The sequence below is a fragment of the Crenobacter intestini genome (genome assembly GCF_004919095.1).
Lineage (GTDB): Bacteria > Pseudomonadota > Gammaproteobacteria > Burkholderiales > Chromobacteriaceae > Craterilacuibacter > Craterilacuibacter intestini.
The window spans coordinates 55,317-109,929 of record NZ_STGJ01000005.1; the positions used below are offsets into that span (position 1 = coordinate 55,317).

Annotated in this window: 54 protein-coding genes and 1 tRNA gene (2 of these 55 only partly in view); 31 read left to right on the forward strand and 24 right to left on the reverse strand. The window is 65.5% G+C overall.

The window, feature by feature from the left end; translation table 11 throughout:
- The 7 genes from guaA to E5K04_RS05605 form a co-directional block, all read left to right on the forward strand.
- A protein-coding gene (gene guaA, locus E5K04_RS05575; RefSeq protein ID WP_136551912.1) for a glutamine-hydrolyzing GMP synthase crosses the window boundary here: on the forward strand, positions 1-196 show its final stretch. Its footprint begins 1,382 nt before the window's first position; the window shows 196 of its 1,578 coding nt (coding positions 1,383-1,578); its start codon lies off the left edge, out of view; it ends in the stop codon at positions 194-196.
- Positions 197-409: 213 nt separating this feature from the next.
- Positions 410-724, forward strand: a complete 315-nt coding sequence (locus E5K04_RS05580; protein ID WP_136551913.1) for a DUF883 family protein — start codon at positions 410-412, stop codon at positions 722-724.
- Between the two features lie 3 nt (positions 725-727).
- Positions 728-1,111 carry a phage holin family protein gene (locus tag E5K04_RS05585; protein ID WP_136551914.1) on the forward strand — a complete coding sequence of 128 codons (384 nt, stop codon included), beginning with the start codon at positions 728-730 and terminating at the stop codon, positions 1,109-1,111.
- Complete coding sequence (locus tag E5K04_RS05590) at positions 1,108-1,383, forward strand: hypothetical protein (RefSeq protein ID WP_136551915.1); 276 nt, start codon at positions 1,108-1,110, stop codon at positions 1,381-1,383. Before E5K04_RS05585 ends, E5K04_RS05590 begins: the two co-directional genes overlap by 4 nt.
- Positions 1,384-1,437: 54 nt before the next feature.
- Positions 1,438-2,175, forward strand: coding sequence for a tRNA adenosine(34) deaminase TadA (gene tadA / locus E5K04_RS05595; RefSeq protein WP_328591027.1), 738 nt, complete (start codon positions 1,438-1,440; stop codon positions 2,173-2,175).
- The gene (locus E5K04_RS05600) at positions 2,172-2,789 is read left to right on the forward strand and encodes a L,D-transpeptidase (RefSeq protein WP_136551917.1); all 618 of its coding nucleotides are present in this window, start codon (positions 2,172-2,174) and stop codon (positions 2,787-2,789) included. The genes tadA and E5K04_RS05600 overlap by 4 nt, the downstream gene beginning before the upstream one ends.
- Position 2,790: 1 nt before the next feature.
- Positions 2,791-3,216, forward strand: a complete 426-nt coding sequence (locus E5K04_RS05605) for a DUF2721 domain-containing protein (RefSeq protein ID WP_136551918.1) — start codon at positions 2,791-2,793, stop codon at positions 3,214-3,216.
- Positions 3,217-3,244: 28 nt separating this feature from the next.
- On the opposite strand, the gene rlmD is transcribed toward E5K04_RS05605, so the two are convergent.
- Positions 3,245-4,786, reverse strand: a complete 1,542-nt coding sequence (gene rlmD, locus E5K04_RS05610; RefSeq protein ID WP_136551919.1) for a 23S rRNA (uracil(1939)-C(5))-methyltransferase RlmD — start codon at positions 4,784-4,786, stop codon at positions 3,245-3,247.
- 255 nt (positions 4,787-5,041) lie between these two features.
- Between rlmD and E5K04_RS05615 the strand changes: the two genes are divergently transcribed.
- Positions 5,042-7,144: a patatin-like phospholipase family protein gene (locus tag E5K04_RS05615; protein ID WP_168929164.1), complete on the forward strand. Its 2,103-nt coding sequence runs from the start codon at positions 5,042-5,044 to the stop codon at positions 7,142-7,144.
- A gap of 75 nt (positions 7,145-7,219) precedes the next feature.
- On the forward strand, positions 7,220-8,137 hold the full coding sequence (locus E5K04_RS05620) for a L,D-transpeptidase (protein ID WP_136551921.1): 918 nt from the start codon (positions 7,220-7,222) through the stop codon (positions 8,135-8,137).
- A 2-nt stretch (positions 8,138-8,139) separates the two neighbouring features.
- Here E5K04_RS05620 and E5K04_RS05625 read toward each other — a convergent pair whose 3' ends face one another.
- Positions 8,140-9,567 (reverse strand): aminotransferase-like domain-containing protein, encoded by a 1,428-nt coding sequence (locus tag E5K04_RS05625; protein ID WP_136551922.1) that lies wholly within the window; start codon positions 9,565-9,567, stop codon positions 8,140-8,142.
- A gap of 164 nt (positions 9,568-9,731) precedes the next feature.
- Here E5K04_RS05625 and E5K04_RS05630 point away from each other — a divergent pair, with 164 nt between their 5' ends.
- The 4 genes from E5K04_RS05630 (at position 9,732) to rpsI (ending at position 12,879) form a co-directional block, all read left to right on the forward strand.
- Complete coding sequence (locus E5K04_RS05630; protein WP_136551923.1) at positions 9,732-10,367, forward strand: LysE family translocator; 636 nt, start codon at positions 9,732-9,734, stop codon at positions 10,365-10,367.
- Between the two features lie 128 nt (positions 10,368-10,495).
- Positions 10,496-11,881, forward strand: a complete 1,386-nt coding sequence (gene gltX, locus E5K04_RS05635) for a glutamate--tRNA ligase (RefSeq protein ID WP_136551924.1) — start codon at positions 10,496-10,498, stop codon at positions 11,879-11,881.
- Positions 11,882-12,041: 160 nt separating this feature from the next.
- Positions 12,042-12,470 carry a 50S ribosomal protein L13 gene (rplM, locus tag E5K04_RS05640; RefSeq protein WP_136551925.1) on the forward strand — a complete coding sequence of 143 codons (429 nt, stop codon included), beginning with the start codon at positions 12,042-12,044 and terminating at the stop codon, positions 12,468-12,470.
- A gap of 16 nt (positions 12,471-12,486) precedes the next feature.
- Positions 12,487-12,879 carry a 30S ribosomal protein S9 gene (gene rpsI / locus E5K04_RS05645; protein WP_136551926.1) on the forward strand — a complete coding sequence of 131 codons (393 nt, stop codon included), beginning with the start codon at positions 12,487-12,489 and terminating at the stop codon, positions 12,877-12,879.
- Between the two features lie 134 nt (positions 12,880-13,013).
- Here the strand turns inward: rpsI and arcD (E5K04_RS05650) are convergent, their stop codons facing one another.
- The 6 genes from arcD (E5K04_RS05650) to E5K04_RS05675 form a co-directional block, all read right to left on the reverse strand.
- Positions 13,014-14,453 carry an arginine-ornithine antiporter gene (gene arcD, locus E5K04_RS05650; RefSeq protein WP_136551927.1) on the reverse strand — a complete coding sequence of 480 codons (1,440 nt, stop codon included), beginning with the start codon at positions 14,451-14,453 and terminating at the stop codon, positions 13,014-13,016.
- 238 nt (positions 14,454-14,691) lie between these two features.
- Positions 14,692-15,636 carry a carbamate kinase gene (arcC, locus tag E5K04_RS05655; RefSeq protein WP_136551928.1) on the reverse strand — a complete coding sequence of 315 codons (945 nt, stop codon included), beginning with the start codon at positions 15,634-15,636 and terminating at the stop codon, positions 14,692-14,694.
- 212 nt (positions 15,637-15,848) lie between these two features.
- Entirely contained in the window at positions 15,849-16,856 is a 1,008-nt protein-coding gene (locus tag E5K04_RS05660; protein ID WP_136551929.1) for an ornithine carbamoyltransferase, read from the reverse strand.
- Between the two features lie 115 nt (positions 16,857-16,971).
- Complete coding sequence (locus E5K04_RS05665; RefSeq protein WP_136551930.1) at positions 16,972-18,204, reverse strand: arginine deiminase; 1,233 nt, start codon at positions 18,202-18,204, stop codon at positions 16,972-16,974.
- 67 nt (positions 18,205-18,271) lie between these two features.
- Positions 18,272-19,693 (reverse strand): arginine-ornithine antiporter, encoded by a 1,422-nt coding sequence (arcD, locus tag E5K04_RS05670; protein ID WP_136551931.1) that lies wholly within the window; start codon positions 19,691-19,693, stop codon positions 18,272-18,274.
- Positions 19,694-20,154: 461 nt separating this feature from the next.
- Positions 20,155-21,183 carry a CDP-6-deoxy-delta-3,4-glucoseen reductase gene (locus E5K04_RS05675; RefSeq protein WP_328591028.1) on the reverse strand — a complete coding sequence of 343 codons (1,029 nt, stop codon included), beginning with the start codon at positions 21,181-21,183 and terminating at the stop codon, positions 20,155-20,157.
- Positions 21,184-21,214: 31 nt separating this feature from the next.
- Between E5K04_RS05675 and E5K04_RS05680 the strand changes: the two genes are divergently transcribed.
- Entirely contained in the window at positions 21,215-22,126 is a 912-nt protein-coding gene (locus E5K04_RS05680) for an NAD-dependent epimerase/dehydratase family protein (protein WP_136551933.1), read from the forward strand.
- A gap of 17 nt (positions 22,127-22,143) precedes the next feature.
- On the forward strand, positions 22,144-22,830 hold the full coding sequence (gene trmB / locus E5K04_RS05685) for a tRNA (guanosine(46)-N7)-methyltransferase TrmB (protein ID WP_136551934.1): 687 nt from the start codon (positions 22,144-22,146) through the stop codon (positions 22,828-22,830).
- A gap of 1 nt (position 22,831) precedes the next feature.
- Here trmB and E5K04_RS05690 read toward each other — a convergent pair whose 3' ends face one another.
- On the reverse strand, positions 22,832-23,317 hold the full coding sequence (locus E5K04_RS05690) for a glutathione peroxidase (RefSeq protein ID WP_136551935.1): 486 nt from the start codon (positions 23,315-23,317) through the stop codon (positions 22,832-22,834).
- A 51-nt stretch (positions 23,318-23,368) separates the two neighbouring features.
- Between E5K04_RS05690 and E5K04_RS05695 the strand changes: the two genes are divergently transcribed.
- Positions 23,369-23,842: a DUF1841 family protein gene (locus E5K04_RS05695; RefSeq protein WP_136551936.1), complete on the forward strand. Its 474-nt coding sequence runs from the start codon at positions 23,369-23,371 to the stop codon at positions 23,840-23,842.
- 2 nt (positions 23,843-23,844) lie between these two features.
- Here E5K04_RS05695 and E5K04_RS05700 read toward each other — a convergent pair whose 3' ends face one another.
- Both E5K04_RS05700 and E5K04_RS05705 read right to left on the reverse strand, forming a co-directional pair.
- Positions 23,845-24,798, reverse strand: coding sequence for a D-2-hydroxyacid dehydrogenase (locus tag E5K04_RS05700; protein WP_407920074.1), 954 nt, complete (start codon positions 24,796-24,798; stop codon positions 23,845-23,847).
- 8 nt (positions 24,799-24,806) lie between these two features.
- The gene (locus tag E5K04_RS05705; RefSeq protein ID WP_136551938.1) at positions 24,807-25,583 is read right to left on the reverse strand and encodes a DUF2189 domain-containing protein; all 777 of its coding nucleotides are present in this window, start codon (positions 25,581-25,583) and stop codon (positions 24,807-24,809) included.
- A 156-nt stretch (positions 25,584-25,739) separates the two neighbouring features.
- On the opposite strand from E5K04_RS05705, the gene E5K04_RS05710 reads away from it, so the two are divergent.
- The gene (locus tag E5K04_RS05710) at positions 25,740-26,066 is read left to right on the forward strand and encodes an FKBP-type peptidyl-prolyl cis-trans isomerase (protein ID WP_136551939.1); all 327 of its coding nucleotides are present in this window, start codon (positions 25,740-25,742) and stop codon (positions 26,064-26,066) included.
- A gap of 73 nt (positions 26,067-26,139) precedes the next feature.
- On the opposite strand, the gene E5K04_RS05715 is transcribed toward E5K04_RS05710, so the two are convergent.
- On the reverse strand, positions 26,140-26,757 hold the full coding sequence (locus E5K04_RS05715) for a DedA family protein (RefSeq protein WP_136551940.1): 618 nt from the start codon (positions 26,755-26,757) through the stop codon (positions 26,140-26,142).
- Between the two features lie 118 nt (positions 26,758-26,875).
- Here E5K04_RS05715 and alr point away from each other — a divergent pair, with 118 nt between their 5' ends.
- Positions 26,876-27,958, forward strand: coding sequence for an alanine racemase (gene alr, locus E5K04_RS05720; protein WP_136551941.1), 1,083 nt, complete (start codon positions 26,876-26,878; stop codon positions 27,956-27,958).
- Between the two features lie 69 nt (positions 27,959-28,027).
- Here the strand turns inward: alr and E5K04_RS05725 are convergent, their stop codons facing one another.
- From E5K04_RS05725 to E5K04_RS05735, 3 genes are read right to left on the reverse strand one after another with little or no spacing between them, the layout of a single operon-like run.
- Entirely contained in the window at positions 28,028-29,446 is a 1,419-nt protein-coding gene (locus E5K04_RS05725) for an efflux transporter outer membrane subunit (protein ID WP_136551942.1), read from the reverse strand.
- Positions 29,439-32,588 carry an efflux RND transporter permease subunit gene (locus E5K04_RS05730; protein ID WP_136551943.1) on the reverse strand — a complete coding sequence of 1,050 codons (3,150 nt, stop codon included), beginning with the start codon at positions 32,586-32,588 and terminating at the stop codon, positions 29,439-29,441. Before E5K04_RS05730 ends, E5K04_RS05725 begins: the two co-directional genes overlap by 8 nt.
- 15 nt (positions 32,589-32,603) lie before the next feature.
- On the reverse strand, positions 32,604-33,764 hold the full coding sequence (locus tag E5K04_RS05735) for an efflux RND transporter periplasmic adaptor subunit (RefSeq protein WP_136551944.1): 1,161 nt from the start codon (positions 33,762-33,764) through the stop codon (positions 32,604-32,606).
- Positions 33,765-33,958: 194 nt separating this feature from the next.
- Between E5K04_RS05735 and E5K04_RS05740 the strand changes: the two genes are divergently transcribed.
- The 6 genes from E5K04_RS05740 to E5K04_RS05765 all read left to right on the forward strand — a co-directional run bounded on the left by E5K04_RS05740 (position 33,959) and on the right by E5K04_RS05765 (position 39,977).
- Positions 33,959-34,621 (forward strand): TetR family transcriptional regulator, encoded by a 663-nt coding sequence (locus E5K04_RS05740; RefSeq protein ID WP_136551945.1) that lies wholly within the window; start codon positions 33,959-33,961, stop codon positions 34,619-34,621.
- Positions 34,622-34,648: 27 nt separating this feature from the next.
- Entirely contained in the window at positions 34,649-35,551 is a 903-nt protein-coding gene (locus E5K04_RS05745; protein WP_136551946.1) for an ABC transporter ATP-binding protein, read from the forward strand.
- Positions 35,551-36,306 carry an ABC transporter permease gene (locus E5K04_RS05750; protein WP_136551947.1) on the forward strand — a complete coding sequence of 252 codons (756 nt, stop codon included), beginning with the start codon at positions 35,551-35,553 and terminating at the stop codon, positions 36,304-36,306. The genes E5K04_RS05745 and E5K04_RS05750 overlap by 1 nt, the downstream gene beginning before the upstream one ends.
- A 25-nt stretch (positions 36,307-36,331) precedes the next feature.
- Positions 36,332-36,577 carry a BolA family protein gene (locus E5K04_RS05755; RefSeq protein ID WP_136551948.1) on the forward strand — a complete coding sequence of 82 codons (246 nt, stop codon included), beginning with the start codon at positions 36,332-36,334 and terminating at the stop codon, positions 36,575-36,577.
- A gap of 4 nt (positions 36,578-36,581) precedes the next feature.
- Positions 36,582-37,835, forward strand: a complete 1,254-nt coding sequence (gene murA, locus E5K04_RS05760; RefSeq protein WP_136551949.1) for a UDP-N-acetylglucosamine 1-carboxyvinyltransferase — start codon at positions 36,582-36,584, stop codon at positions 37,833-37,835.
- Between the two features lie 159 nt (positions 37,836-37,994).
- A complete protein-coding gene (locus tag E5K04_RS05765) occupies positions 37,995-39,977 on the forward strand; it encodes a methyl-accepting chemotaxis protein (protein ID WP_136551950.1) in 1,983 nt (660 codons plus the stop codon).
- A gap of 12 nt (positions 39,978-39,989) precedes the next feature.
- Here the strand turns inward: E5K04_RS05765 and E5K04_RS16635 are convergent, their stop codons facing one another.
- The gene (locus E5K04_RS16635; RefSeq protein ID WP_168929165.1) at positions 39,990-40,163 is read right to left on the reverse strand and encodes a hypothetical protein; all 174 of its coding nucleotides are present in this window, start codon (positions 40,161-40,163) and stop codon (positions 39,990-39,992) included.
- Between the two features lie 209 nt (positions 40,164-40,372).
- Here E5K04_RS16635 and E5K04_RS05770 point away from each other — a divergent pair, with 209 nt between their 5' ends.
- Positions 40,373-40,591 (forward strand): hypothetical protein, encoded by a 219-nt coding sequence (locus E5K04_RS05770; RefSeq protein WP_136551951.1) that lies wholly within the window; start codon positions 40,373-40,375, stop codon positions 40,589-40,591.
- Between the two features lie 58 nt (positions 40,592-40,649).
- On the opposite strand, the gene E5K04_RS05775 is transcribed toward E5K04_RS05770, so the two are convergent.
- The 8 genes from E5K04_RS05775 to gmk form a co-directional block, all read right to left on the reverse strand.
- A tRNA-Ile gene (locus E5K04_RS05775) sits at positions 40,650-40,726 on the reverse strand.
- 51 nt (positions 40,727-40,777) lie between these two features.
- A complete protein-coding gene (gene rpoD, locus E5K04_RS05780; protein WP_136551952.1) occupies positions 40,778-42,715 on the reverse strand; it encodes an RNA polymerase sigma factor RpoD in 1,938 nt (645 codons plus the stop codon).
- 55 nt (positions 42,716-42,770) lie between these two features.
- Positions 42,771-44,582 (reverse strand): DNA primase, encoded by a 1,812-nt coding sequence (gene dnaG, locus E5K04_RS05785; protein WP_136551953.1) that lies wholly within the window; start codon positions 44,580-44,582, stop codon positions 42,771-42,773.
- 9 nt (positions 44,583-44,591) lie between these two features.
- Entirely contained in the window at positions 44,592-45,038 is a 447-nt protein-coding gene (locus E5K04_RS05790; protein ID WP_136551954.1) for a GatB/YqeY domain-containing protein, read from the reverse strand.
- Positions 45,039-45,154: 116 nt separating this feature from the next.
- Positions 45,155-45,367 (reverse strand): 30S ribosomal protein S21, encoded by a 213-nt coding sequence (rpsU, locus tag E5K04_RS05795; RefSeq protein ID WP_136551955.1) that lies wholly within the window; start codon positions 45,365-45,367, stop codon positions 45,155-45,157.
- 307 nt (positions 45,368-45,674) lie between these two features.
- The gene (locus E5K04_RS05800; protein ID WP_136551956.1) at positions 45,675-47,834 is read right to left on the reverse strand and encodes a RelA/SpoT family protein; all 2,160 of its coding nucleotides are present in this window, start codon (positions 47,832-47,834) and stop codon (positions 45,675-45,677) included.
- A gap of 22 nt (positions 47,835-47,856) precedes the next feature.
- Entirely contained in the window at positions 47,857-48,063 is a 207-nt protein-coding gene (gene rpoZ / locus E5K04_RS05805) for a DNA-directed RNA polymerase subunit omega (protein ID WP_136551957.1), read from the reverse strand.
- Positions 48,064-48,132: 69 nt separating this feature from the next.
- Positions 48,133-48,756, reverse strand: coding sequence for a guanylate kinase (gene gmk / locus E5K04_RS05810; RefSeq protein ID WP_136551958.1), 624 nt, complete (start codon positions 48,754-48,756; stop codon positions 48,133-48,135).
- Positions 48,757-48,921: 165 nt separating this feature from the next.
- Here gmk and E5K04_RS05815 point away from each other — a divergent pair, with 165 nt between their 5' ends.
- From E5K04_RS05815 to purT, 6 genes are all read left to right on the forward strand, one after another.
- Entirely contained in the window at positions 48,922-50,220 is a 1,299-nt protein-coding gene (locus tag E5K04_RS05815) for an NCS2 family permease (RefSeq protein WP_136551959.1), read from the forward strand.
- A gap of 104 nt (positions 50,221-50,324) precedes the next feature.
- The gene (locus E5K04_RS05820; protein ID WP_136551960.1) at positions 50,325-50,882 is read left to right on the forward strand and encodes an adenine phosphoribosyltransferase; all 558 of its coding nucleotides are present in this window, start codon (positions 50,325-50,327) and stop codon (positions 50,880-50,882) included.
- A 130-nt stretch (positions 50,883-51,012) separates the two neighbouring features.
- Complete coding sequence (gene argC, locus E5K04_RS05825; RefSeq protein ID WP_136551961.1) at positions 51,013-52,041, forward strand: N-acetyl-gamma-glutamyl-phosphate reductase; 1,029 nt, start codon at positions 51,013-51,015, stop codon at positions 52,039-52,041.
- Positions 52,042-52,134: 93 nt separating this feature from the next.
- On the forward strand, positions 52,135-52,485 hold the full coding sequence (erpA, locus tag E5K04_RS05830; protein WP_136551962.1) for an iron-sulfur cluster insertion protein ErpA: 351 nt from the start codon (positions 52,135-52,137) through the stop codon (positions 52,483-52,485).
- 65 nt (positions 52,486-52,550) lie between these two features.
- A complete protein-coding gene (locus tag E5K04_RS05835) occupies positions 52,551-53,423 on the forward strand; it encodes a CheR family methyltransferase (RefSeq protein ID WP_136551963.1) in 873 nt (290 codons plus the stop codon).
- 56 nt (positions 53,424-53,479) lie between these two features.
- Positions 53,480-54,613, forward strand: the 5' portion of a protein-coding gene (purT, locus tag E5K04_RS05840) for a formate-dependent phosphoribosylglycinamide formyltransferase (RefSeq protein WP_235844280.1). Its footprint extends 66 nt past the window's final position; the window shows 1,134 of its 1,200 coding nt (coding positions 1-1,134); the start codon lies at positions 53,480-53,482; its stop codon lies off the right edge, out of view.

The window sequence follows — 54,613 nt, forward strand, 5'->3', positions numbered from 1 at the left end:
CGACGGCCGCACCTACGACTACGTCGTCGCGCTGCGCGCGGTGGTCACCAGCGACTTCATGACCGCGCACTGGGCCGAACTGCCGTACAGCCTGCTGGGCCGCGTCTCCAACCGCATCATCAACGAAGTGCGCGGCATCAACCGTGTCTGCTACGACGTCTCCGGCAAGCCGCCGGCGACCATCGAGTGGGAGTGATGCCCTCGGAGGCGGCGTAAGCCTGCCAAGCATTCCATGCATGCAAGAAGCCCGCGCTTGGCGCGGGCTTTTTCGCGCCTGGCCTGCCGCAAATCAAGACAACGGGAACATTTTGGCGGTAAAAAGGACACATAGGCATTAGCATGGAAATTGTGCTGCGCAGCGCGCAGCTTCCGTCCTGCGTTTCCCAACCGCCCGTTCCAGGAGAGATTGATGACCGATACCGCAGCCCAGACCGAAAAAGCAAAACTGCTCGACGACGTGCGCAGCGTCCTCAACAACACCGAAGAACTGCTCGCCTCCGCCGGTGACAACGGCAGCGAGAAGGCGCGCGAGCTGCACCAGAAGCTGCAGACCAACCTCAAGCTGGCCAAGGCCCGCCTGCTCGACGCGGAAAAGGCCGCGCTCGGCCGTGCCAAGGAAGCGGCCAAGGCGACCGACCACTACGTCCACGAGAACCCGTGGAAGGCGATCGGTATCGCTTCCGCCATCGCCTTCCTGCTCGGCCTGCTGGTCTCGCGCCGCTAAGCGATGGCGTCCAGCCCTAGCCGCCCCGGCACGCTGCGCTCGCTATTCGAGGGTGTGGTCGCGCTGCTGTTCACCCGCGCCGAACTGCTGCATATCGAGCTGGAGGAACAGCAGGAGCGGCTGGTCGGCAACGTCATCTTGGTCGCCAGCGCGCTGATCCTGCTGTTCGCGGCGATCGTCGCGTTGTTGCTGTTCGTGCTGCTGGTGCTGCCGCCGCAGCACCGCGCGCTGGCGATGGGGCTGTTCGCCGCGTCCTTCCTGGCGACCTCCGGCATCCTGCTCGTCATCCTCAAGCGCAGGGTGGAGACCGCGCCCAAGCCGCTGGCGCTGACGCTGGGCGAGCTTAAGAAGGACTGGCAGGCGGTCTCCGGCAAGGACGTCTCATGAACCGGCACGAACGGGAACTGAAGAAGCAGCTGCTGCTGATCAAGGGCGAGGCGCTGCGCACCCGCGTCGAGCTCGAGGTCACCGAGTGGAAGAACCCGCTGCAACTGGCCCGCTCGGCGCTCGCCAGCGCCGCGCAGAGCCGCTACGGACTGAAGGCCGGCGTCGCCGCCGCCGCCCTGTTCTTTCCGCGGCTCGCGCAAAAGGGCCTGTTCCGCAAGGGACTGGGCCTCGCGCTGGCGGTGCTTGCCTTGCGCCGCTGGCTCAAACGCTGACATGCGCTGAGGCCAGACGACAGGCTGCCGTATAATGGCAGCCTGTTTTCATGGGTGCCCGCCTTGACGCCGCTGACCACGCCTCCACTGCCGCCGACCACCATCGCCGCCCTGCACGCACTCGGCATTGCAAGCCAGGAGGCGCTCGCCGCCTTCGGCCCGGCGCGCGCCTGCCTGCTCTTGCGCGCGGCGGGCCAGCCGGCCGGCCGCCGCCTGTTGTACGCGCTGGGCGCCGCCGCGCGCGGCGCACACTGGCAGGCGCTGGGCGACGACGAGCGCAGCGCCCTGGACGCCGCGCTCGCTGCGGCCTTGCCGGTGCGGGTACCACCCACCGCGGACGAGGCCCGCCGGCATATGGCCGACGCGCGGGCGCTGGCCGCCGAGGCGGCCGCCAGCGGCGAGGTGCCGGTCGGCGCGCTGGTGGTCAAGGACGGGCGGGTGATCGGCCGCGGGCGCAACGCGCCGATCGGCCGGAGCGACCCGTGCGCACACGCCGAGGTCCTCGCGCTGCGCGAGGCGGCGGCCACCCTCGGCAACTACCGGCTCGACGGCTGCGACCTCTACGTCACGCTCGAGCCCTGCCCGATGTGCGCGGGCGCCATCCTGCACGCACGCGTGGCACGCGTGATCTACGGCGCGGCCGACGCCAAGACCGGCGCCGCCGGCAGCGTGACCGACCTTTTCGCGCTCAAGGCGCTCAACGCACACACCGCGGTGTTTCCCGGCGTCGACGCCGACGCCTGCGCGACACAACTCTCCGCCTTCTTTGCCAGCTTGAGGCGCGCCGGATGAGACGCCTCCTGCTCCTTGTTTGCGCGCTGCTTGCCGCGTGCGCCAAACCGCCCAAGCCCGCCGCGCCAGCGCCAGATGTGCCCCATGCGCAAGTCGAACCGCTACCCGCCCGCCCCTCCCCCGGCCAGCCGTGGATCCGCGTCGGCGTCAAAAGCCAGCGGCTGACGCTGGTCGGCGCCGACGGGCAAGACCGGGCAAGCTACACGGTGTCGACCGCCAGCCGCGGCGTCGGCGAGCAGAACGGCAGCCTGCAGACGCCGCGCGGCTGGCACCGCGTGTGCGACAAGATCGGCGACGGCATCGCGCCCGACACCATCATCTACCGGCGCGAGGTCACGCCGTGGCGCTATACGCCGGCCCTGCACGCCGAGTACCCGGACAAGGACTGGATCCTGACCCGCATCCTGTGGCTGTGCGGGCTCGAGCCCGGCCGCAACGCCGGCGGCGAGGTCGACAGCTACGAGCGTGCGATCTACATCCACGGCGCCGGCAGCCATGTGCGCTGGGGCACCCCGACCTCGCGTGGCTGCGTGCGCATGAAGAGCGCCGACGTGATCGAACTGTTTGACACCGTACCGCTGGGCACTGAAGTGCTGATCGACGAGAACGCCTGACATGACGCTGAACCTGACCACGCCCGGCCTGCTGTTCCCGGCCATCTCGCTGTTGCTGCTCGCCTACACCAACCGTTTCCTCGGTCTGGCCGCGACCATCCGCAACCTGTACAACGACTACCGGCGCACGCCGGACCCGCAGATCGCGCAGCAGATCAGCAGCCTGCGCCGCCGCGTGCGGCTGATCCAGCAGATGCAGGTTGCCGGCGTCGGCAGCCTGTTCCTGTGCGTGCTCGCGATGCTGAAGATCTACCTGGGCCTGCAGACGCTTGCCTACTACAGCTTCGGCGCCAGCCTCGCGCTGATGATGCTCTCGCTCGCGCTCTCGCTGATCGAGCTCAAGCTCTCGTCCGACGCGCTGAACATCCTGCTGGCCGACCTTGCGGCCCCGCCGCGCCGGCGGCAGGCGCAAAAAAACGCCCCCTAGTCAGGGAGCGTTGGGCCGGCATCGCCGCTTAGCCGCGTTCGACGCGGTTGCGGTTGTCGTAGTAGTCCTTGTTGGCAAGGTAGTGCTGGTAACGCGCTTCCTTCTTCGCCACACGCTCGGCCTCTTCCGCCGCCTTGCGCTTGGCCTCTTCGGCCTGGCGCGCCTTCTTCGCCGCCTTGGCCGCATCCAGTGCCGCCTTCTCGGCCGCGTCCAGCGCCTCCATCTCGGCCTGGCTCTTGGCCGGGTGGGTCTTCTCGAACCAGGCGACCGACTCGACGTGCGCGGTGTGCGGGAACATGTTGATGATGCCGGCCGCCTTCAGCGTGTAGCCCTTCAGGTTGACCAGCACATTGGCGTCGCGCGCCAGCGTCGCCGGGTTGCACGACACGTAGACGATGCGCTTGGGCGCGGTCTCTTCGGTCAGCGACTTGCAAAGCTCGATCGCGCCGTCGCGCGGCGGGTCGACCAGCATCTTGTCGAAGCGGCCCAGCGCGGCAAAGCTCTCGGCGGTGACGTCGAACAGGTTGGCCATCTCGTAGCTGACCTTGTCCTGCAGGCCGTTGTGCGTCGCGTTTTCCACCGCGCGGCGCACCAGCGCCTCGCTGCCTTCCATGCCGTGCACGGTCGCGCCGGAGCGGGCGATCGGTAGCGTGAAGTTGCCGATGCCGCAGAACATGTCGGCGATGCGCTCGCCCGGCTGTGCGTCGAGCAGGCGCAACGCGCGGCTGACCATCACGCTGTTGAGGTCAGGGTTGACCTGGGTGAACTCGGTCGGATAGTAGGGCATCTCGACGCCAAAGTCGGGCAGCCGGTAGCTCAGGCCCGGCGCATCCATCGGGTAGAACGGGTAGCAGGTATCCGGTCCCTTGGGCTGCAGCCACATCTGCAAGGGACGCGCCTTGCCGTACTTGTCGGCGAACGCGCGGATCAGCGCCTCGTCGCCCTTGCTGATCGCGTCCATATTGCGCAACACCAGCACGTCGACGTCGGCGCCGCCGGCGTACTCGACCTGCGGGATGCGGTCGTTGATCGACAAGCTGGCGATCAGTTCGCGCAGCGGGACGATCAGCGCGGAGATATGCGCGGGCAGCACGTGGCACTCGGCCATCTCGGCGATATAGGTCGAGCGCTTCTCGCGGAAGCCCAGCAGCGCGCCGCCCTTCTTCGGCACCATGCGCGCCGACAGGCGGGCGCGGTGGCGGTAGCCCCAGCTCTGGCCGGCAATCGGCGTCATCACGCGCTCGGGGGTGACCTTGCCGATGCGCGCGAGGTTGTCCTCGAGCACGCGCTGCTTGATCGCGACCTGCGCGGAGAATTCGACATGCTGCATCGAACAGCCGCCGCACACGCCAAAATGCGGGCAGCGCGGCGTCGCGCGCATGAAGCTTTCCTTCACCACGCGCACCACTTCGGCGTTCTCGTAATTCTTCTTGCTGCGCCAGGCGCGGTACTCGACGGTCTCGTAGGGCAACGCGCCGTCGATGAACAGGGTCTTGCCGTCCACGCGCGCGACGCCATGGCCCTCATGGTCGAGCGATTCCACGTAGGCAAGCAGGGTGTTCTCTGACATTTTTTCCAGACGAATCAAAGCGAAAGCGCGGATTTTCTCACAAAACCCCGCTGCGCCCCAAGCTGCCTGAGCGTGCGGGCAGACCGCCCCGCCGCATGGCCGTCCACCACATCTGACATTTGCATCAAACACCGCCGGATATATACCAAGAGTGAATGTGATTGTTCGGCCCACCCGCCTACCGGACTCCCTATGCTCATGCGCCTCGCCTTGCCCTTGCTGTGCTGCTGTACCTCTCTCGCCCTGGCATCCCCCATGCGGGTCGGCCTCGTCCTCGGCGGGGGCGGCGCGCGCGGCGCCGCGCATATCGGCGTGCTCGAAGTGCTCGAACAGCAGCGCGTCCCGATCGCCTGTGTGGCCGGCACCAGCATGGGCGCACTGGTGGCCGGCGCTTACGCCGCCGGTCTCACGCCGGCTCAGATGCGCTCCAAGATGGACGCGGCCGACTGGACTAGCATGTTCCAGGACAGCCCGACCTATGACGAGATGGGTTACCGCAACAAGCGCATCTCCCAGCGCTACCTGCCCGGGCTGGAAACCGGCCTGAAACCGGACGGGCTGCAATACCAGAGCGGCGCCGTCACCGGGCAGCGCATCAAGCTGTTCTTCAACGACCTGGTCGGCGCCGAAAACGGCGAGCCGCAGATAGAGTCGCTCGCCTTGCCGCTGGCCATCATCGCGACCGACATCGGCAGCGGAGAACGGGTCGTGCTCAAGCAAGGCAGCCTGACCCGCGCCATGCGCGCGAGCATGTCGGTGCCCGGGCTGATGTCGCCGCTCATCGACGGAGGGCGCCGCCTAGTCGACGGCGGGCTGGTCGACAACGTACCGATCGACGTGGTGCGCGAGCTGTGCCAGCCCGACCTCGTCATCGCGGTCAACGTCGGCTCGCCGCTGCTCAGGCCCGAGGAGGTCACCTCGCTGCTCAGCGTCTCGGCGCAGATGATCAATATCCTGACCGAGCAGAACGTCAGCCGCTCGCTTGCCAGCCTGGCCCCGCAAGACGTCTACATCAAGCCAGACCTCCAGGGACTGAGCGCGGCGGATTTTCCGCGCCACCGCGAGATCAGCGAACGCGGCCGTTTGGCCGCGCTCGCCGCGCTGCCCAGGCTCTCCGCGCTGGGCACATCGCCGGAAGGCTACCTTGCCTGGCAACAGGCACGTAGCCAGACGGGCAAGCGCCAGGCGCTCCCGGTCGGCCGCGTCGACGTGGCCGAGCTTGCACATGTCAACCCAGCCGCGGTCACCCGCCACCTCGAACAGGAAACCGACGCGCCACTAGCCAAAACCACCGGGCGCGACCTGCTGCGCGTCTTTGGCGACGGCTACTACGAGAGCGTCGACTACGCGCTGCTGGGCGGGCGCGACAAACATATCCTGCGCGTCACACCGCTGGAAAAAAGCTGGGGACCTGACTACCTGCGTTTCGGAATTAATCTGGAGAGCAACCTCGACGCGCGTGCGAGCTACGCGCTCCGGGCAGCACTGCATAAGACCTGGCTCAACGCTCTGGGCGGCGAGATGCTCGTCAGCGCGCAGGTGGGCTCGGAAACCGGCGTCAGCGCCGAGTTCTACCAACCGCTGGATGAGGCCCAGCACGCTTTTGCCGAAACGCACGCAAGCGTCCTTAGCCGCAACCGCTACTTCTACCAAGACGACCAGAAGCTCGCCGAATACCTGACCCGTACCGGCCTCGTCTCGGCCGGCTTCGGCCTGCGCGTGGGGCTGCTCGGTCAGGCCAAGCTGGGCTGGCAGCAGAAATGGCGGCGCGGCGAGCTTGAGACCGGCCGTCCGGAGCTGCCACAGGACAGCCGTCACTACGGCGGCTGGTTTGCCACTCTGGACCTCGACCAGATCAACCGGCTCTACCTGCCGACCGACGGTTGGGCGGCGCGCGCCCACTACTTCGACAGCGACAAGGAAGGCTTCGGCCAGCTATTGGCCAGCGTATCGGCAAGCCGCACGCTAGGCCCGCTCATCGGCCATGCCCGCCTGAGCGCGAGCCAGACCCTGCGCGGCCGTACCCCCTTTTACGAGGCGCCGGCGCTGGGCGGCTTTTTGAACCTGACCGGTTTCGCGCCACAGCAACTCGTCGGAGACAACATGCGCTTCGCCCAATTGCGCCTCGAGCACATCGTCGGCCGACTGCCGCTGGGCTTGCGCGGCGACATGCGGGTGGGGCTTGCGCTGGAAGGCGCCACCTTCGGGCAACGCTACAGCGAAACAACCCTGGAAGGCTGGCAGCGCTCGGCCGCGCTCTACCTGGGAGGGGAAACGCCGCTGGGGGCGGCGTATCTGGGTTATGGCTACGGTGGCGGCGGACGTAACGCGGTCTACCTTTTTTTGGGAACGCCCTGAGCGATGGCCGGCCTTGCGGCTGCAAGGCTGCTAGAATCGTCGCACCTGCTGACCCGTTTTTTTGATCGCCTGACCATGTTTCCTGCGCGACTGTTCGCCATTTTCCTTGTCTTCACCAGCCTTGGCGCCCACGCTGCCACGCCCATGCAGCCGGACGTCGCCGTCTCGCCCACCGGCATGCACCTCGTGATCAACCTGCCGCAGACCCGGCTGTTCGTCTACCAGGACGGCGTGCTCAGCGAAGACTTTCCGGTCGCCGTCGGCAAGATGCTGACCCGCACCCCGGTCGGCGAGTACACTGTCACCGGCATCTACCGCAACCCGGCCTGGCATGTGCCCAAGTCGATCCAGGAAGAGCAGCGCCGCGCCGGCAAGCCGGTGCAGACCGTCGTGCCGCCGGGGCCGGACAACCCGCTGGGACCGGTCTTCATCCGTTTCGGCGAGGCCAAGCTCGGCCTCGGCATCCACGGCACCAACGCGCCCTCAAGCGTGCCGGGCTTTCGCAGCCATGGTTGCGTGCGCATGAAGAGCGACCAGGTGTTGCCGCTGTCGTACCGCGTGCCGCTGGGCACGCCGGTAACGGTTACGTACCAGACGGTGCTGCTGGGCGAGGACGCCGCGGGTGAGCTTTGGCTGAGCGCGCTACGCGACCGCTACCAACACAAGGACGACGCGCTGCCCAAGCTCGCCGACACCCTGCTCTCCTGGCAACAGCAAAACCAGACCCCGCTGTTCGGCAAGCGGGTCGACACCGCGCTGAAGGTGCGCAGCGGCAAGCCAGTCTGCCTGAGCTGTCGCGCCCCTGCCGACGCGCGGCCGGCCGGTACGCTCACCGCCGTGCAGTGGCTGCGGGACGCCGCACCTGCGGCGCAGGAATTTACCGCCGAACCTGCCGAGCCGGTGATGGAGCCGCAGCCCGAGGTACCGCTGAACACGGCAACGCCGATCCCGCCTCACTCGGCCAACCGCGCCGCCGCCCGCCAACCTGCCTGAGTTCAGGGCGCCGCCTGCCGCGCCAGTTCGGCGAAGCGGGCCAGCGCGCGCTCGTAGGCGTCGCTCCACGGGTAGCAGCAGGACAGGCGCACGCAGTGGCTGTAACGGCCGCGCGCCGAATAGAGCGCGCCCGGCGCCACGGTAATCCCTTCTGCCAGGGCCTGCCGGAACAGCGCCAGCGTGTCGACCCCCTTGGGCAGCTCGACCCATAGCAGGCAACCACCGGACGGTGAACTCGCCCGCGTCCCTTCCGGGAAGCGCGCCGCCACCTCGCCGCGCAATCGCGTCATCTGCCCCATGAACTGGCGGCGGATGAAACGCAGGTGCGGCTCGTAACTGCCGCCTTCCAGGTAGCTCGCCAGCGTCTCCTCGAGCAGGCCGGGCTGGCCGAGCGAACCGGCGATCTTCAGTTGCAGCACCCGGTGCAGGAAGCGCCCCGGCGCGATCCAGCCGATACGGAAGCCCGGTGCCAGCGTCTTGCTGAAGCTCGAGCACAGCAAGACCCAGCCTTCCTCGTCGAACGCGCGCACCGCCTCGGGCAGCGACGCGCCGTCGTAATAGAGCTCGGCGTGCGGCGCGTCCTCGATCACCGCCACCTTGTACTCCGCCGCGAGGCGGGCCAGCCTCTGCCGCGCCTCCAGCGGCATGGTCGCGCCCAGCGGATTTTGCACCACCGGCTGCACGACGATGGCGGCGAGCCGCTGCTCGGACAGCAAGAGCTCGATCGCGTCGACCGACACCCCGTCGCTCGGGTGCGTCGGCACTTCGATCACGGTCAGGCCCAGGCTTTGCGCGAGCGGGATCAGCGCGAAATAAGTCGGCGACTCCAGCGCGACGGTGTCACCCGGCTTGCACACCGCGCGCAGCGCCAGCTGCAGTGCCTCGGAACAGCCGTTGGTGACGACGATGTCGCCGGGCGCCATCACGCAAGCACGGCTGAGCGCGCGCTGGGCGATCTGCCGGCGCAGCCGCTCGGACCCTGGCGGGAACGGGTAGTCGGTGGTCAGCTCGGGGTGGCGGCGCAACAGTTGCCCCATGATCGCCTTCAGGCGCGTCGTCGGGTAGAAGTCGCTGCCGCGCGGGCTCGCCAGCGACAGATCGATCACGTCGGGGCGCGACTGCGCGGCCATCACCTGCTCCAACTGGTCGGTCGCGGCGTCTTCCACGCGCAGCGCCTCGCTGCGCCGTCCCATCCTCGGCAACGGCAGCGCCGCCTTGGCGCACACGTAAAACCCCGACTGCGGCCTTGCCTCGATCAGCCCGCGCTCTTCCAGCGTGCGGTAGGTCGCCAGCACCGTCGACGGGCTGACCTTGTGCAGCGCGCACGCCTTGCGCACCGACGGCAAGCGCTCGCCCGGCCGCACGGTGCCGGCACCGATCAGTTCGGTCCATTCACGCACCAGCTGCATGTACAGCGTCTCTTCGCTCATCCCCCCTCCTTGCGCGGGCGGTACAGTTTGCCCGCGTTGTTACCGGTACAGTTTGAACAACGCAAAACTGTTACGGTATCAATTCTAATTTTCTGAGTCTGTAATTATCAATCGGCAAAGACTAATATTTCGGCCAATCCGAACACCCCGACACCGAACCCATCATGAACTTCGTCGCGCTGGTCAGCTACCTCACCATCATGGCCATCACCCCCGGCCCGAACAATCTGGCGCTGGCCTCCAGCGGCGTGAACTTCGGCCTCAAGCGTACCCTGCCCGCCCTGATGGGCATGGCGCTCGGCCTGTCGGTGCAGGTCGCGCTACTCGCTGTCGCGCTGGGCGGCATGATGGCGCTGATGGAGAGCATCAAGCTCTACCTGGCCGTCGCCGGCTGCACCTACCTGCTCTACCTGTCGTGGCATATGGCGCACGCGGGCGAACCGGGCGAGGACGGCAAGCAGGCGTGCGCCAAGCCGATGGGCTTTGCCGGCGGCGTGCTCTTCAACTGGCTGAACCCCAAGGTGTGGCTGATGGGCTTCAACGTCGCCGTCGTCTTCCTGCCCGAGCACATGCACCCGCTGGCGGCGGGCGCCCTCTTCTTCGTGATCACCTTCGCGATCACCCTGCCGTGCATCGCGCTCTGGGCCTGGGGCGGCGAATTCATCCGCCGCTACCTGGGTACGCCGCGCCGCCTGCACGTCTTCAACTGCAGCATGGCGCTGATGCTGGCCGCCACCGCGACCTGGCTGCTCGTCGAGATGCTGCCGGCCGAGGCAGGCAGCCTCGCCGCGATGGTCTGAGCCGCCAAACGATTTCATCCCCTTGCCTGCCGGCCAAGCAGGTTTGTGCCCGCAAACGCCGCGCGTTTGCGGGCTTTTTTATGGCAGGCGTAAAATGGCGGACTTTACCGTCTTTGCAGAAACCGACCATGATCCGTACCCGCTTTGCCCCGAGCCCGACCGGCTACCTGCATATCGGCGGTGCCCGCACCGCACTGTTCTCGTGGGCCTTCGCCCGCAAGAACAAGGGCAGCTTCGTGCTGCGCATCGAAGACACCGACCTCGAGCGTTCGACCCCCGAGTCGGTCAAGGCCATCCTCGACGGCATGCACTGGGTCGGCCTCGACTACGACGAGGGCCCGTTCTACCAGACGCAACGCTTCGACCGTTACAAGGAAGCGATCCAGCAGTTGCTCGACTCGGGCCACGCCTACTACTGCTACATGAGCCGCGAGGAACTCGACGCGCTGCGCGCCGAGCAGGAAGAGCGCGGCGAGAAGCCCCGCTACGACCGCCGCTGGCGCCCGGAAGACGGCAAGGTGCTGCCCGAGGCACCGGCCGGCGTCGAGCCTGTGGTGCGCTTCAAGACGCCGCTGGACGGCGTCACCGGCTGGGACGACGCGGTCAAGGGCCGCATCGAGTTTGCCAACGCCGAACTGGATGACCTGATCATCGCCCGCGCCGACGGCAGCCCGACCTACAACTTCTGCGTGGTGATCGACGACTGGGACATGAACATCACCCACGTGATCCGCGGCGACGACCATGTCAACAACACCCCGCGCCAGATCAACATCCTCAAGGCGCTGGGCGCGCCGCTGCCGGTGTACGGTCACCTGCCGATGATCCTCAACGAGAACGGCCAGAAGATGTCCAAGCGCCGCGACGCGGTCAGCGTGGTCGACTACGCCGAGCGCGGCATCCTACCCGAGGCGCTGCTCAACTACCTGGCGCGCCTGGGCTGGGGCCACGGCGACGACGAGTTCTTCTCGATGGAACAGTTCGTCGAGTGGTTCACGCTGGAGGCGGTCAGCCCGTCCGCCAGCCGCTTCAACCACGAGAAGTTCCTGTGGCTGAACGCCCAGCACATCAAGGCTGCCGACAACGCCCGCCTGGCCGGCCTCGTCGCGCCGCGTCTGGCCGCCTCCGGCCTCGATACCGCGAAGGGCCCGGCGCTGGAAGACGTGATCGCGCTGGTGAAAGACCGCGCACAGGACCTGAACGTGCTGGCCGACGAGTGCCACTACTTCTACCAGAAGCTTGCCGCCGCCCAGTCCGACCTCGACAAGCACCTGGCCGGCGACGCGCTCGCGCGCATGGCGCGCTTTGCCGAACGCCTAGAGGCGCTGGCCGAGTGGAACGCCGAGGCCATCCACGCGCTGTTCAAGCCCTTCTGCGCCGACGAAGGCATCAAGATGGGGCAGTTGGGCATGCCGCTGCGCATGATCGTGTGCGGCACCACGCAGACGCCGTCGGTGGACGCCGTGCTCGCGCTGATCGGCCGCGACGAGGTGCTGCGCCGCCTGCGCGGCTAAGCAACCCGCATCCGGACACGCCGCCGCGTCTGGCGGCGTGTTTCATGCAGGTGCGCGTCTGTTCGGACCGCAGAATTGTGCTTGCTGCACAATGGTTTGACAGCAACCCGCCCCTGCAATACAATCCGGAACTTTCAAGAATTTACGATGGAAGAGCTCCATGAAGACCTTTTCTGCCAAGCCGCATGAAGTAAAGCGCGAGTGGTACGTGGTCGACGCCTCCGACAAGGTGCTGGGTCGTGTAGCGGCTGCAATCGCTCACCGTCTGCGCGGCAAGCACAAGCCGGAATACACCCCGCACGTTGACACCGGCGACTACATCGTCGTCGTTAACGTCGACAAGCTGCGCGTCACCGGTTCCAAGTCCCTGGACAAGAAATACTACCGTCACACCGGCTACCCGGGCGGCATCCGTGAACGCAACTTCACCGAACTGCAGCAGCAGTTCCCTGAGCGCGTTCTGGAAAAAGCCGTCAAAGGCATGCTGCCGAAGGGCCCGCTGGGCTACGCCATGATCAAGAAGCTCAAGGTGTACGCTGGCAACGAGCACCCGCACGCCGCACAGCTGCCCAAGGCGCTGGAAATCTGATTTTTGAGGCAACAAGATGAACGGTAAATACTACTACGGCACCGGCCGTCGCAAGAGCTCGATCGCTCGCGTGTTCCTGCAGAAAGGCACCGGTCAGATCATCGTCAACGGCAAGCCGGTAGACGAATACTTTGCCCGCGAAACCGGCCGCATGGTGATCCGTCAGCCGCTGGCGCTGACCGAGAACCTCGAATCGTTCGACATCAAGGTCAACGTTGTCGGCGGCGGCGAAACCGGTCAAGCCGGCGCGATCCGCCACGGCATCACCCGCGCCCTGATCGACTTCGACGCAGCACTGAAGCCGGCTCTGTCGACCGCAGGCTTCGTGACCCGCGACGCTCGTGAAGTCGAGCGTAAGAAGGTCGGTCTGCGCAAGGCACGTCGTGCCAAGCAGTTCTCCAAGCGCTAATCCTTTTTGCGCTTACCGGAAAAGCCACCCACGCGGTGGCTTTTTTGTTGCCTGCTGATCTCACCGCCTGCCACACAGAACAACAAAAAGACCCGCGGTAAGCCGCGGGTCTTCTACTTTGGAAAGCCTGAGGCTTACAGCGTCAAATGGCCAGTGGCCAACTCATAGAACGCGTAGAGGCCAAGCACCAGCACGATCGCCGCGATGACCGCCTCGGCGGTATTGAACGGCTTTTCGTTCTGCTCGCGGCGCGCCCAGATGTAGAACAACAGGCCCGGCGCGTACAGCACCATCGACAGGAACAAGTACTTCGGCCCCGCCGCATAGATCAACCACACGCCGTAGATCGACGACACCACCGCGATCAGCAGGTCGCGCCCCTTGGCTGCCGAGTCGTTGGCGTACGCATCCCCCTTGACCGTAATCATCCACGCGAACAGCGAACACAACAGGTAGGGGATCAGGATCATCGACGTCGCCAGCGACAGCAGCGCAAGGTAGCCAGCCGAGCTGAACAGCGTCCAGATCAGGAACAGCTGGATCAGGCCGTTGGTCACCAGCAGCGCGTAGGTCGGCGCGCCCTTCTCGTTCACATGCGCGAAGATCTTCGGCATCGTGCCGTCCTTACCGGCCAGGAAGACGATTTCAGCGGCCAGCAGCGTCCACGCCAGCAGCGCTCCGGCCACCGAAATGATCAGGCCGATGTTCATCAGCGCGAAGCCCCACTCCCCGACTACCGCGCGCAATACGCTGGCGGTCGACGGGTTCTGCAGCTTGGCAAGCTCTTCCTGCGGTAGGATGCCCAGCGACAGCACCGACACCGCGACCAGCAGCGCGATGGTGAACAGGAAGCCGATCACCGTCGCCTTGCCGACGTCGGCCATGCTCTGCGCGCGTTCGGAGAACACGGATGCGCCTTCAATGCCGATGAACACCCACACCGTCACCAGCATGGTGCTCTTGACCTGGTCGAGCACCGAACCCAGCGCCGGCGTCCCCCAGAAGTCGCTGGAGAAGGTCTTCACCTGGAAGCCGTAGATCACCACCAACAAGAAGATCGCCAGCGGCACCAGCTTGGCGATGGTAGTCAGCGTGTTGATGAAGGCCGCACCCTGCACCCCCTGGAAAATCAGCCAGGTCAGCGCCCACAACAGGATGGACGCGCAGACGATCGCTGCCGTCGTATTGCCCTCGCCGAAAAAGCTCAAAGTCTCGAACGAGCCGAACGCCGAGAACATCACGACGAAGTAGGAGACGTTGCCGATCCACGCCGAGATCCAGTACCCCCAAGCCGAGTTGAAGCCGATATACGGCCCGAAGCCGGCACGTGCGTAGCCGTACACCCCGCCCTTGACGTCCGGCCTGCGCCCGGCCAGGTTCTGGAACACGAAGGCCAGCGTCAGCATGCCGATGAAGGTGATCACCCAACCGATGATGATGGCACCCCCTGCCGCACCTGCCGCCATGTTCTGCGGCAGCGAGAAGATGCCGCCGCCGATCATCGAGCCAATGACGAGCGCGGTCAACGCGCCCAGTTTGAGTTTGTTGCTTTGCCCAGCGCTAGCGTCTGACATGAGCCCTCCCCATGTTTGAAACGGGATTGTTGGATTGAACCGGCACGCTTCACCGGCTTGCCGCGACGATATTCAAAATGCGAACCGCGGCAGCTGCCTCTCCGGCTTAGTCCAGCAATCCCGCTTTTGCAAAGGCAGGCCTTGCCGCGCTGCAATGAAAAAGGCCCCCGCATCATGCGGAGGCCTCTTCATCTACTGCATCTCGCGCCGCACGCAGGCGGCGCAGGACGTCAGTCGCTTAGTACCACTCGATACCTTCTTTTTCGGTCGAGATCACGGTACCGGCTTCGCCAGCAACGATCTTGGCGATGTCTTCCAGCGCGCCGATCACGGCCTTCTTGCCGGTCAGGCGGGCGAATTCGCAAGCCGCTTCCACTTTCGGGCCCATGGAGCCGGCAGCGAAGCCCAGCTTGTCCATTTCGTCCGGGTGAGCGTGACGGATCGCCTTGGCTTCCGGGGTACCCCAGCCAACGAACACGGTCTTCACGTCGGTCGCGATCACGAAGTAGTCCGCGTCGATTTCACGCGCCAGCAGGCTGGATGCCAGGTCCTTGTCGATCACCGCTTCCACGCCGACCAGCTTGTCGCCGTCGTACATGGTCGGGATGCCGCCGCCGCCGGCAGCGATCACCACCGCACCTTTTTCGATCATCCACTTGATCGGGCGCATTTCGAAGATGCGCTTCGGCTTCGGGCTCGGCACCACACGACGGTAGTATTCGCCGTCAGCCTTCACCGTCCAGCCCTTGTCGGCGGCCAGCTTCTCGGCTTCTTCCTTGGAGTACACCGGGCCGACGAACTTGGTCGGGTTGGCGAACGCCGGATCTTTCGGGTCGACTTCGGTCTGGGTCAGGATGGTCGCGAACGGCACTTCGAACGGCAGTTCGTTGCCCATTTCCTGCTCGACCATGTAACCGATCATGCCTTCGGTCTGCGCGCCGAGCACGTCCAGCGGGTACGGGGTCACCGAGCCGTCAACGTGGCGGGCGTAAGCGTCGTTCTGCAGGCCCAGCAGGCCAACCTGCGGACCGTTACCGTGGCACATCACCAGGTTGTGACCCAGCTTGGTCACTTCGGCCAGCTGCTTGGCAGCGATCTTGACGTTGTTACGCTGGTTTTCAGCAGTCATCGCTTCGCCGCGACGCTGCAGGGCGTTACCACCCAGAGCTACTACTACGCGCATTTCGAGTCCTTTCACCGGGCGTTTCGCCCAATGGTTATATTAGATATTGCTAATACAATTGAAGCACAAGTGGATTGATCCCGCAAGCTGGTCGCCACCTGCCCTTCTGCACCATACAAAAGACGGCCAGGACTTCTGACGAAACCCTGGCCGGTCGGCGGGCACAAGCCCGCCGCCATCAGCAGGCGAAGGCCAGGCCTTCGCCGCCCACCTTACTGGTCGCCCAGGGTGGCGACCATGATGGCCTTGATGGTGTGCATGCGGTTTTCCGCCTGCTCGAATGCCACGTTAGCTGCGCTTTCGAACACTTCTTCGGTCACTTCGATACCGTTGGCGAACTGCGGGTACTGCTTGGCGATGTCGGCGCCAACAGCGGTTTCGCTGTTGTGGAAGGCCGGCAGGCAGTGCATGAACTTGGCTTGCGAGCCAGCTGCAGCCATCAGTGCCTTGTTGACCTGGAACGGCGACAGCAGGGAGATACGCTCGTCCCACACTTCTTTCGGCTCGCCCATCGACACCCAAACGTCGGTGTGGATGAAGTCAACGCCCTTGACTGCAACAGCAGCGTCGTCGGTCAGGGTCAGGCGAGCGCCGGTCTCTTCGGCGATCTTGCGGCATTCTTCAACCAGCCACTCTTCCGGCCACAGGTTCTTCGGGCCGCCGATGCGGACGTCCATACCCAGTTTGCAACCAACAACCATCAGGGAGTTACCCATGTTGTTGCGAGCGTCGCCCACGTAAGCGTAAGCGATCTGGGACAGCGGCTTCTCGCTGTTCTCGATCATGGTCAGCACGTCGGCCAGCATCTGGGTCGGGTGCCATTCGTCGGTCAGGCCGTTGTACACCGGCACGCCAGCGTAGTCAGCCAGCTCCTGAACCACGTCCTGCTTGAAGCCACGGTATTCGATCGCGTCGTACATGCGACCCAGCACGCGGGCGGTGTCTTTCATCGATTCCTTGTGACCGATCTGCGAGCCGGACGGGCCGAGGTAGGTCACGTGGGCGCCCTGGTCGTAGGCAGCCACTTCGAACGCGCAACGGGTACGGGTCGAGGTCTTTTCGAAGATCAGGGCGATGTTCTTGCCCTTCAGGCGCTGCTGTTCGCAACCGGCGTACTTGGCACGCTTCAGGTCACGGGACAGGTCGAGCAGGTAGCGGATTTCACGCGGGGTGAAGTCCAGCAGACGCAGGTAGTGGCGGTTGCGCAGATTGAAAGCCATTTTATTACCCCTTATCAGGTAGTTTGTTGCACGCGGGTCAAGCCCGCACACGTACAGCATTCAGACAAGAGACGGCGGCGTTGCCGTCGCCCCTGTCGATCGATTCAATGAAGAATTAGATCTTCACTTCTTCGCGGATGATCGGGCAGGTCATGCAGTGACCACCGCCACGGCCACGGCCGAGTTCGGATGCCGGGATCTCGACCACTTCAACACCAGCGTCGCGCATCAGCTTGTTGGTGTAGGTGTTGCGGTCGTAAGCCACGACCACGCGACGGTCCAGGGCCACGACGTTGTTGCCGTCGTCCCACTGCTCGCGTTCGCGCTGGAATGCATCGCCGCCGGTCTTGATGACCTGGATGTCCTTGAGGCCCAGGGCTTCCTTGACCACGTCAACCAGGTGCACGCCGTCGTGGCGCTCGAAGCGGACTTCGCCTTCCTTGTCGCCAGCGTAAATGCTGGTGCAGATGATTTCGTCCACGACGTCCGGGAAGGACGACAGCAGGTCGATGTCGAGGAAGGAGAACACGGTGTCCAGGTGCATCGCAGCGCGCGACTTCGGCATCTGGCAAGCGATGACGCGGGTAGCGCCGCCTTCTTTACCCAGCACGGCCTTGGCGGTCTGCACCACAGCCTGCGGGCTGGTGCGCTCGCCCATACCGATCAGGACAACGCCGTTGCCGATCGGCATCACGTCGCCACCTTCCAGGGTTGCCGGACCGTGGTCCTTGTCGCAGTCGCCCCACCATACGTTCACTTTGCCCGCGAAGTACGGGTGGAACTGGTAGATCGATTGCAGGATCAGGGTTTCCTGGCGGCGAGCCGGCCAGTACATCGGGTTCAGGGTCACGCCTTCGTAGATCCAGCAGGACGGGTCGCGCTGGAACAGGCTGTTCGGGATCGGGGGCAGCACGAAGTCGGAGCTGTCCAGGTAGCCGCCGAACAGGCCTTTCGCGTCGAACGGCAGTTCGAACTTGGCGATACCGCCGATCAGGTGGTCAGCCAGTTGGGTGGACGGCATTTCGTCCAGCCAAGCGCGCAGGTCGCCCAGCATGCCGATGCCGACGTTGTCAGCCTTGACTTTGCGGTCCAGGATCCAGCTACGGCCAGCTTTGTCATCCAGCACTTTGGCCAGCGCTTCGTGCGCTTCGATCACGTGGATGTTGCGGGCACGCATCTGCTCAACCATGTAGTCATGGTCCTTCTGAGCGCGCTCGACCCAGATCACGTCGTCGAACAGCAGGCCATGGCAGTTATCCGGGGTCAGGCGCTTGTGCGCGAGGCCCGGACGGCAAACCATTACGCTGTGCAGCTTACCGCACTCGGAATGAACACCAAACTTGGTCATATTGAACTCCTAGAGGATTCAAGTAGTTTTGCAGCCGCCGCCCGGCGGCTGCGAGGAAATCTTGCTGTTACAGGCTCAGCGTGCCGACGGACAGGCCGTAAGCCGCGTAGATGCCCAGCACCACGATCACTGCGGCGATGATGGCTTCCGCGCCGGTGAACGGCTTCTCGCCACGCTCTTTACGCGCCCACACGTAGAACAGCAGGCCCGGTGCGTAAAGCACCATCGACAGCAGCAGGTACTGCAGGCCAGCTGCGTAGACCAGCCATACACCGTAGACCGAGGCGATCACGCCGACAGCCACGTCCTTGGCGGTGGATTCGCCAGCCTGGTAGCCTTCGCGCTTCTGGGCGACCATCAGCGAGTACAGCGCGCAGAACAGGTACGGCAGCAGGATCATCGAGGTCGCCAGGTACACCAGGCTCAGGTATACGGAACCGTTGAAGTAGGTGATGACCAGGAACAGCTGGATCAGGCCGTTGGTCAGCCACAGCGAAGCAGCCGGGGAACCGTTGGCGTTCAGCTCGCCGAACACTTTCGGCATCATGCCGTCCTGGGCTGCCAGGTACGGGGTTTCACCGGACAGCAGGGTCCATGCCAGCAGCGCGCCACCCACCGAGATCACCAGACCGGCGTTCATCAGGTTCGCGCCCCAGGAGCCAACAGCGGCTTCCAGCACGTAAGCGGTGGACGGGTTCTTCAGCGCGGCCAGCTCAGGCTGGGACAGCACGCCCAGCGACAGGATGGACACGGCGATCAGCAGCGCGATGGTCAGCAGGAAGCCGATCACGGTTGCCTTGCCCACGTCAGCCATGTTCTGCGCGCGGCCGGAGAACATCGAAGCGCCTTCGATACCAATGAACACCCATACGGTCACCAGCATGGTGCTCTTGACCTGGTCAACCACGGAACCCAGCTCGGCGGTGCCCCAGAAGTCGATGTTGAAGGTGTCGATCTTGAACGCGAACACCAGGATCACGATGAACAGCGCCAGCGGAACCAGCTTGGCGATGGTGGTGATGGTGTTGATCATCGCCGCGCCGTGCACGCCGCGCAGCACCAGGAAGTGCAGCACCCACAGCAGGATCGAAGCGGTGATGATGGCGGCGCCGGTGTTGCCTTCGCCGAAGGCCGGAATCCAGAAGGACAGCGCGGAGAACATCACCACGAAGTAGGCGACGTTACCGATCCACGCCGAGATCCAGTAACCCCAGGCCGAGTTGAAGCCGATGTAGTTACCGAAAGCGGCACGGGCGTAGCCGTACACACCACCGGTCACTTCCGGCTTGCGGTTGGCCAGCTGCTGGAACGCGAACGCCAGGCAGATCATACCGATGAAGGTGATCACCCAGCCGATGAGGATGGCGCCGGCGCCGGCACCTGCAGCCATGTTCTGCGGCAGCGAGAAGATACCGCCGCCAATCATGGAACCGACCACCAGAGCGGTCAGCGCGCCAAGTTTGAGCTTGGAGCTATCGTTATCGGACATTTTGTTCTCCGTGATTTGTGATGAATAAAGCAACTAAAACTTTTGTTATATTATTAAATTCTGATTGCCCGAATCATAACCCTGCCCGTTACGAGCGTCTACTCTCGAGGTCGAGGTTGTTTGACTTAGATCATCTTTCGGTACGCCGGGCGGCGGGTAAAGCAATCTGCACCCGGCTTGTTCGCGCCAACGCCTTACTCACTAGCCATATCAATATAAACCAGCGCTGGCCGAATATTTTTCATTTAAAAACAAACGTCTACTTGCCGAAATACGGTGTCGCATCCGGATAAATCTCCAGGCACGTACTGCCCCCCTCCCCAGCGGCAGGCCGCTTGCGTGCCGGCGCAGAGCCGCTACGCCGCGAGCCGCGCACGGTCATAGCCGGCGGGGTACCGAGTGCTGTGTCGGCATATGACAAAGGCCGCCTTGCGGCGGCCTTGCTGGGCGACAGGCACCGTTCAGACGGTGAGCGGCGTGGCGTCCTTGGACAGGAAAAATGCATCCGAGAAGAAGGCGTCGGCCGGCAGCTTGCGCGTGCCGGTAAAGCTTGCATGCGCGGCCTCGACCATCACCGGCGCGCCGCAGGCGTAGACTTCGTAGCCGGAAAGGTCGTCGAAGTCGTCGAGCACGGCCTGGTGGACAAAGCCGCTCCGGCCGATCCAGCGGTCTTCGGCCAGCGGCTCGGACAGCACCGGGATGAAGGTGAAGTCGGGCCGGCTCGCCTGCCAGCCGGCGGCGACCTCGGCCATATAAAGGTCCGCCAGCGTACGCGCGCCCCAGTAGAGGATCATCGGACGGTTGCCGCCATGATGGAACGCGTGTTCGACCATGGCCTTGATCGGCGCAAAACCGGTGCCGGACGCCAATAAAATCAGCGGCTTATCCGAATCATCCCGCAGGAAGAACGAACCGAGCGGCCCCTTGAAGCGCAGGATTTCCTTTTCCTGCATGCGGCCGAACACATATTCGGAAAACGAGCCGCCCGGCTGGTGACGGATATGCAGTTCGATAAAGCCCTCTTCGTGCGGCGGGTTGGCGATCGAGAAACTGCGGGCCTTGCCGTCGCGCATCAGGATGTCGATATACTGGCCGGCCTTGAACTGCAGCCGTTCGGACACCGGCAGTTTCAGGCGCAGGATCGCGACGTCGTGCACGCGATCGATCTTCTCGACCCGGCACGGCAGCGTCTTGACCTGGATGTCGCCGGCACCGGCCACCTCGCGTACCTCGATCGTCACGTCGCCACACGGGCGCGCGCAGCAGAACAGCGCCATGCCCTGCGCACGCTCGGCGGCCGACAAGGCCCGCTCCTGGAAACCGTCTTGCGCGACGTCGCCTTCGACCACCCTGCCCTTGCACGCGCCGCATGCGCCGTCACGACAGCCGTAGGGCAAGGCGATGTTCTCGCGCAAAGCGGCCTCCAGGATAGTCTCGTGCAACCCGACATTGAACGTCTTGCCCGAAGGCAGTACCTTCACCCGACTCATAATGTAATCCCCGACTTGGTAATGGATCCCGATGCGCAGACTTCTGATCGTGGGCTTTGGCGATATCGCGGCGCGCGCCAGCCACCCGCTGACCCGCCGCTATCAGGTGAGCGCGCTGGTGCGCTCGGAGGCATCGGCCTCGCGTGCGCGCGCGCTCGGCGTGCGGCCGCTGCGTGCGGACTTGGACGACCAGTGCAGCCTAGACAGCCTAGGAGGCGCCGTCGACGCCGTGCTCTATTGCGCGCCACCACCGGGCACCGGGCAAACCGACCCGAGGATGCGGCGCCTGCTTGCCGCGCTGGGAAAGGCCAATAGCATACCACGCCGGCTGGTCTATATCAGTACCAGCGCCGTCTATGGTGACGTGCCATGCGGCTTGACCCACGAGACGCAGCCGCCCCGCCCCGGCCACGCGCGCGCCTGCCGTCGGCTGGACGCGGAGCAGGCGCTGCGCGCCTATGCACGAAGCCACGGCACGTCGCTGACCATCCTGCGCGCGCCTGGCATCTACGCGGCCGACCGCCTGCCCATCCAGCGTCTGCGCGACGGCCTGCCCGTCGTCCGGGCCGAGGACGACGGCTGGAGCAACCGCATCCACGCCGACGACCTGGCCGCACTGTGCGTGGCGGCGCTGGAGCGGCAAGGCGGCATCCGCGTCTACAACGCGTGCGACGACACCGAGCTGAAACACGGGGAATGGCTAAACCTAGTCGCCGCGGCGCTGGGCCTGGCGCCGCCGCCCGCGTTGCCCCGCGACGAGGCCGCCACGGTGCTGGGCGCGCAGCGCTTCTCGTTCATGGCCGACTCGCGCAGGCTATGCAACTACCGCGCTAAGCGGGAACTGCCGGTGCGCCTGGCGTGGCCGGACAGCCGCGCGCTGCTGCGCCGGGCTTTCGCCTCGCCAGCACCGGACGGATTCGGTAACATCGCAGGCTTTGCCTGAATGGGGGTAAGCAAACCATGGACAACCCGGCTTACAAGCGCCACATCCGCAGCTTCGTGCTGCGCCAGGGCCACCTGACGGCCGCGCAGCAGCGCGCGATGGACGAAGGCATGCCGCGCTGGGGCATCGAATACCGGGCCGCCCCGCTCGACCTTGACGCGGCGTTCGGCCGCGCCGCGCCGAAGATCCTCGAGATCGGCTTCGGCATGGGCACCGCGACCGCGCAGATCGCCGCCGAAAACCCGGCACAGGACTACCTGGGCATCGAGGTGCACTCGCCGGGCGTAGGCAACCTGCTCAAGCTGATCGCCGAACAGGAAATCGGCAACATCCGCGTGATCCGCCACGACGCGGTCGAGGTGCTCGACCAGATGATCGCCGACGCGTCGCTCGACGGCGTGCACATCTTCTTCCCCGACCCGTGGCACAAGAAGCGCCACCACAAGCGCCGCCTGATCCAGGCGCCGCTGGTCGACAAGCTGGTCACCAAGCTGAAACCCGGCGGCTACCTGCACGCAGCGACAGACTGGGAAGAGTATGCGGTGCAGATCATGGAAGTGTTTGCCGGCAACCCGCAGCTTGCGAACAGCTGCGAAGGCTACGCGCCGCGTCCGGACTATCGCCCGCTGACCAAGTTCGAGGCGCGCGGCATCCGCCTGGGCCACGGCGTGTGGGACATCATCTTCCGCCGCAAGGCCTGCTGAATCAGGGCTTCGGCCTGAGCAGAGCCTCGATGTCCGGCACCATCTCGGCCGGCTCGAGCGCCGGCTCGCAACGCATCACCACCCGCCCCTCCGCATCGAGCAGGAACTTGGTGAAGTTCCACTTGATCGGGTGCGGGTGCGCCGAATCGGCCTGGGTCAGCCAGCGCCACAGCGGGTGGGCGGCGGCCCCGTTCACGTCGACCTTGGCGAACAGCGGGAAGGACACGCCGAAACGGTTGGCGCAGAAGGCGGCGATCACCGCGTCTGCGTCCGGTTCCTGTCCGCCGAACTGGTTGCAGGGAAACGCCAGCACCTCGAAGCCCTGCGGGCCGTACTGGCGGTACAGATCCTCGAGCGCCGCGTACTGGCGGGTATAGCCACACTCGCTGGCGGTATTGACGACCAGCACGACCTTTCCGACAAACTGCGACAGGTCAAGCGGCCGCCCGTCGATCAGGCGGGCGCTGAAGTCGGCCAGTGTATGCATCCTGCGTTCTCCTTCACGTATAATCGGCTGCCCATCTGTGCGGAGCCGACGATGTTCAACCCCAGCCGACAGGATGCACGGCGTTTCTTCTTCGACACCTGGGCCAAGCACGGCCGGGGCACCGAGCTGAGCGACCTGGAAAAGATCGCCCTCACCCTACTGCTCGCCCACCCCGAATACCATCACATCGTAGACAATCCGCAGGACTACCTCGAAAGCGATTGGACACCGGAGATGGGGCAGAGCAACCCCTTCCTGCATCTGGGGCTGCATCTGGCGATCGAGGAGCAGCGTTCGATCGACCAGCCGTTCGGCATCCGCTCGTTGTACGCGCAACTCGCGCTGCGCCACGGCGACGAGCACCGCGCGCAGCACGAGATCATGGAATGCCTGGCCGAGATGATCTGGCACGCCCAGCGCTACGGCGGCGGCCCCGACGTCAACCTCTACATCTCCGCCATCCGCAAGCGCCTGGGCATGGGCGAGGAAGACGAACGCCGGCTCAACCCCGGCGAAGCCGGCTAGCCCTACACCACCCTGTTGCGCGCCTCGCCCTCGACGAAGGCGGCGATATTGTCGACCAGTTGACGGGCCAGCGCGCTCATCGCCTCGTGGCTGCTCCACGCCACATGCGGGGTGACGATCAGATTAGGCAGCCTCGCCTTGAGCAAGGGGCTGCCGTTCACCGGCGGCTCCTCGGCGAGCACGTCAAAGCCCGCGCCGCCCAGTTGCCCGTACTTGAGCGCGGCCACCAGCGCGAACTCGTCGACCAGCCCGCCGCGTGCGGTGTTGACCAGCACGGCGCCGGGCTTCATCGCCTGTAGCTCCTGCTCGCCCAGCATGCCGCGCGTCGTGTCGTTCAGCGGACAATGCAGGGAGAGCACGTCGCAGCGCGACAACGCGTCGTCAAAACCCAGATAACCGTCGCGCACCGCTGGGGCGCCGCGCCGCTCGACAAACACCACCTGCATGCCGAATGCGCGCGCGCGCACTGCCAGCGCGTCGCCGATGCCGCCGCGGCCAACAATGCCGAGCATGCGCCCCTTGAGGTCGCGGATCGGCGCGCCGAACAGGCAGAAGTTGGGCGAATTGGCCCATAGCCCGGCGGCGACGTCGCGCTGGTAGGCCGGCAGGTTGCGCATCAGCGCGAGCATCAGCATGAACGCGTGTTCGGCGACAGCCTCGTCGCCGTAATGGCGGATATTGGCGACGGCGACGCCGCGCGCGCGGCAGGCGTCAAGGTCGATATGGTTGACCCCGGAGGCTGCCACCGCGATCAGGCGCAACTCGGGCAAGGCGGCAAGCTCGGCCTCGCCGACCGGCACCTTGTTGGTGATGAGCACCTGCGCGCCGGCACCGCGCGCGGCGATCTCGTCGCGGCGGGTCGCGGGGTATTCGGTATAGGTATGTGGAAACGGGAAGGACGGCACCGGGACAGCCAGGCTGTCCCGGTCGAGAAACACGATCTTGGTCTGCATCAGGCCCTTGTCTAGCGCTCGTAGGTGATCATGGCGCGGTAGGCATGCCAGGTCGACAGGCCGATCAGCGGCACCACGACCAGCAGGCCGACGAAGTAGCTGGCGAAACCGACCGCAGTCAGCGCGACGATGATAGCCGCCCAGCACAACATCGTCATCAGGTTCTTGTAGACCGCCTGCACGCTGAACACCATCGCCGAAATCGCGTCGATCTCCTTGTCCAGCATCATCGGGATCGACACCGCGCTGACCGCGAACACCAGCAGCGCGAACAGCAGGCCGACGCCGAAATAGGCGATCAGGAAGGCCAGGTGCTCGGGCGAGAACGCCTCGCTGACCAGCATCGACAGGGTCGGCGCGCTGGTCTCGTAAAAGAGCGCGAAGATCAGCAAGGAGACGCGGAACCAGCCGAACACCAGCACCGCCAGCAGCGCGGCGTACAGCGTGAAGCTGGGGATGTTGGCGCGCCAGGCGACCAGGCTTTGCGCGAGGTTGACCCGGTTGCCGTGGAAGATCTCGATCTGCCGGGCGATATCGTAGAGGCCGATCGCGAGGAAAGGCCCGACCAGCAGGAACAGCGCCATCAGCGTGATCACCACCTGCGGCGCCTCCTCGAAGAAGAACACCAGGAAGAAGCCCATCAGCACGAAGGCTGCACCGTAAAATCCGGCGTCGGCGGGCGCTTTCTTGAGGTCACGCCAGCCGGCCTTGAGCCAGGCGAGCGTATCGGCGGGAGAAACATGGCGCACGACGGGATGGTCGTGGCTGGGCAGATGCACGGTGTCCATAAAGGTATCCCCTTTTCAAGTTCAGGTCGGCCCCCTTCTTCCCTTTATATTCGAGCCCACCGGAAATGCTGTTGTTTTTAGAGCCGGTGCTCGATTGTGGGAGGTGTGCGCCAAGCTGCGCTACAATGCGCCGGTCAACAGACTAGGACATGCACCATGAGCGAACTGATCATCGAAGACATCGAGGTAGGCACCGGCGCCGAGGCGACCAGCGGCCAGGAAGTCACCGTCCACTACAGCGGTTACCTGACCGACGGCAGCAAGTTCGACTCCAGCCGCGACCGCTACCAGCCGTTCAGCTTCCCGCTGGGCGCAGGCCACGTGATCAAGGGCTGGGACCTGGGCGTCGCCGGCATGAAGGTCGGCGGCAAGCGCAAGCTGACCATCCCGCCGGATCTGGGTTACGGCGCGCGCGGCGCAGGCGGCGTGATCCCGCCGAACGCGACCCTGGTGTTCGACGTCGAACTGCTGTCGGTCGGCTAAACCGGCAGGCACCATGAGAAAGACCATCCGCGCGCGGATGGCCTTTTTTGTGTCTTGCCTTGTGCCTGCTGCGTCAGCCGGCTTTTTTGGCGCGACGCCGGCGGCGCCACCAGACGAGGCCCAGTACCGCACCGAGCACCCCCAGCACGGCGAAGATGCCGTACTGGCCGCGGTGCACCCACACCATCAGCTGGTCGATATTGGACGCGCCGAAATAGCCGAGGTAGACCCACACCGGCACCGAGATCAGCGCGGCAAAGCCGTCCAGCAGCAAGAAACGCCAGTAGGGGATCTGCCGGGTCATGCCGGCGGTCAGGAAGATCGGCGAGCGCAGGCCGGGCAAGAAGCGCGCGACGAACAGCACCCAGTTGCCGTACTTGGCGAATTTCTCCTGCACCGCCTCGAAGCGTTCGCGGGTCAGCACCCGCGACACCAGCCGGAACTTGAGCACGCGGTCGCCGAACACCCGGCCCAGGGTGAACATGGTGCCGTCGCCGATCAGCACGCCGGCCATGCCCACCGCAAACATGATGTGCACGTCGGTGTAGCCGAGGCCGGAGATGATGCCGCCGGCGACCAGGGTCACGTCCTCGGGAATGGGCAGGCCGAAGCCGCACAGCAACAGCACCAGAAAGACCGCCAGATAACCGTAACTGGCAAACAGGTCGAGCAGGAAGTGCAGGATGTCCATCGGAAAATGCGCTCGCGCGGCGAAAGGAGGGAAACCGGGAGGCGGCACGCGGTCGCGTTGCCCCCGTCTATGATTCGGCGCTTATAATACCACAGCCCTTACACACCGAATCCTTCCCATGACACGCCCTATCCGGCTCGACATCGACCTGTCGGCCATCCGTCACAACTACCTTGTCTCCCGTGCCCAGACCGCCGGACGCCGCGCGTACGCGGTGATCAAGGCCGACGCCTACGGCCACGGCAGCCTGGAAGTCGCCCGCGCGCTCGCCGATGTCGCCGACGGCTTCGCGCTGCTCAATATCGAGGACGCGATCCGCCTGCGCCGAGCCGGCATCCGCCAGCCGATGACGCTGCTCGAAGGCGCGTTCGACCTCGAAGAGACCGTGCTGATGGCCGAACACGGCATCGCCGGCGCCGTGCACAGCCCGCACCAGATCGACTGGCTCGCCCAGCTGGACAGCGACCGTCCGGTGGAGACCTGGCTGAAGGTCAACAGCGGGATGAACCGGCTGGGTTTCCAGCCCGAGGAATTCGACGGCGCGCTCGCGCGCCTCAAGGCCCTGCCCTCGGCCAGGGTCAGCACGGTGATGACCCACTTCGCCACCGCCGACGACGAGCGCGGCGTCGCCGGCCAGTGGGCGCGGTTCCAGCCGCTGGCCGAACGCAGCGGCCTCGCCGTCAGCGCGGCCAACTCGGCGGCGACCTTCCGCCACCCGCACACCCACGGCGACGCGGTACGTCCCGGCATCACACTGTACGGCTGCTCGCCGTTCGCCGAACTGGAAGGCGAGGCGCTCGGCCTGCGCCCGGGCATGACGCTGTCGGCCGACGTGATCGCGACGCAGACGCTGGCCGCAGGCGAGACCGTCGGCTACGGCGCGACCTTCACCGCCCCCCAGGCCATGCGCATCGGCGTGGTCGCCTGCGGCTACGCCGACGGCTACCCGCGTGTCGTCCCCTCCGGCACGCCGGTGCTGGTCGACGGCCAGGCTTCCGGCACCGTCGGCCGCGTCTCGATGGACATGCTGGTGGTCGACCTGACCGCCCTGCCCTCGGCCGGCGTCGGCAGCAGGGTCACGCTGTGGGGCGAAGGCCTGCCGATCGAACGCATCGCCGCCGCCGCCGGCACCATCGGCTACGAGCTGATGTGCGCCGTCGCCCCGCGGGTACCGCGCCACCACCACGACACGCGCGGCTGAGCCACGTCCACCTGAAGCGAAAAAAGCCCCGCGTTCACACGCGGGGCTTTGTCTTGCCTGGTACTGCACTCAGCTCGCCGGGGATACCTGCCAGCCGCCACCGACCGCCTTGAAGAGGTCGATCGACGCCTGCAGCTGCGACAGGCGGGCGTCGACCAGCTGCAGCTCGGCCTGGTAGAAGCCGCGCTCGGCGTCGAGCACCTCGAGGTAGCTCGAATAGCCGTTGTCGTAGCGCAGGCGCGCCAGGCGCAGCGCTTCCTGCAGCGCCTTGTACTGCGTGAGCTGCGCCGCCTGGCGGGCCGCCGAGGTACCGGTCAGGCTCAGCGCGTTCAGCGTCTCGCCGAACGCGTTCTGGATCGCCAGCTCGTAGCCGGCCAGTGCCTGCTTCTGGCGGGCATTGGCCGCGTCGACGCCGTAACCGGTCTTGCCCCAGTCGAAGATCGGCATCGCCAGATTGGCTGCGAAGTTCCAGGTCCGGTTCGGCCCGTTGAACAGCGTGTCGAGCGCCAGGCTCTGCGAGCCGAGCGCGCCGGTCAGCCCGATGCTCGGGAAGTAGGCCGCGCGCGCGATGCCGATATTGGCGTTGGCCGCCTTGAGCTGCTGTTCGGCCGCGCGCAGGTCCGCACGGCGGGTCAACAGGTCGGACGGCAGGCCGGTCGGGATCGCCGGCGGCAACGCCATGTTCTCCAGCGCCTTGCCGCGCTTAACCTTGGCGTCGACCAGCGCGCGCGGCGAGCGGCCGAGCAGCACGCCCAGCGCGTTTTCGGTCTGCCGCACCGACTGCTCGAGCAGCGGCACCTGCGCTCGTGCGCTGGCCGCCTCGGCTTCCGCCTGGCGGTAGTCGAGTTCGGAAGTCACCCCGCCCTGGAAGCGGCGCTGGTTCAGGCGCAGCGATTCCTCGCGCGACACCAGCGTCTGCCGGGTGATTTCCAGCTGGGCGTCGAACGCCCTGAGCTGGAAATAGGTCTGCGCGACGGTCGCCGAGATCGACAGCCGAGCGGCTTCCTCGGCGTACTGGCTGGACAGGTAACCCGCGTACGCCGCCTCGTTGGCGCGACGCAGCTTGCCCCACAGGTCCAGCTCCCAGCTCAGGAGGCCGTTCGCGCTGCGCACGTCGGTGACCGCCGGCGCGCCCGGGGTGCGCAGATCGGTCGCCGAGCGCCCCTTCTGGTAGCCGGCCGTCGCGCTTAGCTGCGGCAACAGGCTGCTGCGGGCGATCCCCGCCTGCGCACGCGCCTCGTCGACCTTGGCCGCGGCGGAGGCCAGGTTGCGGTTGTTCGCCAGCGCTTCGTCGACCAGCTGGTCGAGCACCGGGTCGCCGTACGCGCGCCACCAGGTCGGCGACACCGCCGGCGTGGTCGCCGCCACGGCGCCGGCCTGCCAGCCTTGCGGCAGCTCGACGGCGGGGCGCTGGTAGTCGGGGCCGACCGCGCACGCGCTCAGCGCGAGGGCGACGGCGACGGCGATCGGCAGGCACTTCTTAAGCATGGCCGGCCTCCTTGTCTTCAGCTTCGGCCGCCGGCGCCGCCGGCTTGCCGCGGTTGGAAACCTTCATGATCAACATGAAGAAGAGCGGGATGAAGAACACCGCGATGAAGGTCGCGGCCAGCATGCCGCCGATCACGCCGGTACCGATCGCGTGGCGGCTGGCCGAGCCCGCGCCGGTGGAGATCGCCAGCGGGACCACGCCGAGGATGAACGCCAGCGACGTCATCACGATCGGGCGGAAACGCAGCTTGGCCGCTTCCAGCGAGGCGTCGAACAGGTTCATGCCCTCCTCGTACTTCATCACCGCGAATTCGACGATCAGGATCGCATTCTTGGCGGCCAGGCCGATCAGTGCGACCAGCGCCACCTGGAAGTAGATGTCGTTCTGCAGGCCGCGCAGCCAGGTCGCCATGATCGCGCCGAACAGCGCGAACGGCACCGCGGTCAGCACCGCCAGCGGCAGCGTCCAGCGCTCGTACTGGGCGGCCAGGATCAGGAACACCATGATCATGCCGAAGCCGAACACCATGAACGAGGAACCGCTGGTCGACTGTTCCTGGTACGCGCTACCGCTCCACGCGAGCGTGTAGTCGGACGGCAGCACTTCCTTGGCGACGTCCTGCATCGCCTTGAGCGACTCGCCCGAGCTGTAGCCCGGCGCAGGGCCGCCGACCACCTTGGCCGCAGGGAAGGCATTGAAGCGCTCCAGCGTCTGCGGGCCGGTGGTCATCTCGACGGTCACCAGCGAGGTGATCGGGATCATGTTGCCGCTGGCCGAACGCACGAAGACGTTACGCAAGTCGTCGATCTTCGAGCGGAAGTCCGCCTCCGACTGCAACTGCACCTTGTAGATGCGGCCGAACTTGTTGAAGTCGTTCACGTACAGCGAACCGAAGGTGCTCTGCATGGTGTCGAACACCTGGTTGATCTGCACGCCGTAGGCGACCGTCTTCTCGCGGTCGAGCTTGACGTTGATCTGCGGCACGTCCGCCGAGAAGGTGGTCGAGATGCCGGCCAGTTCCGGACGCTTGGACGCCGCGGCGACCAGCTTCTTCACCTGTACGCCGATTTCTTCGGGCGACGCGCCGCTGCGGTTCTGGATGAACGCCTCGAAGCCGCCGGTCGACGACATGCCCGAGATCGGCGGCGGGTTGAAGCCCAGCACGACGCCTTCGCTGATGCCGCCGCCGATGCGGAAGATGTCCTTCACCACCGCGAAGGCCGACTGGTCCTCGCCCTTGCGTTCGCTCCACGGCTTGAGGGTCACGAAGCTCACGCCGGCGTTGGTCTTGTTGCCGCCGGAGAGGATGTCGAAGCCGGCGAAGTTCATCACCACCGAAACGGCGGGGTTCTTCTGCAGTTCGGCGCCGAACTTGTCCATCGCCTCGGCGGTGCGCGACAGCGACGCGCCATCCGGCAAAATCGCCGCGCCGATCACGTAGCCCTGGTCTTCCTCGGGTGCCAGCGAGCCGGGCACCATGCGGAACAGGCCGGCGGTGATCGCCAGCATCGCGCCGAACACCACGAACGCGAGCAGCACCCGCTTGAGCAGGAAGCGCACGCCCTCGGTGTAGCGGTGGGTGACCTTGTCGAAGAACTCGTTGAACTTGACGAAGAAGCCGGCCGGTTTCTGGTGGCCTTCCTTCAGGAGCAACGCGCACAGCGCCGGGGTCAGCGTCAGCGCGACGATGCCGGAGATGGTCACCGACACCGCGATGGTGATCGCGAACTGCTTGTACATCTGGCCGGCGATACCGCCCAGGAATGCCACCGGCAGGAACACCGACACCAGCACCAGCACGATCGCGACCACCGGGCCCGCGACCTCTTCCATCGCCTTGATCGACGCCTCGCGCGGCGGCAGCTTCTCTTCGCTCATGATGCGCTCGACGTTCTCGAGCACGACGATCGCGTCGTCGACCACGATGCCGATCGCCAGCACCATGCCGAACAGCGTCAGCGTGTTGATCGAGAAACCGAGCGCGTACATGCCGGCGAAGGTACCGATGATGGACACCGGCACTGCCAGGCACGGGATCAGCGTCGCGCGCCAGTTCTGCAGGAACAGGTAGACCACCGCGAACACCAGCACCATCGCCTCGAGGAAGGTCTTGTAGACCTCGTCGATCGACACCTTCACGAAGTCGGTGGTGTCGTACGGGATCGAGTAGCTCAGGCCGGTCGGGAAGCTCTCGCCCAACTTGGCCATGGTCGCCTTCACCTGGTCGGCGACCGCCAGCTGGTTGGCGCCCGGCGACAGGTAGATGCCGATCGGCACCGTCGGTACGCCGTTATAGGTACCCATGAAGTCGTAGTTGAGCGCACCGAGCTCGACACGGGCGACGTCCTTCAGGCGCAGGTTCGAGCCATCCGGGTTGGAGCGGATGATGATGTTCTCGAATTCCTTGACGTCGGTCAGGCGGCCCTGGGTGGTCACCGTGTAGGTGAACTCGGTCGCCTTGGGCATCGGCTCGGCGCCGACCTTGCCCGCCGCGTACTGCGCGTTCTGCTGGTTGATCGCGGCGGACACGTCGGACGGCGTCAGCTTGAGCTTGGCCAGCTGGTCGGGCTTGAGCCACACCCGCATCGAGTAGTCCTGCGACGCGAAGTTGACCACGTTGCCGACACCCGGGATGCGCTTGAGCTCGTCGACGATGTTGAGCGTCGCGTAGTTACTGGTGTACAGCGTGTCGAAGCGGCGGTCCGGCGAGTACAGCGAGATGATCTGCAGCATCGCGGTCGACTGCTTGGTCACCGTCACGCCCTGGCGGCGCACTTCCTGCGGCAGCTGGGTCAGCGCCGACTGCACGCGGTTGTTGACGTTGATGGTCGCCTGGTCGGGGTCGGTACCGATCTTGAAGCTGACGTTCAGCGTGAGCTGACCGTTGCTCGAGCTCGACGACTGCATGTAGATCATGTCCTCGACGCCGTTGATCGACTGCTCGAGCGGCGAGGCGACGGTGTCGGCGATCACCTGGGCGGACGCGCCCGGGTAGTTCGCCTGGACCTGCACTTGCGGCGGGACGATGTCGGGGTACTGCTCGACCGGCAGCGCGCGGATCGCGGCCAGACCCGCCAGCATGATGACCAGCGAGATCACCGTGGCGAAGATCGGCCGCCGGATAAAGAAGGCTGAAAACATCGGCTACGTCCCCCCTCAGCCCTGCGCGGCCGGCTGCGACGCCGACGGCTTGGCCGCGGCCACCTTCGGTGCGAGCGGCACGCCCGGGCGCAGCTTGAGGATGTTGTCGACGACCACGCGATCTCCGGCGGCGAGGCCGGCGCCGATCACGAAGTCCTTGTCCAGCGTGTCGATCACCTCGACCGGACGCGGCTCGGCCTTGCCGTCCTTGTTGACGGTCCACACCATCTTGCCCTGCTGGGTGGTCAGCACCGCCACCTGCGGCACGGTGATCGCGTTGACGCGCTCGGCACCCTTGAGGATCACGCGCACGAACTGGCCGGGCAACAGCATCGCCTGCGGGTTGGCGAACTGTGCGCGGTTGCTGATGGTGCCGGTGTCCGGGTTCACCACATTGTCGGAGAAGTTGATCTTGCCGACCTGACTGAACATCGAGCCGTCGGCCATCTTCACTTCGACCTGATAGCCGTTGTTGGCCGGGATGCGGATGCGGCCGGCGTCGATGTCCTTGCGCAGCTTCTGCGCCTCGTTGTCCGAGAAGGAGAAGTTCACGTAGACCGGATCGAGCTGCGAGATGCGGGTCAGCATGCTGTTGGGCGACACCAGCGAGCCTTCGGACACGATGTCGAGGCTGGTCAGGCCGGAGATCGGCGCCGACACCTTGGTGTAGCCCAGGTTGATCTGCGCCTGCTTGAGCTGCGCGCGTGCCGCTTCAACCGCCGCCTTGGCCGCCTCGTACGCGCCCAGCGCGTTGTCTCGATCCTGCTGGCTGACCGCGTTTTCCTTGAACAGCGGCAGCACGCGGTCGTACGTGCGTTTGGCCTGGTTGAAGTCGGCCTCGCGCACCGCGAGCGTCGCCTTGGCCTGGTCGACCGCCGCGACGTAGGTTGCCGGCTCGATCTCGAACAAGGTCTCGCCCTGCTTGACGCGGCGTCCCTCGACGAAGTTGCGGTGCAGCAGGATGCCCTCAACGCGCGAGCGCACCTGCACTTCACGGAAGCCGGCGGCCTGGCCCGCGTACTCGAAAGTCATCGGCACGTCGTGCGGCTGGATCGCCACCACCGACACCGGCATCGCCTGCATGGCCTGCTGCCCGGCACCGCCCTCCTTGCCACCGCACGCGGACAGGCTCGCGGCCAGCGCGGTCAGCAGCAGCCACTTGCCATGTGTATTCATCGTGTTCTTTAACAAAGACATCTGGTCACCCTCGGATTTGGCCGCGCCAGTACGCGCCCCTGATCTGACATGGTCGTATAACAAACCGCTAATTTTACATACATACACGCATGAATGTAAAATGAAATCCTAATTACCAATTTAATACAGGTTCCATTCAGCCGCCTTTTATATGGAATCAATACGGACAGAGCATGGCCAGAAAGACCAAGGAAGAAGCGGAACAAACCCGGCAAGGCATCCTGGATGCCGCCACCGAGGTGTTCTGGGCGAAGGGGGTCAACCGCACCACCCTGTCGGATATCGCCAGCGCGGCCGGCGTCACGCGTGGCGCCATTTACTGGCATTTCGCGGGCAAGGACGAGATCTTCAACGCGATGTGCAACCGGATCGCGCCCCAATTCGAGCCGAGCTACCAGCGCATGCTCGACAGCGCCAGGCTGAATGCCGCGGCCAGCCTGTGGCGGCACTGCCTGGAGAGCTTCTCGATCATCACCCGCCACGACGACGTGGCGAAGGTGCTCGGCATCATCTACCTGCGCTGCGAATACGTCGACGAGACGGGCTCGCTGCAGGCAGACAGCCGCAGCTGGATCTCCGAGCAGCACCGCCGCACGCTGGCCATGCTTGAATGCGCTGCAGCGCAAGGGCAGCTACAGGCAGGCGTGACCGCCCAGCAAGCCGCGCTGAGCCTGCAGGCGCTGCGCCGCGGCCTCGTACAATTGTGGCTGGCCGCCCCCGACATCATGCCGCTGGACGCCCAGGCCGCCACCCTGCTCTCGCCGCTCTTTTGTGGCATCTTCCGCGACCGCAGCTGGATTGCAGAGGCGCATGCGGGCGGCGGTTTAACGCTATAATGCCGCTTTTGCCCGGTCAGCGGCCGCATGCCTCCCGCCATTGTCATTTCATCGGTCAGCAAGCAGTACGGTTCATTCACCGCACTCGACGACGTCAGCTTCCAGGTTGAGCAGGGCGAATTCTTCGCCCTGCTCGGCCCGAACGGCGCGGGCAAGACCACGCTGATCTCGAGCATGGCCGGCCTGACCCGCCAGAGCGCCGGCAACATCCGCATCCTCGGCCACGACACCGTCAGCGACGCCTACCAGGCGCGCATGAAGCTTGGCGTCGTCCCGCAGGAGCTGGTGTTCGACCCTTTCTTGAGCGTGCGCGAGACGCTGCGCTTCCAGTCCGGCTACTTCGGCATCGCCCGCAACGACGACTGGATCGACGAGTTGCTCGCCAAGCTCGGCCTCGCCGACAAGGCGGACAGCAACCTGCGCGCGCTCTCCGGCGGCATGAAGCGGCGGGTGATGGTCGCGCAGGCGCTGGTGCACAAGCCGCCGGTCATCGTGCTGGACGAGCCGACCGCCGGGGTCGACGTCGAGTTGCGGCAGAGCCTGTGGGCCTTCGTGCGCGAACTGAACGCGGCCGGCCACACCATCGTGCTGACCACGCACTACCTGGAAGAGGCCGAGGCGCTGTGCAGCCGCATCGCGATGCTGAAGAAGGGCCGGCTGATCGCGCTGGAAGACAAGGCCAAGCTGCTCGCGCACAGCAACGAGCGCGACATCTCGCTCAAGCTCTCCGCGCCGCTGCCCGCCGCGCTCGCGCCGCTCTTCGTGCGCAGCGAGGGTGAGCGGGTGGTGCTCAGGCTGCCCGACATCGCCGCGATCGAATCCCTGCTCGCCGCCTTGCGTAGCGCCGGCGTCGAGGTGCGCGAGATGACGGTGATCGAGACCGACCTGGAGAGCGTGTTCATGCGCATGATGCAAGGGGGGGCGGCCTGATGCAGGGATTCCTCACGCTGTTGCGCAAGGAGGTGCTGCGCTTCTGGAAGGTCGCCTTCCAGACGGTGGCCGCGCCGGTACTTACCGCACTGATGTACCAGCTAATCTTCTCGCACGTGATGGCGCGCCACGCCAACGTCTACCCCGGCGTCAGCTACACCGCCTTCCTGATCCCCGGCCTCGCGATGATGTCGATGACGCAGAACGCGTTCGCCAACGCATCCTCTAGCCTGATCCAGTCGAAGATCACCGGCAATATCGTCTTCCTGCTGTTGTCGCCCTTGGGCCCGCTGCAGCTGTTTGCCGCGTACCTTGCCGCCGCCGTGATACGCGGTCTGGTGGTCGGCGCCGGCGTCATCGCGGTGACCATAGGCTTCGGCCTGCCGCTACCGGTGTCGCTGCCGTGGATTTTCGCCTTCGCGCTGCTTGGCTGCGGCGTGCTCGGCACGCTCGGCCTGATCGCCGGCATCTGGGCGGAGAAGTTCGACCAGCTGGCGGCGTTCCAGAACTTCATCATCCTGCCGCTGACCTTCCTGTCCGGCGTGTTCTACTCGATCGACAGCCTGCCGCCAGTGTGGCGCGCGCTGTCGCACCTGAACCCGGTGTTCTACATGATCGACGGGTTCCGCTACGGCTTTTTCGGCCATGCCGACGTCAGCCCCTGGCTTGCGTTGTCGGTGGTGGCCACCAGTTTCATCATTCTGTCCGCCCTGGCCTTGTGGTTGATCAAAGTCGGCTACAAGCTTCGCCACTAGGATGTCTCACCAAGGTGTTTCAAAAATGGTCTCCCCCGACTACATCAAACAATTGATCAGCGCGTCGCTCGAGTGCAACGTCCTCGAGGTCGAAGGCGACGACGGCACCCACTTCAGTGCGCTGATCGTCAGCCCTGCCTTCTCCGGACGCGGCCGCGTGCAGCAGCACCAGCTCGTGTACAAGGCGCTGGGCGAGCGCATGCGCGACGAGATCCACGCGCTGTCGATGAAAACCTACAGCCCCGAAGAGTGGGCTGCCCAACAAGGCTGAACAAATGGAAAAACTGATCATCCGCGGCAACGGCCCGCTGAACGGCGAGATCCCCGTCTCCGGCGCCAAGAACGCGGCGCTGCCCATCCTGTGCGCGAGCCTGCTGACGGGCGACACCATGCGCTACACCAACGTGCCGATGCTGCGCGACATCGCGACCACCCAGAAGCTGCTGCAGGGCATGGGCGTGCGCGTGATGACCGACAACGTGCACGAGTTCGAGATCACCGCCAACCAGATCGACACCCTGGTCGCACCGTACGAGCTGGTGAAGACCATGCGCGCGTCGATCCTGGTGCTGGGCCCGACGCTGGCCCGCTTCGGTGAAGCCTCGGTCAGCCTGCCTGGCGGCTGCGCGATCGGCTCGCGGCCGGTCGACCAGCACATCAAGGGCCTGGTCGCGATGGGCGCCGAGGTCAGCATCGAGCACGGTTACGTGAAGGCACGCGCCAAGCGCCTGCGCGGCGCGCGCATCGTGATGGACATGGTCACCGTCACCGGCACCGAAAACCTGCTGATGGCCGCCGTGCTGGCCGACGGCACCACCGTGCTGGAAAACGCCGCGCGCGAGCCTGAGGTCACCGACCTTGCGCTGTGCCTGAACAAGATGGGCGCCAGGATCTCCGGCATCGGCACCGACCGCCTGGTGGTCGAGGGCGTCGAGGCGCTGCATGGCTGCGAACACGCGATCATGCCGGACCGCATCGAGGCGGGCACCTTCCTGGTCGCCGGCGCGATGACGCAAGGCCACATCGTGCTGCGCGGCGCGGCCCCCAAGAGCATGGAAGCGGTGCTCGACAAGCTGGTCGAGGCCGGCGCCGTGATCGAATGCGGCGACGACTGGATCTCGCTCGACATGAAGCGTCGCCCGAAGTCGGTCAATATCCGCACCCTGCCCTACCCGGCGTTCCCGACCGACATGCAAGCGCAGTTCATGGCACTCAACGCGATCGCCGAAGGCGCGGCCGTGGTAACCGAGACCATCTTCGAGAACCGCTTCATGCACGTGCCGGAACTGAACCGCATGGGCGCGCATATCGAGACCGAGGGCAACACCGCGGTGATCCGCGGCGTCGAGCGCCTGTCCGGCGCAACCGTGATGGCAACCGACCTGCGCGCGTCCGCCAGCCTGGTGATCGCCGGCCTGGTCGCCGACGGCGAGACCACCGTCGAGCGGATCTACCACCTCGACCGCGGCTACGAGCACATCGAGAAGAAGCTGGGCGCTGTCGGCGCGCATATCGAACGCCTCAGCTGAACCTGTTGAAAATTTTCAACACCTAGACCGCCACCGGCCACCGGATGGCGGTTTTTTCATGCCTGGCATTCCCACCTCATCTCCCGCGCCCTTACACTGCTTCGCAAGACCCGTCGAAACGGGCGAATATCAAACAAAAGCAAGCAAAGGGGAATCATCATGTTCAATACCATCCGGGGACGCCTGCTGGTGTGGGTCGGCGCGTTGATCGTCGCAGGCTTTGCCACGTTGATCGGACTGAGCAGTTTCGAAAACTGGCGAGTGGCGCGACAGAACGTGGCGGATTCGGCCAAGCTGCTCGCCGAGCGCGAGGCGATGGCACTGCAGCAGCGACTGCAACCGGCGTACACCGTGAGCACGACCCTCGCACAAGGCGCGGCAGCGGCCCAGGCCACCGCAGGCACCGACGTGCGCGCACTGCTGTCCGACGCGACCCGCCGCGCACTCGACGCACAACCAGACGCGGTTGGGGTTTTCATCGTCGCCGAACCCGACGGACTGGACAGGCGCGATGCAGAACTGGCGGGCAGCGAACAAGGACAGGCTGGCGGACAGTTCGGCGTCTACTGGTACCGCGACAACGGGCAGCCGGCCGTCGAGTGGGGGGTTGGGGAAAGCTACAAGGACGGCTACTACAGCGGCCCCAAGGCCACCGGCAAGACCCAGATGAGCGAGCCTTACGTCGACCCGGACGCCAAGGTGCTGATGGCGACGGTCTCCTCACCCATCTTCGTCGCCGGCCGCTTCGCGGGTGTGTCCGGCGTCGATATCGCACTGGATACCCTGCAGGCGATCGCGAGCCAGGTCAGGCCGTATGGAAACGGCTACATGACCATCTACTCGAACGGCGGCCTGCAACTGGCCGGCGCAAACGCTGAGCAACGGGGCAAGGAAGATTCAGCGCTACCAGCAGCGGCGAGGGCAGCCATCGCTGCCGGCAAGCCCTGGCATTACGAAGACGACGCTGGCTTCATGCACGACATCTACCCGGTCAGCATCGGCGACACCGGCAAGCAGTGGGCTGTCCGCGTGTCCACCCCGCTTGACGCGGCAACCGCGCCGGCCCGCGCGGCACTGGCACGAGACCTGGCGGCTGGCGCCGCACTGACCGTCATGCTGCTGCTGGTCTACGCCTGGCTGCTGAACCGGCAACTCACGCCGCTCGCCGCGCTCAACAGGGCACTCGCCGACCTGGCCGGCGGCCAGGGCGACCTCACCTTCCGCCTGCCCATCCGGGGGCGGGACGAAGTTGCGCAGGCGAGCGCCTCGCTCAACGCCTTTCTCGGCACCCTGCAGCAGATGATGCTGGGCGTGCGGGACAACGGACTGACGCTGAGCCGCGACAGCGGCGCACTCAGCGAACAGGTGAGCCAACTTGCGCGCAGCGGCAGCGAACAGAGCCGCGCGGCGACCGCCACCGCCAGCAGCATCGAGCAACTCTCTGCGAGCATCGCGCAGATCGCCGATGCCACCGGCACCGCCCGTGCGCAGGTTCACGCGGCGGGCGAACTGGCCAACCGGGCTGCCCGCGAGGTTGCGGCCACCCATACCGGCATCGGCAACATCGCGAACAGTGTCGGCGACGTCGCTGCCGTCATCCGTTCACTGGAGGCGCAATCGTCCCGCATCGGCGGCATCGTCGAGACCATCCACCAGATCGCCGACCAGACCAACCTGCTCGCGCTGAACGCCGCGATCGAAGCCGCGCGGGCGGGCGAGCAGGGCCGGGGCTTCGCCGTCGTCGCCGACGAGGTCCGTAAACTGGCCGAGCGCTCGGCGTCGGCCACCATCGAAATCCGCTCGACCATCGCCGTCATGCAGCAGGAGACCGGCAAGGCGGCACAGAACATGGACGACGCGCTCGCGTTTGTCGGGGCTGGACGCACGCAGTCGGACCGGTCGGCCGACTCGCTGCGCGACATCGAAAACAACACCCGGGAGATCCGCGGCATGATGGACGATATTGCAGCCGCCACGGCCGAACAGACCAGCGCCAGCCAGGAGATCACCCGTCACGTCGAGCAGATCCACGGCATGCTGCAGCAAAGCGACGAAGCGCTGGCGGCCTCCCGCACAGCCACCTCGTCGCTGGCCTCACTCGCCGGCGAACTCGACGACCGGATCAAGCGCTTCCGGCTCTAGGATCGAGACGGCCTACTGGCCGGACACCTGCGGGAGCACGGCGTCTGCAACCTCTGCGCGTTCGGTGTATTCCTCGATCGACTGGCTGAGCAACTCGGGGGTCAGGTAGCGACCGTTGGAGACGGCGTGGCGCAGGCGGAGCGTGACGAAAGCCAGCAACTCCGGAGTAAGTTCGACACTGGACATATTTCCTCCTAAATAATACTTTCCTAATATTATTATCTAGTTTACGCCACGTCCAGTTTGATTGTATTATCATTGCAAAATTCAATGTCATTTAATTGATATTTGTATGAATCGCAAGCAGTGCTTACCAATCAATCCACCCTACCCGCGTGAAATCGGTTCACTATCCAATCCAGCACTACCGACTACGACGACCATCTGGAACCCCTGTGCCCGCCGCCTCTCCCTCCATCCGCTGCGATTTTTGTGCCAGGCAGGCGACCGTGCTGCTGCGCTACCGCTCACGTCTTGTCCGGCACGACATCCACTGCTGCGGCCATCCCTTGTGCGAGGAATTCGCCGGCATCGCACTGCAGCGGCTCGACCAGCTGACACCGCCGGCCGAACTCTCCGAGCGGACAATCGAACGCATCACGCTTGAAGCCTGAAGCGGCTCCGGACGCAGAATGCACGAAGGCCACCCCGCATGGGGTGGCCTTCGATATTTGGTGGGCCCTCCGGGGCTCGAACCCGGGACCAAAGGATTATGAGTCCTCTGCTCTAACCGACTGAGCTAAAGGCCCGTAGCCGCGCATTGTAACAGAATATCGTGTCGCAATGCGCGGCCGCGGCACTTACTGCCCGTTCGGCTCGCTGTCGAGGAAGCTCTTCAGCCGCTCGGAGCGCGTCGGGTGGCGCAGCTTGCGCAGCGCCTTCGCCTCGATCTGGCGGATGCGCTCGCGGGTGACGTCGAACTGCTTGCCAACCTCTTCCAGCGTGTGGTCGGTGTTCATGTCGATGCCGAACCGCATGCGCAACACCTTGGCCTCGCGCGGGGTCAGCGACTCGAGCACTTCCTTGGTCGCCTCGCGCAGGCTCGAGTACATCGCCGCGTCGGACGGGGTGATGGTTACCGCGTCCTCGATGAAGTCGCCCAGATGTGAATCGTCGTCGTCGCCGATCGGCGTTTCCATCGAGATCGGCTCCTTGGAGATCTTCATGATCTTGCGGATCTTCTCCTCGGGCATGTCCATCTTCTCGGCCAGTTCCGCCGGATCCGGCTCGCGGCCGGACTCCTGCAGGATCTGACGGCTGATGCGGTTCATCTTGTTGATGGTCTCGATCATGTGCACCGGGATGCGGATAGTGCGCGCCTGGTCGGCGATCGAGCGGGTAATCGCCTGGCGGATCCACCACGTCGCGTAGGTCGAGAACTTGTAACCGCGACGGTATTCGAACTTGTCGACCGCCTTCATCAGGCCGATGTTGCCTTCCTGGATCAGGTCGAGGAACTGCAGACCGCGGTTGGTGTACTTCTTGGCGATCGAGATCACCAGGCGCAAGTTCGCCTCGATCATCTCGCGCTTGGCCAGGCGTGCCTTCTTCTCGCCGGCCGCCATCTGTCGGTTGATTTCCTTGAGCGCGCCGATGGTGAGCATGGTGCGCTGCTGCAATTCACCCAGCTTGCTCTGGTGCTCGATCACCGCGTGCTTGAAGCGCTCGAGCGTTTCCGACCAGGCCTTGCCGGCAGAGATCTCGCCTTCGACCCAAGCGACGTTGGTCTCGTTGCCCGGGAACACCTTGATGAAGTGGTTGCGGTCCATGCGCACGCGCTGCACGCAGATGGTCTGGATCTCGCGTTCGTGGCCACGCACCTCGGCGACCAGCGTGCGCAGCGAGTCGCACAGGTTCTCGATCTGGCGGGTCGCGAAGCGCACCTTCATGAATTCGTCGGTGATCGCCTGCTGGAAGACCAGCGCTTCGGACGAGCCCGAGCCATGCTTCTCGATCGCGGCGAGCATCTTGGCGTACTGCTCGCGCACGCCGGCGAAGTACTCGATCGACTGCAGCTTGAGCGCGAGCAGGTTGGCCGAGTTGGCCGCGTCGGGGTCGGCCCCCTCCTCGTCCTCCTCTTCCTCTTCCTCCTCGCCTTCGGCCAGGCTGTCGTCGTCGTCGGACGGCTCGCCGGAGAACTTGGCGTCCTCTTCCTCGCTGACATTCGGGTCGATGAAGCCGTCGACGACCTCGTCGATGCGCATTTCTTCACGCTCGACCTTGTCCATCAGCGCGAGCACTTCGGCGATGGTGCCGGGGCAGGCGGAGATCGACTGGATCATGTGCTTGAGGCCGTCCTCGATCCGCTTCGCGATCTCGATCTCGCCCTCGCGGGTCAGGAGCTCGACCGTACCCATTTCGCGCATGTACATGCGCACAGGGTCAGTGGTGCGGCCAAACTCGGAGTCGACCGAGGAGAGCGCGGCTTCGGCTTCCTCGACGGCGTCCTCGTCGGCGACGGTCGGCGTGGTGTCCGACATCAGCAGGTCTTCGGCGTTTGGTGCCTCTTCGGTCACCTGGATGCCGAGGCCGGTGATCATGCCGATGATGTTCTCGATCTGCTCGGCGTCCGAGACGTCTTCGGGCAGATGGTCGTTGATTTCTGCGAACGTCAGGTAGCCGCGTTCCTTGCCCAGCGCGATCAGCTGGCGCAAACGCTTGCGCTGCTCTTCCAGGCTCAACTGCGGGTTGTCCTGGCTGTCCTGCACGTCCTTGTCAGTCTTGGGGGAAGCCGCCATTTCGTTTCCTGCTCGGATAAAAGCCGAAAAAAACAGTTAAGTATATCACGGACCGTCACTCGGACGGCCTATGCACCGTGCGCGCCGCCATCCGGCGCATCAGTTCCTGCATCAATCTTTTTTCTTCGTCGCTCAGGTGTTCTAGTCCGCGCTGAGACAACTGTCTGAACAGCTCGTCGTCGCAGGACTCGAGCAGGCGACGCACACCGTCGCGGAACATGTCGAGGTCGAGCTCGTCCGGGTTGGCCATCTCGGCCGGGTCGCGCAGCGCCTGCTGCAGCACCGTGTCGATCTGCGTTTCATAAGGCGTGCCGCGGAATGCCTCTTCCAGCCTCGCGCTGGTCGGCACCCGCTCGCTCGCCTGCACCCTGTCGATCAGCGCGACCAGGCATGCCATGTCGCCGGCAAACGGCAGGCTGTCCGGCACGGCCACCTGCATCGCCCACTCCGGGTTCATCAGCAGCCACTTGACCAACTGCCGCACCGACGACGTTGCCATCACCCGGCTCGCCTGCTTGGGCAACCTGTATTCACGCCGGCCTTGCGCGACCGGCTTCTCGACGCCGGTCAGGCGCTCGAATTCGGACAAATCGATGCCGGTCAGCTCGGCCAGCCGCTTGCGGATCAGGAAGCCCAGCGCCGGCGCGCCGATCTGACCGAGCATGGGCGTCGCTTGGCGGATCAGGTCGGCGTGCCCCTCCGGGGTCGACATGTCGACCCGCGCGGTCATCTCGCGCACGAAGTACGCCGACAGCGGCAAGCTCTCCTCGAGCAGCAGCCGCTCGAACGCCTCGGCCCCGTGGGCGCGGATGTACGAGTCGGGGTCGTGCTCCTGCGGCAGGAACAAAAAATGCAGCGCCTTGCCGTCGACCAGCTGCGGCAGGCTGTTTTCCAGCGCCCGCCACGCCGCCTTGCGACCGGCCGCGTCCCCGTCGAAACAGAAGTACACCTGATCGGCGTGGCGCAACAGCTTGCGCACATGCTCGCCGGTGGTCGCCGTACCCAGCGTGGCCACCGCGTAACCGACGCCGAACTGCGCCAGCGCGACCACGTCCATATAGCCCTCGACCACCAGCACCCGGTTTTGCTCGCGGATCGCCTGCCGCGCCTCGTAGAGGCCGTACAGCTCGCGCCCCTTCTCGAACAGCGGCGTCTCCGGCGAGTTCAGGTACTTTGGCGCGTGCGTGCTCTTCTCCTTCGACAGGATGCGTCCGCCAAAACCGATGATGCTGCCGCGCTGGTTGCGGATCGGGAACATCACGCGGGCACGGAAGCGGTCGTAACGCTTGCCGTCGTCGCCGGCGATCACTAAGCCCGCCTCGACCAGCCGCTCGTCCTGGTAGTCGGGAAAGAGCGTCGCGAGCGGCTGCACCGCGTCGATCCGCGCGTCAGGCGCGAAACCGAGCGCGTAGCGGGCGGCGATTTCGCCGGTGACACCCCGCCCCTTGAGGTAACTGACGGCAAGCGCCGACGATTTCAACTGCTGCTTGTAAAACGCCGCGGCCGAAGCCAGCATTTCCTCGAGCGACAGGCGCCGCTCGCGCGCGGCACGTTCCTTCACCGGGTCGCCGCGGCGCTCTTCGGGCACCGGCATGCCGAGGCTGTCGGCGAGCAGGCGCACCGCGTCGACGAAATTCAGCCCCTGATACTCCATCACGAAGCCGATCGCCGAGCCGTGCGCACCGCAGCCGAAGCAGTGGTAGAACTGCTTGGACGGACTGACGGTGAACGACGGCGACTTCTCCTTGTGGAAGGGGCAGCACGCCAGGTAGTTCTGCCCGGCCTTCTTCAGCGGGACGTAACGATCCACCACGTCGACGATGTCGACGCGGGAGAGCAACTGGTCGATGAAGTCCTGCGGGATCATCCCGGCGGATCAGCGGACCAGCCGGGCCTTGATCAGCACGGAAACCGCCGCCATGTCGGCACGGCCGGCCAGTTGGGGGCGCAGCAGCGCCATCACCTTGCCCATGTCCTGCATGCCGGCGGCGCCACTGTCGGCGACTGCCTGCTCGATCAGCGCGGCGATTTCGGCTTCGCTCAGCGGCTGCGGCATGTAGCCGACGAGCACGTCGATCTCGGCGCTCTCGGCCTCGACCAGGTCTTCGCGGCCGCCGGCCTTGTACTGGGTGACCGAGTCGCGGCGCTGCTTGATCATCTTGTCGATGACCGCGGTCACCGCCGTATCGTCAAGCTCGACCTGCTCGTCGACTTCCTTTTGCTTGATCGCGGCCATCAGCAGGCGGATGGCACCCAGACGCACGCTGTCGCGCGCCTTCATCGCCTGCTTCATGTCGTCGTTGATCTGTTGCTTGAGCGTCATCGCACACCTGCCACGGGAAGGAAACGCCGGCGGCCTGGCCACCAGCGAAAAATCGGAAGTACAAATGGCAAAACCGCAGGCAAAGCTGCGGTCTTGACTGAAGCTGCCGGGGAAGCTTAGTACAGCTTGGGCGGCAGTTGCTGGCTGCGGATGCGCTTGTAGTGGCGCTTCACGGCAGCAGCGGCCTTGCGCTTACGCTCGGCGGTCGGCTTTTCGTAGAACTCGCGGGCGCGCAGCTCGGTCAGCAGACCGGTCTTCTCCACGGCACGCTTGAAACGGCGCATAGCTACTTCGAAGGGTTCGTTCTCTTTAACGCGAATGTTCGGCATCGACTAATGATCCTTGAGATTGTTCAGTAAGCTTGACGCTTGAAAGGCGTCGATTTTAGCAACGGGCAGGCGATAGATAAAGCACTGAATCCGCTGCGGGTTCTTCACGGCAATGGCCGCCAAACCCTCTTAAGGAAATCACCCCCTCACTCGGAGAATCTGATGTTGCTTGTGGACGAAACCGCGGCCGGCGCGGACGCCAGAAGGGCCTCGGCCATCGGCAGCACGTACTCTGCTGAGTGCGGGCTTCGCGAAAGGGATGGTTTATACCGGAAAACGCCGTTGGCGTCGAGCAGAAAATGGCCGTTCAGCGCCGCTCGGCCCGCATCACGCTGCCGACCTGCAGCACGGCGAACAGCACGCGCTCGAGGTGGGCGACGTCGCTGACCTGCAGGCGGAAGTGGATCTCGATCACGCCCTCGGACGAGGGGCTGTCCTGCGTGTCCACGCGCTCGACGTTGGCCGCCGCGTTGGAGATCGCCGCAGCGATCTCCGCCAGCGCGCCCCGCTCGTTGTGTGCGGTCACGCCGACCGTCACCGTGAACACGCGGTCGCGCTGCGCGTCCCAGGTCACGTCGAGCAACTTGTCCGCCTCGACCCGGCGCAGGTTCGCGCAGTGGCTGCGGTGGATCAGCAGCCCCTGCCCCTTGGCGATCACCCCGACAATCTCGTCGCCGTGGATCGGGTTGCAGCACGAGGCCAGCGCGATCGCGCCGCTCTCGTTGCCGCGGATCGTGATCGGCGCCATGCGCACCGGCTCGCCCAGCTTGCGCCCGGCCAGCTCGACCAGGCGACGGGCGACGACGATGGGCAGCAGCTTGCCGACACCGACGTCGGCGAGCACCTCACCGAACGCACTCTGGCGGTCGCCGAAGTGGGTGAGGTATTCGCCCTGCAGCGTGTCGTCGATCTCGAGCGGCTGCGGCAACAGCGCCCCCAGCGCCTGGCGCAGCAGGCGGTCGCCCAGCAGCGACGCCTCGGTACTCTGCAGGCTCTTCAGGTAGGCACGGATGCACGAGCGTGCCCGACCGCTGGCGACGAAGTTCAGCCACGAAGGGTTGGGCTTGGCCTGCGTCGCGGTGATGATCTCGACGCTGTCGCCGTTGCGCAACACGGTACGCAGCGGCACCAGCGCGTGGTTGACGCGGGCGGCGATGCAGCGGTGGCCGACGTCAGTATGTACGGCGTACGCGAAGTCGACCGGGGTCGAGCCCTGCGGCAGCACCAGAATCTTGCCCTTGGGGGTGAACACGTACACCTCGTCGGGGAACAGGTCGATCTTGATATGCTCGAGGAACTCGATCGCGTCGTCGCTTTCGGCCTGGATGTCGAGGATGCTCTGCAGCCACTGGTGGGTGCGCTGGTGCGCGGCGTCGAGCGTCGCGTCACCACTCTTGTACATCCAGTGCGAGGCGATGCCGGCCTCGGCGACCGCGTTCATCTCGCGGGTGCGGATCTGCATCTCGACCGGCGTGCCGTACGGACCGAACAGGGTGGTGTGCAGACTCTGGTAGCCGTTGCCCTTGGGGATCGCGATATAGTCCTTGAACTTGCCCGGCAAGGGCTTGTACAGGCTGTGCAGCGCGCCCAGCGCGAGGTAGCAGGCAGGCGAGTCATTGACGATCACCCTGAAGCCGTAGATGTCGAGCACCTCGGAGAAGGACAGGTGCTTCTCCTGCATCTTCTTGTAGATGCTGTAGAGGTTCTTCTCGCGACCCTTGATGGTCGCCTCGATATTGTTCTCGACCAGCCGCTGGCTGACCGACTGCAGGATCTTGTTCACCACCTCGCGCCGGTTGCCGCGCGCAGCCCGCACGGCCTTGGCCAGCACCTGGTAGCGGTTCGGGTAGAGATGGCGGAACGACAGGTCCTGCAGCTCGCGGTAGACCTTGTTCAGGCCGATGCGGTTGGCGATCGGCGCGTAGATTTCCAGCGTTTCCAGCGCGATGCGCTTGCGCTTGTCCTCGCGCATCGAGTCGAGGGTGCGCATATTGTGCAGGCGGTCGGCCAGCTTGACGATGATCACGCGCACGTCGCGCGCCATCGCCAGCACCATCTTGCGGAAGTTCTCCGCCTGCGCGGTTTCCTTGGTCTGGTACTCGAGCCGCTCGAGCTTGGAGAGCCCGTCGACCAGGTCGGCGATCGTCTTGCCGAAGTGCTCGGCGAGCGTCGCCTTGCTGACGCCGGTATCCTCGAGCACGTCGTGCAGCAGGGCTGCCGCGACTCCCTGCGCGTCCATCCGCCAGTCGACCAGCATCGCGGCGACCGCCAGCGGGTGGGTGATGTAGGGCTCGCCGCTCTTGCGGGTCTGCCCCTCGTGCGCGTCGCGGCTGACTTCGAACGCCTGGCGCAGCAGCTGCACGTCTTCCGGCTTGAGGTAGCGTGATGCTAGCTCGAACAGTGAAGACGACTCGGCTTCGATCAGCGGTCGGTAGTCGACCGCGCTGTCTATATCAGCCTGCGGCATGCGCCGTGGTGCTCCGGAAGGTTCAGCCCTGGTGGCGGGTCAGCACTTCGCGGCCGACATGGCCGGCGGCGATTTCGCGCAGCGCGACGACGGTCGGCTTGTTGCGGCCGCCGTCAACGAAGGGGGTACCGCCGGAGGCGAGCTGGCGCGCGCGGTAAGCGGCAGCCAGGGTCAGGTCGAAGCGGTTCTGGATACGGTCAAGACAATCGTCAACGGTAATGCGGGCCATGGAAATTCAACCTTTGGGTTAGGTAACAAACACTATGCGATTTTAATGCGCCGGGCAATCGCTTTCACTTCAGGCGGAAACACCCTCGGCGAGGATCGCGTCGACGGGGGATTGCTGTTGCACCGCGCGCAGGCGAGCGGTGCGCACCAGCGCGCGCAGGTCGCCGAGCGCGCGCTCGAAGTCGTCGTTGACGACCAGGTAGTCGTACTCGGGCGCCAGCGCGATCTCGGCACGCGCCTCGGACAGGCGGCGGGCGACCACTTCTTCGCTGTCGGTGCCGCGTCCGCGCAGGCGGTTCTCGAGTTCGGGCAGGCTGGGCGGCAGGATGAACACGGCGACCGCCTCGGGGAATGCCGCGCGCACCTGACGCGCGCCCTGCCAGTCGATCTCGAGCAGGAGGTCGTGTCCGGCGGCAACCCGCTCGGCGATCCAGCGGCGGCTGGTGCCGTAGTAGTTGCCGTAGACTTCGGCGTGCTCGAGGAAGTCGCCATCGGCGATCATGCGCTCGAACAGCTCGCGGCTGACGAAGTGGTAGTGCTGGCCGTCGACCTCGCCCTGGCGCGGCGCGCGGGTGGTGAAGGAGACGGACAGTTCGACACCGGGCTCGGCCTTCAGCAAGGCGGCCACCAGCGAGGTCTTGCCCGCGCCGGAAGGCGCCACCACGATGAAGATGCTGCCAGCCGCGCCACTCATGCCCTACCCCTTCACGATCCTGAACTAATATTTCAGGTTACCACAAAGCGTACAGGCGAAAACAGCACTCCCTCGCAGATACCCCACACTTCCTAAGTCACATCATATAAAATCCCGCGCTTGCCTTGTCCATAAAACCAAAGCACCACGGGGAGTGTGCGCACCATGCAAGTACTTGAAAACCTGTTCCGGCTCAAGGAGCACGGCACTTCGGTCAAAACGGAAGTGATCGCCGGGATCACGACCTTCCTGACCATGGCGTATATCGTGCTGGTCAACCCGGCCATCCTGTCGGCCACCGGCATGGACCTGAACGCGGTCTTCGTCGCGACCTGCCTCGCCGCAGCGCTGGGCACCGGCATCATGGCGCTGGTCGCCAACTACCCGATCGCGCTGGCGCCGGGCATGGGCCTGAACGCCTACTTCACCTTCACCGTGGTGCAGGGCATGGGCGTGCCCTGGCAGACCGCGCTGGGCGCGGTATTCCTGTCGGGCATCGTCTTCCTCGCGGTCAGCCTGTTCAAGGTGCGCGAAGCGATCGTCAACGCGATCCCGCAGTCGCTGAAGTTCGGCATCTCGGCCGGCGTCGGCATGTTCCTCGCCATCATCGGCCTGAAGAACGCCGGCGTGATCGCCGCCCACCCGGCGACCCTGATCACCCTGGGCGACGTGCACAGCCCGACCACCCTGCTCGCCATCCTCGGCTTCTTCCTGATCGTCGCGCTCGAGTACCGCAAGGTGCCCGGCGCGATCATCCTCAGCATCATCGCGGTGACCGTGCTGTCGATCACGCTGGGCCTGTCGACCTTCGAAGGAGTGTTCGCGCCGGTGCCCAGCCTCGAACCCACCCTGATGCAGATGGACATCGCAGGCGCCCTCAACGCGGGCCTCTTGGGCGTGATCTTCGTGTTCTTCTTCGTCGACCTGTTCGACACCACCGGCACCCTGGTCGGCGTGTCGCACCGCGCGGGCCTGCTCGACAAGGACGGCAAGCTGCCGCGCCTCAAGCGCGCCCTGCTGGCCGACTCGGTCGCGATCACCGCCGGCGCGGTGATGGGCACCTCATCGACCACCGCCTACGTCGAATCCGCCGCCGGCACCGCGGTGGGCGGGCGTACCGGCCTCACCTCGCTGACCGTCGCCCTGCTCTTCCTCGCTTGCCTGTGGCTCTCCCCGCTGGCCAAGACCGTGCCGGCCTATGCGACCGCGCCCGCGCTGTGCTACGTCGCGGTGCTGATGACCCGCGGCCTCGCCGAGATCAAGTGGGACGACCTGACCGAGGCCGCGCCGGCGGTAATGACCGCGATGGCAATGCCGTTCACCTTCTCGATCGCCGACGGCATCGCGTTCGGCTTCATCAGCTTCACCGCGGTCAAGATCCTGTCCGGCCGCTTCAAGGACCTGAGCATCGCCGTGCTGGCCATCACCGGCATGTGGATCTTCAAGCTCGCGTTCTTCCACTGAGCGCCTCGGCGCTGACCTAAGCTGCAAGGGGCGGCCCGCCCCTTGCCCACGCCGGCGCGGCTGCCTGTACAATGCGCCGCGACACAAGAATCAAGGCTGAAACCATGGACAACCTCAGCAATATCGACTACGCGAGCTACCTCAAGGGCTGGATCCGCGCCGTACCCGACTGGCCGCACAAGGGAGTGATGTTCCGCGACATCACGCCGCTTTTGCAGAACCCCAAGACCTTCCGCATGCTGATCGACGTGTTCGTCCACCGCTACATGGACCAGGACATCGACCTGATCGCGGGGCTGGACGCGCGCGGTTTCATCATCGGCTCGGTGCTCGCCTACGAGCTGAACGTCGGCTTCGTGCCGATCCGCAAGAAGGGCAAGCTGCCGTACACGACGATCGCCGAGGAGTACGAACTCGAGTACGGCAACGCGACGGTCGAGATGCACACCGATGCTTGCAAGCCGGGCGACCGCGTGATCCTGGTCGACGACCTGGTCGCCACCGGCGGAACCATGATGGCGGGCTACCACCTGCTGCAGAAGCTCGGCGCCGACGTGCTCGAGGCGGCCGCGATCATCGAGCTGCCGGAACTTGGCGGCGGCAAACTGGTGCGCGAGGACGGGCTGCAGCTGTTCACCATCTGCTCGTTCAGCGGCCTTTGAGCGGCAAGCCCTCCGTCTAGGCAAGGCGTGCACAGGCGCGCCTTTTTTGCGCCCACAATATTCATGTTGCATTGCAAGGGAATACCCGCCTAAGATTTTCGCTTCCAATTTCTGCACGCGGGAGTCGAACATGATCAAGGTCGGGATTGTCGGGGCCACCGGCTACACCGGAGTCGAATTGCTGCGCCTGCTGGCGACCCACCCGCAGGCGCGCGTCACCGCCGTCACCTCGCGCAAGGACGCGGGCACGCCGGTGGCGGCGATGTTCCCCAGCCTGCGCGGCCATGTCGACCTCGCGTTCAGCACGCCTGAAGACGCGCGTCTGACCGAATGCGACATGGTGTTCTTCGCCACCCCCAACGGCATCGCGATGAACGAGGCTGCCCAGCTGTTGGCCGCCGGCGTGCGCGTGATCGACCTTGCCGCCGACTTCCGCATCCGCGACCAGGCCGAGTGGGAAAAGTGGTACGGCATGACGCACGGTGCGCCGCAACTGCTGGAAGACGCCGTGTACGGCCTGCCCGAAGTCAACCGCGAGGCGATCCGCGGCGCACGGCTGGTCGCCAACCCAGGCTGCTACCCGACCGCCGTGCAACTGGGCTTCTTGCCGCTGATCGAAGCCGGCGTAATCGACGCCGCCACCCTCGTCGCCGACTGCAAGTCGGGCGTCTCCGGCGCCGGCCGCAAGGCCGAGGTACACGCGCTGCTGGCCGAGGCCGGCGACAACTTCAAGGCCTACGGCGTGGCCGGCCACCGCCACCTGCCGGAAATCCGCCAGGGCCTCGCGCGCGCCGCCGGCGCGCCGGTCGGGCTGACCTTCGTGCCGCACCTGACGCCGATGATCCGCGGCATCCACGCAACGCTGTACGCGCGCCTCACGCAGGACACCGACCTGCAGGCGCTGTTCGAGTCGCGCTACGCGAACGAGCGCTTCGTCGACGTGCTGCCGGCCGGCAGCCACCCGGAAACCCGCTCGGTGCGCGGCGCGAACACCTGCCGCATCGCCGTGCACCGCCCGCAAGGCGGCGACACCGTGGTGGTGCTGTCGGTGATCGACAACCTGGTCAAGGGCGCCGCCGGCCAGGCCGTGCAGAACATGAACCTGATGTTCGGCTGCGACGAGCAGGCCGGCCTCGCGCAGGTGCCGCTGCTGCCGTAAGCACTTGAAAACTCGCCAGCGCGCCCCAATCCCGAGTAAAATCCTTGGGTTGATGCCGCTTTTGGCTACCCGTTTGACTGAGGTTCCCTGAACATGACCGCCACCACCGAAATGCCGTCCCCGATCAACTTCACCGACAGCGCCTGCGACAAGGTGCGCGAACTGGTTGCCGAAGAGGGCAACCCGGAGCTGAAACTGCGCGTCTTCGTCACCGGCGGCGGCTGCTCGGGCTTCCAGTACGGCTTCACCTTCGACGAGATCGTCAACGACGACGACACCGCGATCGAGCGCGCCGGCGTGACCTTCCTGGTCGACCCGATGAGCTACCAGTACCTGGTCGGCGCCGAGATCGACTACCAGGACAGCCTGGAAGGCTCGCAGTTCGTGATCCGCAACCCGAACGCGACCACCACCTGCGGCTGCGGTTCCTCCTTCTCGGTTTAAGCGCGCCGCGTTATCATCGAAAGCCCGGACTCGTCCGGGCTTTTTTCTTGCCTTCCGCCCAGACCATGACCCTGCTACCGCCGATCCAGCTGCCCAAAATCGATTTTGCCCGCGAGTTCACCTTCAGCGACGCCGACTACGAGCGTGTGCGCCGGCTGATCCACCGCACGGCGGGCATCTCGCTCGGCCCCAGCAAGAAGGACATGGTGTACGGCCGCCTGGTGCGCCGCATCCGCGAGCTGAAGCTCGCCGGCTTCACCGCCTATGTCGACCTGCTCGAATCGCCGGCCGGCCGCGGCGAGTTCGAACAGTTCGTCAACGCGCTGACCACCAACCTGACCTTCTTCTTCCGCGAAGACCACCACTTCCCGCTGTTGGCCGAGCACCTCAAGCAGAAGGCCGGCCAGGAAGTGTCGATCTGGTGCGCGGCCGCGTCGACCGGCGAGGAGCCCTACTCGATCGCGATCACCGCGCTGGAGGCGCTCGGCGCCAACGCCCGCGTCAGCATCCTCGCGACCGACCTCGACACCAGCGTGCTCGAGACCGGGCGGCGCGGCATCTACGGCGCGGATAAGGTCGCCCGCCTGCCCGCCGGCATGGCCGCGCGCTACTTCGACAAGCTGCCGGACGGCAACTACCAGGCGCGCGCGCAGTTGCGCAACCTGATCCGCTTCGAGCGGCTCAACCTGGTCGACAGCGTATGGCCGGCATGCAAGCCGTTCGACGCGATCTTCTGCCGCAACGTGATGATCTACTTCGACCGCGACACCCAAGCCGGCGTGCTCAGGCGCTTCGTACCCATGCTCAAGCCGGACGGCCTGCTGTTCGTCGGCCACTCGGAAAACTTCTACTTCGCGTCCGACCTCTTTCACCTGCGCGGCAAGACCGTCTACGAGCACGCCGCGCGCGCCGCGGTGCGGCCTTTGACCCACGGCTGACCGGCCATGCCATGCGTGTTAAGATGCGGCCGATTTCTTAGTTAAGGAGCCCGTCCGTGCGCATCGGTACCCCGTTGTCCCCCTCCGCCACCCGCGTCATGCTCTTGGGCAGCGGCGAACTCGGCAAGGAAGTCGTGATCGCCCTGCAAAGGCTGGGCGTGGAAACCTTCGCGGTCGACCGCTACCCCAACGCGCCGGCGATGCAAGTCGCCCACGGTAGCCGGGTCATCGACATGACCGACGCGGCCGCCTTGCGCGCGCTGGTAGCTGAAGTACGCCCGCACTACATCGTCCCCGAGATCGAGGCGATCGCGACCGAGGCGCTCGTCGCGATCGAGGCCGAAGGGCACACCACCGTGGTGCCGACCGCCCGCGCAGTCAACCTGACCATGAACCGCGAGGGCATCCGCACGCTGGCGGCCGAGGAGTTGGGCTTGCCGACCTCGCGCTACGCCTTCGCCGGCTCGCTGGATGAAATGCGCGCGGCGACCGACGCCATCGGTTTCCCCTGCTTCATCAAGCCGGTGATGTCGTCCAGCGGCAAGGGCCAGTCGTACCTACAATCCGCCGCCGACGTCGACGCCGCGTGGGCGTATGCGGCCAGCGCCGGCCGCGTCGCCAAGGGCCGGGTCATCGTCGAGGGCCTGGTCGACTTCGATTACGAGATCACCCTGTTGACGGTCCGCGCGAGCGACGGCGAGGGCGGCACCGCGACGCACTTCTGCCAGCCGATCGGCCACCGCCAGCAAAGCGGCGACTATGTCGAGAGCTGGCAGCCGCAGGCGATGTCGCCTGCCGCGCTCGAACGCGCACGCGAGATCGCCGGCAAGGTCACCGCCGCGCTCGGCGGCTTTGGCCTGTTCGGCGTCGAGCTCTTCATCAAGGGCGACGAGGTATGGTTCTCCGAAGTGAGCCCGCGCCCGCACGACACCGGCCTGGTGACGCTCGCCACCCAGCGCTACTCGGAGTTCGAACTGCACGCGCGCGCGCTGCTCGGCCTGCCCGTCGACACCTCGCAGCGCGAACCCGGCGCCTCGGCAGTCATCTACGGCGGCATGGACGAGTCCGGCATCGCCTTCGAGGGCATTGCCGACGCGCTGGCGGTGCCGGGTGCCGACCTGCGCCTGTTTGGCAAACCGGAGAGCTTCTTGCGCCGACGCATGGGCGTGGCGGTCGCTACCGGCAACGAC

What these genes read in the sequence shown, in the direction of transcription:
- E5K04_RS05715 (WP_136551940.1), bottom strand. Translation starts at nt 26,757, where the DNA reads ATGGACATCCTGCACTTCCTGCTCGACCTGTTTGCCAGTTACGGTTAT.
- gltX (WP_136551924.1), top strand. Translation starts at nt 10,496, where the DNA reads ATGATCCGTACCCGCTTTGCCCCGAGCCCGACCGGCTACCTGCATATC.
- rlmD (WP_136551919.1), bottom strand. Translation starts at nt 4,786, where the DNA reads ATGTCAGAGAACACCCTGCTTGCCTACGTGGAATCGCTCGACCATGAG.
- arcD (WP_136551931.1), bottom strand. Translation starts at nt 19,693, where the DNA reads ATGTCCGATAACGATAGCTCCAAGCTCAAACTTGGCGCGCTGACCGCT.
- gmk (WP_136551958.1), bottom strand. Translation starts at nt 48,756, where the DNA reads ATGAGTGGCGCGGCTGGCAGCATCTTCATCGTGGTGGCGCCTTCCGGC.
- E5K04_RS05755 (WP_136551948.1), top strand. Translation starts at nt 36,332, where the DNA reads ATGGTCTCCCCCGACTACATCAAACAATTGATCAGCGCGTCGCTCGAG.
- arcD (WP_136551927.1), bottom strand. Translation starts at nt 14,453, where the DNA reads ATGTCAGACGCTAGCGCTGGGCAAAGCAACAAACTCAAACTGGGCGCG.
- E5K04_RS05800 (WP_136551956.1), bottom strand. Translation starts at nt 47,834, where the DNA reads ATGCCGCAGGCTGATATAGACAGCGCGGTCGACTACCGACCGCTGATC.
- E5K04_RS05660 (WP_136551929.1), bottom strand. Translation starts at nt 16,856, where the DNA reads ATGGCTTTCAATCTGCGCAACCGCCACTACCTGCGTCTGCTGGACTTC.
- rpoZ (WP_136551957.1), bottom strand. Translation starts at nt 48,063, where the DNA reads ATGGCCCGCATTACCGTTGACGATTGTCTTGACCGTATCCAGAACCGC.
- rpsI (WP_136551926.1), top strand. Translation starts at nt 12,487, where the DNA reads ATGAACGGTAAATACTACTACGGCACCGGCCGTCGCAAGAGCTCGATC.
- E5K04_RS05765 (WP_136551950.1), top strand. Translation starts at nt 37,995, where the DNA reads ATGTTCAATACCATCCGGGGACGCCTGCTGGTGTGGGTCGGCGCGTTG.
- E5K04_RS05630 (WP_136551923.1), top strand. Translation starts at nt 9,732, where the DNA reads ATGAACTTCGTCGCGCTGGTCAGCTACCTCACCATCATGGCCATCACC.
- E5K04_RS16635 (WP_168929165.1), bottom strand. Translation starts at nt 40,163, where the DNA reads ATGTCCAGTGTCGAACTTACTCCGGAGTTGCTGGCTTTCGTCACGCTC.
- E5K04_RS05835 (WP_136551963.1), top strand. Translation starts at nt 52,551, where the DNA reads ATGACCCTGCTACCGCCGATCCAGCTGCCCAAAATCGATTTTGCCCGC.
- erpA (WP_136551962.1), top strand. Translation starts at nt 52,135, where the DNA reads ATGACCGCCACCACCGAAATGCCGTCCCCGATCAACTTCACCGACAGC.
- E5K04_RS05580 (WP_136551913.1), top strand. Translation starts at nt 410, where the DNA reads ATGACCGATACCGCAGCCCAGACCGAAAAAGCAAAACTGCTCGACGAC.
- E5K04_RS05615 (WP_168929164.1), top strand. Translation starts at nt 5,042, where the DNA reads ATGCGGGTCGGCCTCGTCCTCGGCGGGGGCGGCGCGCGCGGCGCCGCG.
- E5K04_RS05745 (WP_136551946.1), top strand. Translation starts at nt 34,649, where the DNA reads ATGCCTCCCGCCATTGTCATTTCATCGGTCAGCAAGCAGTACGGTTCA.
- E5K04_RS05710 (WP_136551939.1), top strand. Translation starts at nt 25,740, where the DNA reads ATGAGCGAACTGATCATCGAAGACATCGAGGTAGGCACCGGCGCCGAG.
- E5K04_RS05605 (WP_136551918.1), top strand. Translation starts at nt 2,791, where the DNA reads ATGACGCTGAACCTGACCACGCCCGGCCTGCTGTTCCCGGCCATCTCG.
- E5K04_RS05730 (WP_136551943.1), bottom strand. Translation starts at nt 32,588, where the DNA reads ATGTTTTCAGCCTTCTTTATCCGGCGGCCGATCTTCGCCACGGTGATC.
- E5K04_RS05620 (WP_136551921.1), top strand. Translation starts at nt 7,220, where the DNA reads ATGTTTCCTGCGCGACTGTTCGCCATTTTCCTTGTCTTCACCAGCCTT.
- E5K04_RS05695 (WP_136551936.1), top strand. Translation starts at nt 23,369, where the DNA reads ATGTTCAACCCCAGCCGACAGGATGCACGGCGTTTCTTCTTCGACACC.
- E5K04_RS05705 (WP_136551938.1), bottom strand. Translation starts at nt 25,583, where the DNA reads ATGGACACCGTGCATCTGCCCAGCCACGACCATCCCGTCGTGCGCCAT.
- E5K04_RS05625 (WP_136551922.1), bottom strand. Translation starts at nt 9,567, where the DNA reads ATGAGCGAAGAGACGCTGTACATGCAGCTGGTGCGTGAATGGACCGAA.
- E5K04_RS05725 (WP_136551942.1), bottom strand. Translation starts at nt 29,446, where the DNA reads ATGCTTAAGAAGTGCCTGCCGATCGCCGTCGCCGTCGCCCTCGCGCTG.
- murA (WP_136551949.1), top strand. Translation starts at nt 36,582, where the DNA reads ATGGAAAAACTGATCATCCGCGGCAACGGCCCGCTGAACGGCGAGATC.
- rplM (WP_136551925.1), top strand. Translation starts at nt 12,042, where the DNA reads ATGAAGACCTTTTCTGCCAAGCCGCATGAAGTAAAGCGCGAGTGGTAC.
- E5K04_RS05590 (WP_136551915.1), top strand. Translation starts at nt 1,108, where the DNA reads ATGAACCGGCACGAACGGGAACTGAAGAAGCAGCTGCTGCTGATCAAG.
- rpoD (WP_136551952.1), bottom strand. Translation starts at nt 42,715, where the DNA reads ATGGCGGCTTCCCCCAAGACTGACAAGGACGTGCAGGACAGCCAGGAC.
- E5K04_RS05690 (WP_136551935.1), bottom strand. Translation starts at nt 23,317, where the DNA reads ATGCATACACTGGCCGACTTCAGCGCCCGCCTGATCGACGGGCGGCCG.
- arcC (WP_136551928.1), bottom strand. Translation starts at nt 15,636, where the DNA reads ATGCGCGTAGTAGTAGCTCTGGGTGGTAACGCCCTGCAGCGTCGCGGC.
- E5K04_RS05735 (WP_136551944.1), bottom strand. Translation starts at nt 33,764, where the DNA reads ATGAATACACATGGCAAGTGGCTGCTGCTGACCGCGCTGGCCGCGAGC.
- trmB (WP_136551934.1), top strand. Translation starts at nt 22,144, where the DNA reads ATGGACAACCCGGCTTACAAGCGCCACATCCGCAGCTTCGTGCTGCGC.
- E5K04_RS05600 (WP_136551917.1), top strand. Translation starts at nt 2,172, where the DNA reads ATGAGACGCCTCCTGCTCCTTGTTTGCGCGCTGCTTGCCGCGTGCGCC.
- E5K04_RS05820 (WP_136551960.1), top strand. Translation starts at nt 50,325, where the DNA reads ATGGACAACCTCAGCAATATCGACTACGCGAGCTACCTCAAGGGCTGG.
- E5K04_RS05750 (WP_136551947.1), top strand. Translation starts at nt 35,551, where the DNA reads ATGCAGGGATTCCTCACGCTGTTGCGCAAGGAGGTGCTGCGCTTCTGG.
- argC (WP_136551961.1), top strand. Translation starts at nt 51,013, where the DNA reads ATGATCAAGGTCGGGATTGTCGGGGCCACCGGCTACACCGGAGTCGAA.
- E5K04_RS05680 (WP_136551933.1), top strand. Translation starts at nt 21,215, where the DNA reads ATGCGCAGACTTCTGATCGTGGGCTTTGGCGATATCGCGGCGCGCGCC.
- E5K04_RS05790 (WP_136551954.1), bottom strand. Translation starts at nt 45,038, where the DNA reads ATGACGCTCAAGCAACAGATCAACGACGACATGAAGCAGGCGATGAAG.
- alr (WP_136551941.1), top strand. Translation starts at nt 26,876, where the DNA reads ATGACACGCCCTATCCGGCTCGACATCGACCTGTCGGCCATCCGTCAC.
- E5K04_RS05815 (WP_136551959.1), top strand. Translation starts at nt 48,922, where the DNA reads ATGCAAGTACTTGAAAACCTGTTCCGGCTCAAGGAGCACGGCACTTCG.
- E5K04_RS05585 (WP_136551914.1), top strand. Translation starts at nt 728, where the DNA reads ATGGCGTCCAGCCCTAGCCGCCCCGGCACGCTGCGCTCGCTATTCGAG.
- dnaG (WP_136551953.1), bottom strand. Translation starts at nt 44,582, where the DNA reads ATGATCCCGCAGGACTTCATCGACCAGTTGCTCTCCCGCGTCGACATC.
- E5K04_RS05665 (WP_136551930.1), bottom strand. Translation starts at nt 18,204, where the DNA reads ATGACCAAGTTTGGTGTTCATTCCGAGTGCGGTAAGCTGCACAGCGTA.
- rpsU (WP_136551955.1), bottom strand. Translation starts at nt 45,367, where the DNA reads ATGCCGAACATTCGCGTTAAAGAGAACGAACCCTTCGAAGTAGCTATG.
- E5K04_RS05675 (WP_328591028.1), bottom strand. Translation starts at nt 21,183, where the DNA reads ATGAGTCGGGTGAAGGTACTGCCTTCGGGCAAGACGTTCAATGTCGGG.
- E5K04_RS05740 (WP_136551945.1), top strand. Translation starts at nt 33,959, where the DNA reads ATGGCCAGAAAGACCAAGGAAGAAGCGGAACAAACCCGGCAAGGCATC.